At 55.8% G+C, this 43729-nt stretch carries 44 protein-coding genes; 22 read left to right on the top strand and 22 right to left on the bottom strand.

The window, feature by feature from the left end:
- Positions 1 to 439, top strand: a 439-nt coding sequence (locus FHW66_RS17340; protein ID WP_183381081.1) for a hypothetical protein, incomplete at its 5' end; no start/stop codon positions are given.
- Positions 440 to 512: 73 nt separating this feature from the next.
- On the opposite strand, the gene FHW66_RS17335 is transcribed toward FHW66_RS17340, so the two are convergent.
- The 3 genes from FHW66_RS17335 to FHW66_RS17325 form a co-directional block, all read right to left on the bottom strand.
- Complete coding sequence (locus FHW66_RS17335) at positions 513 to 1082, bottom strand: hypothetical protein (protein ID WP_255459043.1); 570 nt, start codon at positions 1080 to 1082, stop codon at positions 513 to 515.
- 168 nt (positions 1083 to 1250) lie between these two features.
- The gene (locus tag FHW66_RS17330; protein WP_183381080.1) at positions 1251 to 1472 is read right to left on the bottom strand and encodes a hypothetical protein; all 222 of its coding nucleotides are present in this window, start codon (positions 1470 to 1472) and stop codon (positions 1251 to 1253) included.
- A gap of 94 nt (positions 1473 to 1566) precedes the next feature.
- Positions 1567 to 2451: a metal-dependent hydrolase gene (locus FHW66_RS17325; RefSeq protein ID WP_183381079.1), complete on the bottom strand. Its 885-nt coding sequence runs from the start codon at positions 2449 to 2451 to the stop codon at positions 1567 to 1569.
- Between FHW66_RS17325 and FHW66_RS17320 the strand changes: the two genes are divergently transcribed.
- From FHW66_RS17320 to FHW66_RS17305, 4 genes are all read left to right on the top strand, one after another.
- A complete protein-coding gene (locus FHW66_RS17320) occupies positions 2444 to 3166 on the top strand; it encodes a TetR/AcrR family transcriptional regulator (RefSeq protein WP_255459042.1) in 723 nt (240 codons plus the stop codon). The genes FHW66_RS17325 and FHW66_RS17320 overlap by 8 nt on opposite strands.
- A gap of 122 nt (positions 3167 to 3288) precedes the next feature.
- On the top strand, positions 3289 to 4677 hold the full coding sequence (locus FHW66_RS17315; protein WP_255459041.1) for a YbgA family protein: 1389 nt from the start codon (positions 3289 to 3291) through the stop codon (positions 4675 to 4677).
- Positions 4670 to 5404 carry a hypothetical protein gene (locus FHW66_RS17310; protein ID WP_183381078.1) on the top strand — a complete coding sequence of 245 codons (735 nt, stop codon included), beginning with the start codon at positions 4670 to 4672 and terminating at the stop codon, positions 5402 to 5404. The genes FHW66_RS17315 and FHW66_RS17310 overlap by 8 nt, the downstream gene beginning before the upstream one ends.
- A gap of 19 nt (positions 5405 to 5423) precedes the next feature.
- Positions 5424 to 8282 carry an ATP-binding protein gene (locus FHW66_RS17305; RefSeq protein WP_183381077.1) on the top strand — a complete coding sequence of 953 codons (2859 nt, stop codon included), beginning with the start codon at positions 5424 to 5426 and terminating at the stop codon, positions 8280 to 8282.
- 12 nt (positions 8283 to 8294) lie between these two features.
- On the opposite strand, the gene FHW66_RS17300 is transcribed toward FHW66_RS17305, so the two are convergent.
- Positions 8295 to 8921 (bottom strand): ATP-binding cassette domain-containing protein, encoded by a 627-nt coding sequence (locus tag FHW66_RS17300; protein ID WP_183381076.1) that lies wholly within the window; start codon positions 8919 to 8921, stop codon positions 8295 to 8297.
- 366 nt (positions 8922 to 9287) lie between these two features.
- Between FHW66_RS17300 and FHW66_RS17295 the strand changes: the two genes are divergently transcribed.
- A complete protein-coding gene (locus FHW66_RS17295; protein ID WP_183381075.1) occupies positions 9288 to 10793 on the top strand; it encodes a hypothetical protein in 1506 nt (501 codons plus the stop codon).
- A gap of 87 nt (positions 10794 to 10880) precedes the next feature.
- Here the strand turns inward: FHW66_RS17295 and FHW66_RS17290 are convergent, their stop codons facing one another.
- The gene (locus FHW66_RS17290; protein WP_183381074.1) at positions 10881 to 11387 is read right to left on the bottom strand and encodes a DUF421 domain-containing protein; all 507 of its coding nucleotides are present in this window, start codon (positions 11385 to 11387) and stop codon (positions 10881 to 10883) included.
- 240 nt (positions 11388 to 11627) lie between these two features.
- On the opposite strand from FHW66_RS17290, the gene FHW66_RS17285 reads away from it, so the two are divergent.
- Together FHW66_RS17285 and FHW66_RS17280 are read left to right on the top strand one after the other, a co-directional pair.
- Complete coding sequence (locus tag FHW66_RS17285; protein ID WP_183381073.1) at positions 11628 to 12566, top strand: LysR family transcriptional regulator; 939 nt, start codon at positions 11628 to 11630, stop codon at positions 12564 to 12566.
- A gap of 96 nt (positions 12567 to 12662) precedes the next feature.
- Positions 12663 to 13583: an ornithine cyclodeaminase family protein gene (locus FHW66_RS17280; RefSeq protein ID WP_183381072.1), complete on the top strand. Its 921-nt coding sequence runs from the start codon at positions 12663 to 12665 to the stop codon at positions 13581 to 13583.
- Between the two features lie 58 nt (positions 13584 to 13641).
- Here the strand turns inward: FHW66_RS17280 and FHW66_RS17275 are convergent, their stop codons facing one another.
- The 5 genes from FHW66_RS17275 to FHW66_RS21145 all read right to left on the bottom strand — a co-directional run bounded on the left by FHW66_RS17275 (position 13642) and on the right by FHW66_RS21145 (position 17907).
- Entirely contained in the window at positions 13642 to 13950 is a 309-nt protein-coding gene (locus FHW66_RS17275; RefSeq protein ID WP_183381071.1) for an ATP-binding protein, read from the bottom strand.
- A gap of 1 nt (position 13951) precedes the next feature.
- On the bottom strand, positions 13952 to 14299 hold the full coding sequence (locus FHW66_RS17270) for a hypothetical protein (RefSeq protein ID WP_183381070.1): 348 nt from the start codon (positions 14297 to 14299) through the stop codon (positions 13952 to 13954).
- Between the two features lie 20 nt (positions 14300 to 14319).
- Positions 14320 to 14895 carry an RNA polymerase sigma factor gene (locus FHW66_RS17265; protein ID WP_183381125.1) on the bottom strand — a complete coding sequence of 192 codons (576 nt, stop codon included), beginning with the start codon at positions 14893 to 14895 and terminating at the stop codon, positions 14320 to 14322.
- Between the two features lie 143 nt (positions 14896 to 15038).
- Positions 15039 to 16241 carry a threonine ammonia-lyase gene (locus FHW66_RS17260; protein WP_183381069.1) on the bottom strand — a complete coding sequence of 401 codons (1203 nt, stop codon included), beginning with the start codon at positions 16239 to 16241 and terminating at the stop codon, positions 15039 to 15041.
- A gap of 124 nt (positions 16242 to 16365) precedes the next feature.
- Positions 16366 to 17907 carry a methyl-accepting chemotaxis protein gene (locus FHW66_RS21145; protein WP_183381068.1) on the bottom strand — a complete coding sequence of 514 codons (1542 nt, stop codon included), beginning with the start codon at positions 17905 to 17907 and terminating at the stop codon, positions 16366 to 16368.
- A gap of 73 nt (positions 17908 to 17980) precedes the next feature.
- On the opposite strand from FHW66_RS21145, the gene FHW66_RS17250 reads away from it, so the two are divergent.
- Genes FHW66_RS17250 through FHW66_RS17220 form a run of 7 tightly spaced genes read left to right on the top strand, consistent with a single transcriptional unit; the run spans position 17981 to position 25302 of the window.
- Entirely contained in the window at positions 17981 to 18244 is a 264-nt protein-coding gene (locus tag FHW66_RS17250; protein WP_183381067.1) for a hypothetical protein, read from the top strand.
- Positions 18244 to 19767, top strand: a complete 1524-nt coding sequence (locus FHW66_RS17245; RefSeq protein WP_183381066.1) for an ABC transporter substrate-binding protein — start codon at positions 18244 to 18246, stop codon at positions 19765 to 19767. The genes FHW66_RS17250 and FHW66_RS17245 overlap by 1 nt, the downstream gene beginning before the upstream one ends.
- Before the next feature lie 20 nt (positions 19768 to 19787).
- The gene (locus tag FHW66_RS17240) at positions 19788 to 20747 is read left to right on the top strand and encodes an ABC transporter permease (protein ID WP_183381065.1); all 960 of its coding nucleotides are present in this window, start codon (positions 19788 to 19790) and stop codon (positions 20745 to 20747) included.
- A 9-nt stretch (positions 20748 to 20756) separates the two neighbouring features.
- Entirely contained in the window at positions 20757 to 21644 is an 888-nt protein-coding gene (locus FHW66_RS17235) for an ABC transporter permease (RefSeq protein ID WP_183381064.1), read from the top strand.
- 29 nt (positions 21645 to 21673) lie between these two features.
- A complete protein-coding gene (locus tag FHW66_RS17230) occupies positions 21674 to 22654 on the top strand; it encodes an ABC transporter ATP-binding protein (RefSeq protein WP_183381063.1) in 981 nt (326 codons plus the stop codon).
- Positions 22655 to 22668: 14 nt separating this feature from the next.
- Entirely contained in the window at positions 22669 to 23625 is a 957-nt protein-coding gene (locus FHW66_RS17225) for an ABC transporter ATP-binding protein (protein WP_183381062.1), read from the top strand.
- Positions 23626 to 23685: 60 nt separating this feature from the next.
- Complete coding sequence (locus tag FHW66_RS17220; protein WP_183381061.1) at positions 23686 to 25302, top strand: gamma-glutamyltransferase family protein; 1617 nt, start codon at positions 23686 to 23688, stop codon at positions 25300 to 25302.
- Between the two features lie 75 nt (positions 25303 to 25377).
- Here FHW66_RS17220 and FHW66_RS17215 read toward each other — a convergent pair whose 3' ends face one another.
- Together FHW66_RS17215 and FHW66_RS17210 are read right to left on the bottom strand one after the other, a co-directional pair.
- Positions 25378 to 26736, bottom strand: a complete 1359-nt coding sequence (locus FHW66_RS17215) for a carbohydrate porin (protein ID WP_183381060.1) — start codon at positions 26734 to 26736, stop codon at positions 25378 to 25380.
- Between the two features lie 3 nt (positions 26737 to 26739).
- Positions 26740 to 28389 carry a CoA transferase gene (locus FHW66_RS17210; protein WP_183381059.1) on the bottom strand — a complete coding sequence of 550 codons (1650 nt, stop codon included), beginning with the start codon at positions 28387 to 28389 and terminating at the stop codon, positions 26740 to 26742.
- 568 nt (positions 28390 to 28957) lie between these two features.
- On the opposite strand from FHW66_RS17210, the gene FHW66_RS17205 reads away from it, so the two are divergent.
- Together FHW66_RS17205 and FHW66_RS17200 are read left to right on the top strand one after the other, a co-directional pair.
- On the top strand, positions 28958 to 29344 hold the full coding sequence (locus FHW66_RS17205; protein ID WP_255459040.1) for a hypothetical protein: 387 nt from the start codon (positions 28958 to 28960) through the stop codon (positions 29342 to 29344).
- A 195-nt stretch (positions 29345 to 29539) separates the two neighbouring features.
- Positions 29540 to 30754 (top strand): DUF2863 family protein, encoded by a 1215-nt coding sequence (locus FHW66_RS17200; RefSeq protein WP_183381057.1) that lies wholly within the window; start codon positions 29540 to 29542, stop codon positions 30752 to 30754.
- Between the two features lie 18 nt (positions 30755 to 30772).
- Here the strand turns inward: FHW66_RS17200 and FHW66_RS17195 are convergent, their stop codons facing one another.
- From FHW66_RS17195 to FHW66_RS17185, 3 genes are all read right to left on the bottom strand, one after another.
- Positions 30773 to 31342, bottom strand: a complete 570-nt coding sequence (locus FHW66_RS17195; protein WP_183381056.1) for an ankyrin repeat domain-containing protein — start codon at positions 31340 to 31342, stop codon at positions 30773 to 30775.
- Between the two features lie 136 nt (positions 31343 to 31478).
- The gene (locus FHW66_RS17190; protein WP_183381055.1) at positions 31479 to 31793 is read right to left on the bottom strand and encodes a hypothetical protein; all 315 of its coding nucleotides are present in this window, start codon (positions 31791 to 31793) and stop codon (positions 31479 to 31481) included.
- A 178-nt stretch (positions 31794 to 31971) separates the two neighbouring features.
- Positions 31972 to 33072 (bottom strand): saccharopine dehydrogenase family protein, encoded by a 1101-nt coding sequence (locus FHW66_RS17185; protein ID WP_183381054.1) that lies wholly within the window; start codon positions 33070 to 33072, stop codon positions 31972 to 31974.
- 306 nt (positions 33073 to 33378) lie between these two features.
- Here FHW66_RS17185 and FHW66_RS17180 point away from each other — a divergent pair, with 306 nt between their 5' ends.
- Positions 33379 to 34218 (top strand): transporter substrate-binding domain-containing protein, encoded by an 840-nt coding sequence (locus FHW66_RS17180; protein WP_183381053.1) that lies wholly within the window; start codon positions 33379 to 33381, stop codon positions 34216 to 34218.
- Between the two features lie 47 nt (positions 34219 to 34265).
- Here the strand turns inward: FHW66_RS17180 and FHW66_RS17175 are convergent, their stop codons facing one another.
- Genes FHW66_RS17175 through FHW66_RS17165 form a run of 3 tightly spaced genes read right to left on the bottom strand, consistent with a single transcriptional unit; the run spans position 34266 to position 36173 of the window.
- Positions 34266 to 34712 carry an Lrp/AsnC family transcriptional regulator gene (locus tag FHW66_RS17175; protein WP_183381052.1) on the bottom strand — a complete coding sequence of 149 codons (447 nt, stop codon included), beginning with the start codon at positions 34710 to 34712 and terminating at the stop codon, positions 34266 to 34268.
- 8 nt (positions 34713 to 34720) lie between these two features.
- Complete coding sequence (locus tag FHW66_RS17170; RefSeq protein ID WP_183381124.1) at positions 34721 to 35476, bottom strand: amino acid ABC transporter ATP-binding protein; 756 nt, start codon at positions 35474 to 35476, stop codon at positions 34721 to 34723.
- A gap of 28 nt (positions 35477 to 35504) precedes the next feature.
- Positions 35505 to 36173, bottom strand: coding sequence for an amino acid ABC transporter permease (locus FHW66_RS17165; protein WP_183381051.1), 669 nt, complete (start codon positions 36171 to 36173; stop codon positions 35505 to 35507).
- A gap of 239 nt (positions 36174 to 36412) precedes the next feature.
- Between FHW66_RS17165 and FHW66_RS17160 the strand changes: the two genes are divergently transcribed.
- Together FHW66_RS17160 and FHW66_RS17155 are read left to right on the top strand one after the other, a co-directional pair.
- Entirely contained in the window at positions 36413 to 37693 is a 1281-nt protein-coding gene (locus tag FHW66_RS17160) for a D-amino acid dehydrogenase (protein WP_183381050.1), read from the top strand.
- A gap of 149 nt (positions 37694 to 37842) precedes the next feature.
- Positions 37843 to 38394, top strand: a complete 552-nt coding sequence (locus FHW66_RS17155; RefSeq protein ID WP_183381049.1) for a cell division protein FtsI — start codon at positions 37843 to 37845, stop codon at positions 38392 to 38394.
- 33 nt (positions 38395 to 38427) lie between these two features.
- Here the strand turns inward: FHW66_RS17155 and FHW66_RS17150 are convergent, their stop codons facing one another.
- Positions 38428 to 39123, bottom strand: coding sequence for a flagellar basal body L-ring protein FlgH (locus FHW66_RS17150; RefSeq protein WP_183381048.1), 696 nt, complete (start codon positions 39121 to 39123; stop codon positions 38428 to 38430).
- A gap of 269 nt (positions 39124 to 39392) precedes the next feature.
- Here FHW66_RS17150 and folE point away from each other — a divergent pair, with 269 nt between their 5' ends.
- Together folE and FHW66_RS17140 are read left to right on the top strand one after the other, a co-directional pair.
- Positions 39393 to 40100: a GTP cyclohydrolase I gene (folE, locus tag FHW66_RS17145; RefSeq protein ID WP_183381047.1), complete on the top strand. Its 708-nt coding sequence runs from the start codon at positions 39393 to 39395 to the stop codon at positions 40098 to 40100.
- A gap of 2 nt (positions 40101 to 40102) precedes the next feature.
- Complete coding sequence (locus FHW66_RS17140; RefSeq protein ID WP_183381046.1) at positions 40103 to 40528, top strand: BLUF domain-containing protein; 426 nt, start codon at positions 40103 to 40105, stop codon at positions 40526 to 40528.
- A gap of 32 nt (positions 40529 to 40560) precedes the next feature.
- On the opposite strand, the gene FHW66_RS17135 is transcribed toward FHW66_RS17140, so the two are convergent.
- The 3 genes from FHW66_RS17135 to FHW66_RS20750 all read right to left on the bottom strand — a co-directional run.
- Positions 40561 to 41820 (bottom strand): HD-GYP domain-containing protein, encoded by a 1260-nt coding sequence (locus FHW66_RS17135; RefSeq protein WP_183381045.1) that lies wholly within the window; start codon positions 41818 to 41820, stop codon positions 40561 to 40563.
- Positions 41821 to 42066: 246 nt separating this feature from the next.
- Complete coding sequence (locus FHW66_RS17130; RefSeq protein ID WP_183381044.1) at positions 42067 to 43488, bottom strand: MFS transporter; 1422 nt, start codon at positions 43486 to 43488, stop codon at positions 42067 to 42069.
- Positions 43489 to 43490: 2 nt separating this feature from the next.
- A partial coding sequence (locus tag FHW66_RS20750) for a hypothetical protein (RefSeq protein WP_221197052.1) occupies positions 43491 to 43729 on the bottom strand: 239 nt, incomplete at its 5' end.

The following is a 43729-nucleotide window of genomic DNA, read 5'->3' as shown; positions in this document are numbered from 1 at the left end:
CCCACTTCACCATCATGAAGCAGATGCCGGGAATGCGAAACCTGTAATGACCTTGCCTGTTTCGATGCCGTCTCTAGAACCGCAGACAGAGGAGCTATCGCAGTCCCCACTTCACCATCTTGAAGCAGATGTCGGGAATGCGGCCCCGGTAATGACCTTACCTGCTTCGATGCCGTCCGCAGAGCCGCAGACAGAGGTGTTATCACAGACACCACCAAAGGCCATATTTAAATGGGTGGCGACTTCTACAAAGGCAACTGAAGAATTAAACAAATATATTGACCAATTCAAAACGGGCGCTAGCAAGTTATCCAATAAAGTACATGAAGGACTACAATCATTTAATCAGCTCACGACCACTCTGCAAGAAAATAAAAACTCGAACGAGCTTCTAGAGAAAATCAAAGGAGGTCTTAGACGCTTCTTCAATAGGTTATAACAAGCAAAACAGGTCAACGACAGAACACAGAAGCTGTCCTGTCGTTGATGTTGTCACTGATATTTACGCTGCCTCAGTAATCTGATTTCCCGGCTTCTTTCACCGACCTAAATCCACTCTCTACCCACGTTGTCGCGCTAGCCATGGTCAGTTTGTAGCTCGGCAGCACCCTCACCTGCGCCATCTGCTCTCCATCACTATCGATGGCGGTCAGCATGGCATAGGGATCGTCTTCGTCAGGCACGATGTCGAGCGTGACGTTGATGGTGGCGGTGCGGGTGTTGACGATCATGCTCTTGTGCAGCATGGCATGGAGTTGCTGTTCGTGGCGGCGCAGTACTTCCGAGGCGGTTTTGACGAGTGTGCCGAAGGCGTTGGCGTCGAGCGGTTTGGGGTTCTTTTTGTCACGCCCCATGGTCCAGGGGCCGACCAGTGCCGGTTCGGATTCACCATCCTGAAACATGGCGACGGCCCAGCCTTCATCATCTTCGTTCTTGATCACGCGGGCGGTCCAGCCGTCGTCCTGCCAGAGGCGGTCTTCGTGGATGACCGGCGTGTCCTCGATGACGGCGGCTGTGTCCGCCGTTTCAGTGTCGTCCAGCTCGCTGGCCAGGTCTTGGGTGAGTGTCATTGTTTCAGTCATGTTGATCAGGTCCGGGACCGGTGGATAGTCGAAGTGGGTCGCGCTGGCCCGACGTGGTTTGCGTCGGGCGGGTGGGGCTTCCTGTTCTGCAACGAGGCTGTTGATGGCCTCGACTGCAAAATCCTGAAACGGGAGCGCGAACTGTGAAGTGCTGTCCGACATAACGCGTTACCGTGCCTTGGAAAAAACCACCAGCCATTTGCGCAGCAACAGCATTTCCAGATAGCCGGGCTCCATGCCGGTGCGGCATTGCAGCAGCGATGGCGTCGGGCCATAGCGGCGACGGGTATCGCGGGTCAGATAGAGTTCACGTTTGCCGAGCCGCATGCTGATCGCGGACGGCAGATAAGCTATGCCAAAGCGGCTGTCGTTCGGGTTGCAGGTTGCCATTAGAAGCTCCTTGTTGAAAGAGGCGACGATGGACGAAAATGTATCACAAATACTGTATAAATAAACAGTATTATTTTGAGAGAGAGCAGAAAATTTATTTGCTTGGCCCGATCGCCCGCCAATGCTTGCTGTTGTTCTCCAGCCAGCGTTGTGCAAGGTAGTGGTTGTCGTGATCGTTGGGATGAAAGCCGGGCCGATAGTAGCCTAACAGTGGCAAGACACTGCGCCAGACATGTCCGTTTCTGCCAAACAGAAATTTCAGGGCAGACCATCCTGTGCGCGCCCGGAACAGGCTTTTGTCGCGGTGCAGATTGAGGATCGTCTGGCGGGTTGATTCCAGTGTGAACAGCAACAGCACGTGGGTGAACCATGCCACCCGACGCAGATAGCCTCCTCCCAGCGTTTGATACAGATCGAAAGCGACCGCCTTGTGTTCGGTCTCTTCGGCTGCGTGCCAGCGCCACAGGGTTTGCATCGCCGGCTCGGCACCGGCCAGCCAGTTGTCGTAACGCAGGGTGCCGTCGGCAAAGACGGCGGTGATGTGCTCGTAAGCAGCAGTCAGTGCCAGCAGATTACGTGGATGCAGTTTGAGCTTCTGGGTGATGGCGACGCGGCGGCTGGCCCAGTGTTGCCAGCGGTTGACCAGCCCTTGCTGCTCCAGTTGCAGGTTGTAGAGATGGTGCAGGTGGCGATGGGTGGCTTCTTGCCCGGCGAAGTCTTTGACGGTCTGGCGCACCGCAGCATGCTCGGGCGTGTCGGGCAGTAAGGCAACGCCGGCACGGACGGCATCGATAAAAAACTGTTCGCCGACCGGGAAGCTCATCGAGAGCGCATTGAAGTACATGCTGAGGAAGGCATCACCGCCATGCCAATGGCGGGGGAAACCGCCCGCGAGGTCAACGTCAAGTTTGCGGATCAACAAGGATTCGGTGCTGCGGTTCATAGTGGCGAGCTTGCGGTGAAGGAGGAATATGCGCATTATTCACCTCTGGATTTATCCCCTCAACTCGCTTAGTGCTCAGGTTTTATCCATGTCGCGTACACCATCGCCCACCACCCGGACAGGCCCGGAAACCATGCGTAAGCTGCCCACGCAGGAGCGCGCACAGCGGACCATTGAGACCATTTTTGAGGCAACTGCTCAGATTGTGGATGAACAGGGCGAAACCAGCCTGACGACCAACAAGATTGCGCAAAAGGCGGGTTTCTCGATTGGTACGCTGTATCAATACTTTCCCACCAAGGAGGCAATTTTGCTGGCGTTGATCCAGCGTGGCCGGCGGCAGGTGATGGATCAGATGCAGGCGGCGCTGATGCAGGCGGTGCAGCAGCGCGATGATCCGGAGCAGATTATCCGGGCTCGGGTGAGGATGCTCATTGAGGCTTTCGCTGCCGGTGGTGTCTTCAAGCGTTCCATGATCCGGCTGGCCTGGCGCATGGACCATGATGACAACATCCTGCAAGCTCTGCGCGAAGGGGCCGAGCATATCGCGGTGGCGCTGGGGCAGTTGCAGTCGCTGGCACCGGAGGTCGCCGCCGGGATCCGTGTACCCAGCGCGGCAAGCATCTTTGTCTTGACCCGGGCGGTGATGGGTACGCTGCGCAGCGCATCGCTGGAGCAGTCACCGCTGCTGGGAACGCAGGAGTTTGAGGATGAGCTGGTACGGCTGGTATGGGGAATTTTGCGGGCCTGAACTAATAAAAGTAGCTATTTTGACAAGTGATCAGGTATCCACGGCCATCCTGAGCTGCGTTTAGGCATGCAAATCCTTGCTACCCGGGCGTTTTCACGTGGTTTATCTTTTAAAATGGCGGCATGCAAAATATCTCTAGCGACAAACCGGATGACATCCCGGGCGACAACACCGCATTACCGGACGAGGAAGCGTCCACGGCCTTGCAAAGTTTCTTTCATGACAAGGTTTCTCCGGACGATATCGAACAGGTCTTCCTGCTCAAAAAAGCCCAGCCTTTGCTGCAGGCCTTCACGGCAGTGTTCCATGGCGGTTTCAATGGTGTGCTGGTGCGCCTGTTGGTACTGCGCGAGCTGGTGGCCGATACCTCGTCATCGACGATTACCCGCGCTGACATCAATCTGAAGCTGTCTTACCTCGATAGCGATAGCCTGGAAACCGTGCTCCTGCGTTTGCGCAGCAATGGCTTGCTGGCCTGGGATACGGTGCAGAGTGTTTATCGTGTGACGCCGATGGCGCGCAATATTCTGGCAGCAGTCGATAGCTTACTGGTCGCCGCCAATACCCCGGACGATGATGCCGACATGGGCTTCCTGCTGTCACAGGTGGCCGGTGCACAGGCGGTTGGTGGCGTCTCGGTGGAGCAGTTGCATCACTTGCTGGGGCGCTTGATTGAGCTCACCGATGAGTTCCGCGATGCGATTGCGTCGGGCTCGGAGTTCCGCCTGCGCACCGCGCAGGAAAAGTGGCACAGCGCTTGCGACTGGGTCGAGAAGGGGTCGGCCATCATCCACGCGATCACGACTGATAGTCAGGCCGATGCCATGACGCATAAGGCGGCGCAGGCCATTGGCCGGGCCCAGAGTGCGTTGCTGAACATGCAGGGCATGTTCTCCCGGGCCTTGAACCAGATCGAGCGCCAGCGCGTGCATCTGGGGCAGTCGGGTTTGTCGACGACCGATATCAAGTCCTGGTTGCTGAAGCATCCTGATCTGTCTTCGCTGGCCGAAGGGGCGATTGATGAGCCGCTCTCACTGCTGTTTGTCACCCCGGCTGAAATGGTGGACGTGGCCGAGTCCGAGCTGCTGGCCGACCGCGTAGTGGAAGTGGACCATGGTTTGCCGCAGGGCGAGGATGCACCGATCACGATCGATGAAGCCAAGGTCAATGCACCGCAGCTCGAGGACTGGATTGCTCGCCTGGATGCCATCGTCAATGGTATTACTGGCGCTGCCAACGATGTTGGCATGCCGATTGCGAACGCCCTGTTGCCCGCCAACTTTGCGATTGCCTCTTACCGTGCCTCGCTGTTGCCCTTGCTGGGTGACGAGAGCGAGGCTGTATTGCAGGGCGGCACCGCCACCATGGCGCGCTTGCCGCTGGACTTTACGCCCGAAGATGTGCTGCTGAAGGTCGATGATCCGCATGTTGCGGCGATCTCTGCCGGCACGCTGGCGCATAAGCCAAACTCAACTAATCAAGTAGCAAACACCGCTCCACGCCATGAATGACGACGCACAAATCCTGATTGCCAGACTGCTGGCTCAACAAACCCTGCTACGCAAGGACAAGCTGGTGACCCGCGCCTTGTCGGACGAGCACTTCCGTACCGAGATTGATAGCCGGCTGGCCGCCTGCGGCATGAAGCTGGTGGATAACGTGTATGCCGATCACGTGACGCTGGCGCTGGTGCGCGAGGTGGAGCCGAAGGTCTTTGGTGCCCGTGAAACCTGGCAAAACAATAACTTTGGCCTGGCCCGTGACGGCGTGGCGATGCTGGTGGTGTTGTGGGCGCTGATCATTTTGCCCAAGCGCGAGCGACAAGCCGCGCACCAAAGCGCCAAGGATGATCAGAACGATATGTTCGGCACCGAGAAACCTTTACCGAGCGCGGAAGATACCTCCATCGGTGTGTCTTATCGTGCGCTGCTGGCCGACTTTGGCGACAAGCTCGGCAAGAAGACCCGGATGGACATGAACCTCGGCCAGCTGGCGCGCTTTGGCTTTATCGAGCGGCGCGGTGATGTGATTGCCGAAGGTCCGCTGCTGGACCTGTTGATGGATACCGACGTCTTGAAGGAGCGCATCGTCAATGGCGCGCTGCATGACATCCTGCGTGAGGAACGCGCACAGGCGGTGCTGCTGGAGCTCAAGCCGAATACGGTGCCAACGCCGCTGCGCCCTGCACCGCCGGCTGCCGTGATCACACCGGTGGCAACTTCCTCCGATACCGAATAAGAACGTAAAGAAAGTCACCATGTTTCATATCAAATCCCTGGAATTAGTGCACTGGGACTATTGGCAACGGGTCAAGAATATTCCGCTCGATGCCAAGATCATCACCATCGCCGGGCAGAACGGCTCTGGCAAGACCACCCTGCTGGATGCCTTGCGCACGCTGTTTGGTCTGGATTGCTCGATGAAGCGTTCCTACAAGGATTACGCGCGCCACTCCGGTCAGCAAACCGTGTGGCTGCGTGCGGTGGTGGATAACAAGACCAGTGGCAAGCAATTGTCGAACCGCCCGTTCCGAAGCTCCGGATTTTTCAGTGAAGATGAAGTCACGCTGTTTTGCCAGATCCAGAAAAACGGTGGCGACTGGAAGCGCCAATATCTGATCCTCGGTGGTGCGGTACAGATTGAAGAAGTCGGTGACAACCCGGAATGGCTGGGGCTGGACAATTACCGCAAGCGTCTGGCCAATGCTGGTCTGTCGCAGGCGATGTCGAAGGTGCTGGCGCTGGAACAGGGCGAGACCGACAAACTCTGTGAATACTCGCCGCGGCAATTGCTGGATCTGGTGTTTCAGGTCTTTGGCGACAAGGAAGTGCTGGACGCCTATGACGAAGCCAAGCGTCATCAGCGCGATACCGAGCAGGAACTGCAGCGTTTCGAAACCGAGCTGCAAGCCTCAGAGACACATCTGGCCGGGCTCAAGCTGCGGGTTGCCAATTATCACCAATGGCAACATCTGAACCAGCAACGGCGTGACTTGCAGGAAGAAGTGCTGCCGAGCCTGCAATTTCATGAAGCGCGACAAAAGGCGCAGGTCATCAGCGAACGGTTGCGTGATGAACGCCTGCGCGTGACCAGTAACGACGGTCAGATTTCCACCAGGCGGCGTGAATTATCGACACTGAGCGAGCAGCTGACGGCTGCGCGTCAACGCGAGCAGGCGCTGGAAGTCGAGCAAGGCACGCTCGGTACGCAGCTCAATGGCGTCAACGCCCTGCTCAAGCCGCTGGAGTCGCTGCTGTCGCAAAAGACCCGGCTGCAGGATCTGGCAGGCAAGGCTGGTGCGGATATCAGCAGCGTCACCACCGAGCTGGAGCAAAAGGAACAGGCGCTGGCCCGCGAGCGCAGCGCACGTGAAGCGATCAAGACGCGACTCGCCGAAGAGCGTGCCACCATTACCGCGCTGGAAAGCAAGAAGGGTTTGCCCGAGCCGGCTGATGTGACCGCCATGCGCCGGGCCTTGCTGGAAGCCGGTATTGGTCACGCCATGCTGACCGATGTGGTCGAGGTCAAGGATGCGCAGTGGCAGGCCGCGGTCGAAGGTGTTTTGCGCGGCTACACGGCGCTGGTGTTGCTGGAAGATCCGTCACAGGCCAAGGCCGCCTTCCGTCTGGCAGAAAAGCTGCGTTACCCGCACTTCATCGTGCCCGATCTGGTCAAGGCGCCCAAGGTCAAGGATCAAAGCCTGTTGTCGGTACTCGACTTCAGCGGCGCGGTTCCGGTCTGGCTGATTGACCAGCTCAAGCGGATCAATCGGGTCGATTCGATTGAAGACGGCATGGCGCAGTCGGCGCATGACGAATGGATTACGCCTGAGGCGTATCACCGTGAACGTCGTGGTGGCCGCTCGCTGCAGATTGATATTTCACGCTATCGCTTCGGTCAGGCTGGTCGTGCGCAACGTCTGGCGGCACTGCAACGCAACCTGCCGGCACTGGAAGCACAGGAAGACCAGCTGACCCTGAAGATCAACACGCTGGCCAAGGAAATCGGCCAGCTCAAGTCCCTGATTGCCGGTGTTGATGCCGCCAAGGAACTGGTGGCGCGTCAGGCCGAGTTTGATGAGGCCGAACAAGAAGCCGCACCGTTGCTGGCTTCGCGTCAGCAGGTCGGTGCGCGTCTGGGTGATGTGATGGCGCAGATCAAACCGGCAATTGAAGAACGTACGTTGGCCGAAACCCGCTGGACCAATGCCAAGCATGGTCTGGCCAATGCCGAATCCGAATTGCGCGGTTCACGCAGCAAGCTGTTTGAAGAGCGCGCTGCGCACATGACCACCTTGCTCAGCTTGCGCAAGCAATGGCGCCATCTGCCGTTTGCGTGGCGTCGTGCCGAGCGTCAGCAGGCGCTGGCGGAGCAATATCAGAATGCCTATCAGGTCAATCTGCGTATCGATAGCCTGAATGGCGATCTGGCGCGTGAAGACTGGGAAACCGACGATACCGTCGTTGAACAGCATTTGCGCCTCGGTGCGCAACTGGCTGGTCGTCAGGCCGAGACTGCCGAGCGGCGCTATCAAAACAACCGCGCCATCGAGGCGACGACCAATGCCCGTGCGGCCTACATGGAGCGCCTGCGCTTTACGATCAAGACTTACTCACGCAACATCAAGGAGCTGGGTGAACTGGCCGGGATTGAGGTGCATACCGATCCGGTGCGGCTGGAGAACGACGATCTGCAATTGGCACAGGCGGGTTTGCATGTGCGCTTCAAGTTTGACGGCAAGATCGCCATCGGCATGAACGACGGTGAAGCTTCCGGCGGTCAGCAGGTCATGAAGTCGCTGATTTTGCTGATTGGCCTGTTGAAGTCGGATGATGGCGCTGGTGGTTTCGTGTTCATCGACGAACCGTTTGCCCACCTGGATATTCGCAATATCCAGCTGGTCGGTGAATTCCTCAAGAACACCGATGCGCAGTATCTGATGACGACGCCGCTAACCCACAATACCGATGTCTATGATCCGTCAGAGTTGACCCTGATCACCAGCAAGAAGAAGCGCGATACGCCGTGGGCACCACCGATTTTTGTCTTGCAGCGTCAGCAGCAGCAAGCCGAAGAAGAGAGCGGCAAGCGCACCCGGCAAAGCAAGCGCGCTTAAGGGCTTACATGCCTAGTCACCCAGATCGATCGTCGCCAGGGCAGTGATCTGCTCTGGCACTTCGTAGAAACTGGCAATCCAGGCTTGTGTACTTTGTCCTGCGAAGGCATTGAGGGTGTCGCAGACAAAATGGATGGCGCTGCGGTCGAGACCGGCAAACGGATCATCGAGCAGATTCACCGCGGCACCTGCGGCAAAGGCACCGGCCAGATAGACCTTGCGTTTGCTACCGGTGGAGAGCATGAACAATTTCTTTTCGACATGCGGCAATAGCGACAGGCCTTCCAGCAAGGCTGGTACACGTGCTGCATCAAACCCGGCAAACTTCGCCTGTACCGTTGCCAGATATTCCGGCACGCTCAATTGATCAAACTCTTCAGTACGCGGATCGACGTAATACACCTGCTGCCGGTATAAGGTCGGCTGCTGGTCGAGCCGAATCCCGTTGATCGCCAGTTGCCCGCTCCGGGCCTGCAGTTCCCCTGCCAACAATTTCAGCAAGCTGGTCTTGCCACGCCCGTCGCCACCGCGAACGAAGGTAACGCCTGCCGGGATGGACAGGTTCAGGTCGTCGAACAAGGGATGGTCGGGGTACTGAAAGTGCAGCTGGCTGGCTTGCACAATGCTGGGTGCGCTCATGGGATGCCGATACGGTAGTGATGGATCATGTCAGCGGGTGTACCCGCAAAGCGCTTATTTTATCCTCCCGCATCCACATGCTCCACATGCGAGTGGATCGGGAAATAGCATCAGCGACGCTACGTAGGTGTATGCGCTTTTTGCAATTGATAAATATTCTTTTACGTATGATGTTGATAAGAAAAAATTTCTTGCCGTGCACCTCAGTGCATATCCCCTTCCGTACTAGCTTACGGTCTCTTACTTCTGTGATGTCAACGGTAGTTCACTGGTGTATCTCCATGCGACGCGATTTGCTGCAAGAGCTTGAATGGGGGTTGCTTACCTTGGCTTCCTGTGTCGTCGCGCCTTTTTTCATTATGGAACATGCATTCGAACCTTTTACCGACTTTTAATTTACAGACATTGCAATATCGACGGGCCGTTGGAAATCAAACCAAATATTCAAAATCACAAAATTCACAACTTAGCAGGTCATCCTGCAAGGTCAACCCCCAAACAGGAAGATGCATTGGAAGGGGAATTACCCCCCTGAAACTTCTTTGTATTTCGGCAGCGCTTTCTTTGGTTACATCATCGTCCGTTGCAGCCCGCCCCGGCGTAATCGGGAGCAGGCCGGTAGGTAGCGAGTTAGACCGAGCGATTGGAAACAGCACTGCGGGCATGAAGGATCAAGTAAATGCTGTGCTTACTTACCAAAGACGATCAGCGCAACGCGCAACGCTTCCGGTCAATGACACATTTGCATATAGAGATTCCGATTTCAAAAGAATCGCTCAATCACCGTCCAGGTTGCCAGGCAATGAGATTCTCGATAACAGACAGGGAAAGGAATCCACCGCGCTTTCCTCGGCTGATAATCGTGATTCCCTCCCTCACGTTAGGCACCAAAAGAGTCGGAAAGAGGTGAAGTACCAAAGAGGCCAGAAAAAGGTGAAGTACCAAAGAGGCCAGAAAAAAAAGATGCCGCCGAAATTGCCGTCACAACCTGTGCCGCAGGCGAATGAATCTAACAAAAATAGTCGAGCGGGAAATTCTGTTTCGTATCCTGGCGAGCCTCAGTCGAGACCGATGCTTGTATCAAGGGGATGTCGTAATGAACTGGCACCGTCAACTACTTATATCGACGGGAAAGAAGTCAAAATCACCACCTATAAAGAACTGTCGACAATTAGTCCAATCAAAATGTCATTATTCAATGACGATCTACTTAATCTTGAATTGGTCGATACTAGTGCAATGAACGAAATCAAAAAGATGTCGGACGACGCAATTGTCGAATTTTTATTTCAGCAGACCGGAGGACACATCACAATCAATGAGGCAAAGAAAATTCGTTCGAGTATCAAAGAATTGTCCGTTGAAATAAATTATTTTTTACAAAATCGTGAATGTTTCATGTTTTTTTCGGCTCACGATAATCCTGGCATTCTTGGCATGTATAGGGATAAAAAAATATATCTAAGTGATACTGTTTTTTTAAAGCCTTCGATAATACAGTTGTTTATCATGGAGCATGAGGGTACGCATGGTGTAGGAGCCAAAGATTATCTATACTATAATATAGACGCTTACGATAAAAATGGTAGCCGTGTAATCGAGCTCATTGATATGTCGGCAACTAAAGCGACTCGTATCTTTTTGATGCATTTGAGTAGGCAAATATACGCTCATCTCAGTGCGCCGAATTATAACCATGACTTTCCTTTGAATGCGGACTCGATCGCATTCTTTGCGCTTTCTCTTTATTATAAAAATCGTAGTAATCCTTATCAAAAGGCACTTATCAATTCGGCTACCGACATTAAGTCGCCGGAAAATAACGAGGCTTTACCCAGTCTTGCCTATCGAGAGTATCCACCGAGATACTGAGCAGAAAGACTAAAAATTAAGTTTGTAAGGGGTACTTGCCGCTCAACTCGTATCATCCCCTCCGCTATAGACCTCTGATCGCTCCCCTTACTGTTGCTTGTTCCGCGTGCTGCGCAGATTGATGGTGATTTCACCATTTTTTTCCAGCACCGCACGCGAGACATCGGCCAGTGTTGCGTCGTCATCCCTCTTGCGCAAGGCAACGTCGATGTCGCGGTCGGTAATCAGACCTGCCTGCATCTGGCGCAGGTCTTTGATGCCATCCTTGACCAGCAGTCTTTGCGGGCCGCTGATGAGATCGTCGAACCAGACCCAGCGTGATACCAGTATCCCAATCAAGCGATGTAGCAAGACCAGTGTGGCGCCGGCTGCCAGCGTCGGCAGCAAGGGCGAGGCGCCGACGATGGCACGACTCAGAATCGCGCCCAGCAACACCGTGATGCACAGATCAAAGGCGCTGCGCTGACCGAAGGAGCGGCGTCCTGCAATGCGCAGGAAAATCAGCGTGCAGAAAAACACAATCAATGCGCGCAAGGCCATGGTCAGTGGATCAAGATGGTCAGTGGCGATGATGAGCTGGCTCAGGTCGGGCATGAAGGCCTTTGGTCTGGTGGGGGAAGGTTGCTGCCGTCAAAGCGATGACATGGACTGCATCCACGATGATAGCAATCTGCCTGCAGGTGACGCAAAAAATTGCTCTGCCGACAATATAGGTTGCTACTCGTCCATGCTGAATCGGCATGGGACAGCGCTTTGCTGAATTTGTATAGTGACGTCTTGCTGTTCCCTATTTCCGTTCTGTCTCTCAGCTACCTTCAGCGTCAAACCAATCATATGGAAATCAAGTGGGTCGAAGACTTTCTGTCGGTAGTTGAAACACTCAACTTCAGCCGTTCTGCCAAGTTGCGCCACGTCACGCAACCGGCCTTTGGCCGCCGCATCCGCGCGCTTGAAACCTGGCTTGGGGCCGATCTGTTCGATCGCTCCAGCTATCCCTGCAGCCTGACGCCGGCGGGTGAGTCGTTTGTGCCGATTGCGCGTGAGATGTTGAGTCAGTCGACCCAGGCGCGGCTGATTTTGCGCGGGCAGCTCGCAGGCAAGCAAAGCCTGATCAAGCTGGCCATGCCACATACCTTGTTGCTGACCCTGTATCCGCGCCTGTTGCTGCAGATCGAGCAAAGTACCGGTCTGTTGTGTTCCAGTGTGCAGGCTACCAATGTGCATGATGCCGTGATGGCGCTGGTAGAGCGTCATTGTGATTTGCTGATCTGCTATCACCATCCGCAGCAGGGCATTGATCTGGACGTCGAACGTTATGCCATGTTGTCATTAGGCAAGGAACCTTTGCGTCCGTATTCGCAGGCGCTGCAGCGTGGGGTGCCCAAATATGCGTTGCCGGGTACGTCGGCCGATCCGGTACCGTTCCTGAGTTATGCCTCGTATTCGTCACTGAGTCGGATTGTGGAAAAACAGCTCAGCGATAGTGTACGACCGGTACATTTGTTACGTCGGTTTGAATCCGATCTGGCCGAGGGTTTGAAAAGTATGGCGCTTGAGGGGCACGGCGTAGCGTGGTTGCCTGCCAGCGCGATTACGCGTGAGCTGGCCGAGGGCAAACTGGCACTGGCAGTTGCTCCCAACGACCAGGAGGCGTTGCGCCAGGGTTGGTGGTGCGATGAAATGGATATTCGTGTCTACCGGCGTAAGGATGATAACCGGCCTGATCTGGACCGGATCTGGGCCAGCCTTGCCAAGAGCCGTAGTGCACGTTGATGGCTTCTTGTGCTGCAATTTTCACCGCTTGTTTTAGCGTTCATTTAAGCGCTCAACCAGGCGTTCACTCAGAAATTCATTCAAAAGGAAATCATCATGAAGCTCATCACCAATGAACAGGTCAACGAACTTGTGACCACTGCCGAAGCGGTCCAGGCCATGCGTGCCGCTTTTGCAGGTGCTGGCAGCGGCGCGCAGCAGGCAAGGGTGCGTACGAGCGCTGCCAATGGCGTGATGCTGTCGATGATGGGGGCAGTTTTGCCTGACGCCGGTATCGCTGGCGCCAAGGTCTACACCACGATCAAAGGTGCCTTCAAGTTTGTGATTACCCTGTTTTCGAGCGAAACCGGCGCGCCACTGGCGACCATTGAAGGTGACACCATGACCGGTCTGCGCACCGCAGCGGCGACCGCAGTGGCCTGTGATGCACTGGCGCGCAAGGAAGTTGGTGTGCTTGCCGTGATTGGCACCGGCGTGCAGGCACGCTCCCATATTCCGGCACTGTTGCAGGTGCGCAGTTTCAAGGAAATTCTGATCGCGGGTTTGTCCGGTCAACAGGAGTTGGCCGATGAAGTGACGGCAGCGTATGGCATACCGGCCCGCGTGGTCAGTATTGATGATGCCGCCCGTCAGGCCGATGTGTTGGTGACGGTGACGCGTGCGGCGACACCGTTGTTTGATGGAGCGTTGCTCAAACCCGGGACGTTTGTGGCCGCCGTCGGCGCCAGCAAGGCAACGGTACGTGAGCTGGACGATACCGCCATCAGTCGGGCCGCGGCGCTGGTAGTGGAGTGGAAGCCACAGGCGCAGATTGAGGCTGGGGATCTGGTGCAATGTGCACCTGGTACCTTCGACTGGGACGATGTGTGGGAATTGAGTCAGGCTTTCGATGGCAGCATGTCGTATCAACGTCAGCCCGAGGACATCGTGATCTATAAGGCCATCGGGATCGGCCTCGAAGATATCGCGCTGGCCGGACTGGCTTATCGTAAAGCGGCGCAATGGCATGGCTGGTGACAGAAATGCGACCGGGGCGCAACGCCCCGGTGAAAGTCTGGCGCAGTGCAGGTGCTGACTATGGCGCGTCAGCGCTGCGGCGGGCCAGCTTGATTGCGTCTTCCGGGCAGGCTGTAACACACAGACCGCAGGCCCGGCAGGCATCGGCATTGACACTGTAGGCCACTTGCATGCCGTGTACTCGTAGTTTGAGCTTGTTGAGCAAGCCGAGTGCGGCATAGTCCTGGTCGTCAATGCGACGTACTTCAAACACGTTTTCGGGACAGACCGCCAGGCAATCTCCGCGTCCTTCGCAGCGTTTCAGGCTGATGACGGGCGTAAATTTTCCTGCTGGCTGCTTGCAGTGGCTCGCTGTTGTCACGGGCATGTCAGACTCCACTTTCGGTGCCAGGCTGGTTGGTATTGCCGCAGCCTCGGCCACGACGTCCACCACCATGAAACGCCCGCATACCATCCTTGAATTTGCGGCGCTCTTCATCACTCATTTGCTCCCAGCGACCGCGCATGCGCCATCCACGGCCACCGCCTCGCAATCCACCAAACAGAATGCGGCACAGTACGAACAGGCCCAGTGCCTGCAAATAGTTGATTTGATGAATCCCAGGAATTAATTGCGGCAATAACCAGTTCCAGAGGGACATCACAATGGCACTCAGGGCGATGCCGCCGACGATCACGATGATCAGGATTTTAAGAATACGGGCGCTACGGTTCATGTTGTTTCTCCTACGTAAAGTCAAAGATTGAATTCGTCATACAGGTCTTGCAGGCGCTCGCGCAGTGCCAGTACGGCATAGCGTTTGCGTGCCAGCAGCGTATTCACGCTGAGACCGGCTTCCTGCGCCAGCTCCTTGAAGCTGCGCCGTTCCAGCTCATGCGCAATGAACACCTCACGCTGCGCAGCGGGCAGCTCTTCCAGCGCATCCTGCAGTTCGGCAATCAGCAGGGAGCGTGCATAGGCAGCCTCGGGTCCGGCATCTTCTGTCGCTGGTAGCATCTGCTCCAGCCAGCTATCGTCCTCGTCGTCAGCGGCGAGATCGAACAGCGGCACTTCCTTCTTCTTGCGGAAGCGGTCGATGATGCGATTGCGCGCTACCCGGAACAGCCAGGCACCGACCTGTTCGATCTGCTCCGGCAAGCGGCAGGCTTCGACCAGCTCATAAAACACATCCTGCAGAATGTCCTCGGCCTCACCCTGATCGGTGACGCGGCTACGGATGAAATTGCGCAGCCGTGCCGTCTCACGGACGACGGTGTCGGTGATGTGTTGATCAGAGTCAGCCATTGAAGGCAGTGGCAGCGTTGGGTCCATGCGCTGTAGACGCTCCAGAACCTGCCATATTGTGTGACGGATGAAAAATTGCATGAACGGCGCTGCAGGTAAGTGCTGCAGGCCGGTTGGTGTTCATGCGGGAAGGGTGGTGGAGGATGGCAGGAGAGAAACTTGCCAGAAAATCAATGCTGCTCTTCGGCGACAAATCCAGCTTCGTGCAGGGCATCGAGTACTTGTGCCAGATGCGGTCTGCCACGGGTTTGCAGGACCAGCTCGATATCCACATTCTGGGCGGCCAGCATGGTGAAGGCGCGTTGATGATGCACTTCGTCAACATTGGCACCGGCGGCGGCCACGGTGGTGGTGATTTTTGCCAGAATACCGGGAACATCACGGGCCGAGACGCGCACCCGTGCCAGTCGGCCGGCACGTACCATGCCGCGCTGGATGATGGCGGCCAGCAGCAGCGGATCGATGTTGCCGCCCGACAAGACCATGCCGACGCGCTTGCCACGGAATCTTTCAGGATGGCGCACCATCGCTGCCAGTCCGGCGGCACCGGCACCTTCAACCAAGGTTTTTTCAATTTCCAGCAGCATCAGCACGGCATGTTCGATATCGCCTTCATCGACCAGCAGCAGGTCATCGACATGGGTGCCGATGATGGCCTGCGTCAGTTTGCCGGCCGTGCCAACGGCAATGCCTTCGGCAATGGTGCTGCTGCCCATCGGCATATCTTTACCCTGTACCGCATTGATCATTGAGGGGAAGCGCTGTGCCTGGACACCAACGATATCGATAGTGGGTTTGCGTGCGCGGGCGGCAACTGCCATGCCTGCCAGCAAGCCGCCACCGCCGATAGAGACCACTATTGTGTCCAGATCGGGCACGGTGTCGAGCATTTCCAGGGCAACGGTACCCTGTCCGGCGATGATGGCGTCGTCGTCGAAGGGATGGACGAAGGTCAACCCGCGTTCGTCGGCCAGCGCATAGGCATGGGCACGGGCTTCTTCCAATGAATCGCCGTGCAGTACGACCTCGGCACCGAAACCGCGGGTACGTTCGATCTTCACCCCGGGGGTATAGCGCGGCATCACGATGAGCGCATGCATGCCCAAGCGTTGGGCATGGTAGGCCACACCCTGAGCGTGGTTGCCGGCGGACATGGCGATCACGCCCTTGACGCCGTTGGCATTGAGCTCAGTAAGCTTGTTACAGGCGCCGCGCTCCTTAAAGGAGGAGGTGAATTGCAGATTCTCGAATTTGAGAAAGACCTGTGCGCCAACGATGTCAGAGAGCGTGCGCGACTCGACAAAGGGGGTATTGAGGATATGGCCTTGCAGCCGTTGTGCGGCCAGTTCGATATCGGCGATGGTGGTAGGCATACGGTGGGCTGATAGCTGAGGTAAACAACGATCAGCCATTGTATCCACAGTCATCGTGGCTGCGGCAATCTTTGCAAAGATTGCCGCCCCGGAAAGATGAGTTAAGTTCAGCCTGACTTTTAGCTTAGCTATTGAGTTTGAAAATTCCTACGATTCTGGCCAGCCCCTCTGACTGATCCTGAAGCGAGCGCGCCGCTGCCGCTGCTTCTTCGACCAGTGCGGCGTTTTGCTGGGTATTTTCGTCGATCAGTGCAATCGAACGATTGACCTCCTCAATGCCAGAGCTTTGCTCATGGCTGGCGGCGCTGATTTCACCCACGATGTGGGTGACCCGTTTGACGCTGGCAACCACTTCAGACATGGTGGTACCGGCATCCTGTACCAGCTTGCTGCCACTGTCGACTTTATCGACCGAGTCGGTGATCAGTTCCTTGATTTCCTTGGCGGCAGCGGCAGAGCGCTGTGCCAGTCCGCGCACCTCCGAGGCCACGACTGCAAAGCCGCGGCCCTGTTCGCCAGCACGCGCCGCTTCGACGGCGGCGTTGAGTGCAAGGATGTTGGTCTGAAAGGCAATGCCATCAATCACGCTGATGATGTCGACAATCTTTCTGGAGGATTCGTTGATGTGGCCCATGGTGTCGATCACCTGATTGACCACTGTTCCACCTTGAATTGCGACTTCCGAAGCCGACTGCGCCAGCTGGTTGGCCTCACGCGCACTCTCGGCATTGCGTTTGACGGTGGAAGTCAGCTCTTCCACGGCGGCCGCTGTTTCTTCCAGCGTCCCGGCCTGTTGTTCGGTGCGGCTGGAGAGATCCAGATTGCCGGTGGCGATTTCGGCACTGGCCGTGGCGATGGTCTCGGTTCCGGAGCGGACCTGACTGACGATGTCGATCAAATGGTCGTTCATGTCCTTGAGCGCGGCCATCAACTGGCCGGTTTCGTCACCTGAGTTGACTTTGATATCAGCACGCAGATCGCCTTGTGCTACCCGGCTGGCGACTTCGACTGCCCGTGACAGGGGTTGCGTGATGGAACGGGTGATGATGTAGGCAAGCACGACGCCGCCAATGACGGCAATCACGCCAAACGCGATCATCAGCAAGCGCGCGCTGCGGAATTGCTGATCCACCTGTTGCGCAAGCTGGTTGATGCTGTCGCTTTGGCGGGTCGACAGCTTTTCGATCGCGGCCAGATAGACCTTGCTATCGGGGATCAGCCGTTCATCCACGACTTTTTTGGCGGCATCGGCATTACCGGCGTCTTTTTCCTTGAAGACGGCGCCATTGTCGGCGATCACCACTTTGCGCAGTTCATTGATCTCGTTGAGCAGCGCCTTGCCTTCATCGTCGGTGATCTTTTCTTCCATCTGCTTGACCAGGCCGTTGTTGCTGGCAATGGTGGCGACGATCTGATCCTTGTAAAACTTCTGCTCGACCGGGTCTGGATTCTTGGCGGCAGCGATGATGCGCCCGACGTTAAGCTCAATCGATTTATAAAAAGAATTGACCAGTCTTTCCTTGGCCAGTGCATCGTTGACCATGACATCGGTCAGTTGCCCCACGGATTGCAAGCGCCAGACACCGATGCTGGTGATGATCCCCACGATGACCAGCAATGCTGCGAAAGCGATGCCAAGCCGTGTCCCAATATGCAAGTTTTTCATGCAGTGTCCTATTTGTCTCTATGTATTCGGCAACCAATCTCCGGCGTTCTCAAGGGCACGGAGTATGTCGTTTATGTCCAACTATAACGCTATGGAACAAGATTTTTGGCAGTTTTTGCTGGTAATTTCACCATCTGGTCTGTCCGGATTGATTTTCTTTGACGCTTGTCAGCGGTGCACCACGATGGCACCCAAAGCCGACCATTTCGGCGCAGGAGGAATGGGAATTCCGGTGCAGTATTGGCAAAATCGTTTCGGATGTGGGCGATTGAATGTGGCACAATTGTTGCAGCAGCTGTTTATGTATACATTGATTTGTTTTCGAAATGGATCCTGATGAACAAGCACTTGCCCTTCTCACAGCGCCACTTCCGCCCGTTTAACTGCGCGTTCGCGCTCTCTCTCGTTGCGCTTGGCTTTGCCAGTCAGCATGCCGCTGCGACCACCATTAACATTTCGCTTGATGATGATCCGGGCAAGCTTGATCCGACCCAGTCATCCATGATTGTTGAACGCATCGTGTACCAGAGCATTTTCGACAAGCTGGTGGATCTGGACGAGAACGGCAAAATCGTTCCCATGCTGGTCCAGCGCTGGAGCGTATCTCCCGACCAGAAAACCTATACGCTGACACTGCAGAAAGGTGTGCAGTTTCAGGATGGCACGCCCTTCAATGCCAAGGCGGTTGAATTCAATCTCTTGCGGGGGCAGGGTAAAACCTCGTTGCGCCGTAACGAGCTCAAATACATCAAACAGATCACGGTGATCGATGACACTACGCTCAAGATCGAGCTCAGCGAACCGTTTGCACCGTTCATGTCGGTGCTGACCGACCGGGCTGGCATGATGTCGTCGCCGGCGGCGGTACAAAAATATGGCGACGATTACGTCAATCATCCGGTCGGAACAGGGCCTTTTGTCTACAAGGGCCGTCTCAAGGGGGCCACCATCACGCTGGAAAAGAACCCGCATTACTGGCAGGCCGGTTTGCCCAAGGTTGATGGCGTCACTTATAAGATCATGAGTGACGTTAATGTCGCCTTCAATAATCTGCGCAGTGGTCAGGTCGATATCACCAACCGTTTCCCCTACAAGGAAATCAGCAACATCAGCTCCGGTGCCAATTACACGGTCATCAATCAGCCGTCGCTGGGCTTTCGGGGCTTCTATCTGAACACCGGCAAGCCGCCTTTCGACAAGCCAGAAGTACGACAGGCAATTGACTTGCTGATTGATCGCAATGCCATTGCCAAGGTGGTCTACAACGGCGCAGTGGCCGCCAGCCATTCACCGTTCAGCAAGGCGCAGTTTGCCCATGGCGATACGGATGCGCCGCCCAAGGTTGATCTGGCGCGTGCCAAGGCATTGTTACAGGCGGCGGGCAAGCAGGATGGCTTCAGTTTCCGTCTGACCTTGCCAACCACGCCTTACGAGACACAGGTGGGGCAGATGATTCAGGGCATGCTGCGTCCAGCCGGGATCAGCGTCACGCTGGAAAAAGCCGAACTGGCGACGCAGATCGAGTCAGGCAAAGCCGGCACCTACGAAGCCTTGTTCGTCGGCTGGAGCGGTCGTCCGGACCCGGATCAGAATATCTATGACTTTGCGGTGACCAATGGTTCGCTCAACTATTCCAAGTTCGGTAACAAGGAACTGGACGATGTGCTGCAGCAGGCGCGCCTCAGTGGCGATGAGAGCAAACGCAAGGCTTTGTATGATCAGGCCATGCAGATCCTGGACAAACAGATACCCTACATTTATCTGAACCATGACAACGTGCTGTTCGGCATAGCGAGGTCCGTCAAGGGCTTTCATTACGTCCCTGATGGTGTGATCCGTACTGCCACGCTGAGCAAGTAGGATCCTGAATGAAGCTGGCCATGGCAATTCTTTCCCCGCTATTCAAACGTGTGCTGCTGGTCATTCCGACGCTGTTGCTGGTGAGCGTGATGATCTTTTCGCTACTGGCGATGTTGCCGGGTGACCCGGTGACTGCCATTCTGGGCCAGGAAGCAACGCCGGAGGCAGCCCAAGCGCTGCGTGCCCAACTCGGTCTGGATGATCCTTTGTATCTGCAATACGCGCATTGGCTGGGCGGCGTACTGCATGGTGATCTGGGGCGCTCCTTCATTGACCACACACCGGTGATGGAGGTGTTGCTGCAGCGTTTGCCAGTCACGCTGGAACTGGCGTTGGGCAGTTTTGTGGTGGCTATCCTGATTGCGGTGCCGGCCGGGATTGTGGCCGCAGCCCGGCCACGCAGTGTTGCTAATTTCTTCAGTACCGTCGTGGCCTTGTTTGGGATGTCGGTACCGCACTTCTGGCTGGGCATGATGTTTATCGTGCTGTTTGCGGTCAAGCTCGGCTGGCTGCCTGCCTCCGGCTACGTACCGTTGTGGCAGGACTGGCGCGGTAATCTGGCTGCGATGTGCATGCCGATACTGGCGACTGGTCTGCGCGAATCGGCGATTCTGATGCGCATGGTGCGCAGCAGTCTGCTGGAGGTACTCAATGAAGACTTTATCCGTACCGCCTTCTCTAAAGGGCTGACGGACTGGCAAGTGGTGTTGGGACACGCCTTGCGCAATGCCTTGATCCCGGTGCTGACTGCCAGTGGTCTGATGGTGTCCGGCCTGCTGGGTGGGCTGGTGATTACAGAGAGCATTTTTGGCTTGCCGGGGATGGGCAAGATGATCGTCGATGCCATCTTTCAGCGTGACTACATCATGGTGCAAGGTGGCGTGCTGGCTGCTGCGTTGATGGTGGTGCTGGTCAATTTGCTGGTCGATGTCCTGTATGCGCTGGTCGACCCACGTATCAGCCAGACTGTTTCGGAATAGGGCGTGGCGATGGATCACACTACACCGGCTGTTGCCACTCCGACCCTGCCTCAACGCGCGCGATTTACTGGCTTGCGGCGTTTCGCAGGCAATCATCTGGCCTTGCTGGGGGCAGCCATCATCGTGTTGCTGATATTGCTGGCGTTACTTGCACCGTGGCTGGCGACCCACGATCCCATCTTCGATCAGGATTACAGCAATCTGCTGGCGACCCCTTCAGCACAGCACTGGCTGGGTACCGATGATCTGGGGCGAGATATTTATTCGCGCATGCTGTTCGGTGCGCGCATTTCACTGGAGGCGGCATTGATTGCGGTTGGTCTGGCCTTCTGTCTGGGTGTGCCAATTGGTATTGCCAGTGGTTACTTCGGTGGCCTTTGGGATGAATGGGTGGTCATGCGCGTGGTCGATGCGTTGCAGGCGTTTCCATCGCTGATTCTGGCCCTGGCGCTGGCGGCAGCGCTGGGAGGCGGGTTCATCAATGCGATGGTGGCGGTCGGGATTGGCTTTACACCTGCCTTTATCCGTCTGGCGCGTGGTCAGGCAATGAGCATTCGCAATCTGGAATACGTGATGGCGGCGCGGGCAGTAGGGGCTGGACCGATCCGCATCATGTGGCGCTATATCCTGCCCAACGCGATGGCACCACTCGTGATTCAGGCGACCTTTGCCATGGGTTCGGCCATCATTGCAGAGGCTGGTTTGTCTTATCTCGGGCTGGGAGCGCGGGCCGAGGATCCGAGTTGGGGTTCCATGCTGCATATTGCGCAAGCCTATCTCAATACCAATCCGACGCTGGCATTGTGGCCCGGCGTGGCGATCTTTCTGGTGGTGCTGGGCTTCAACCTGCTCGGTGATGGGGTACGGGAAGTGTTCGATCCGAAGTTACATCGTTGAGTCAATGTTGCGTTGAGGATGAAATAGCCATGTTGGAAGTCAGCAATCTGCGTGTCGAGTTTGTCAGCAATGGCAAGTCAGTGGTACCCGTCGATGATGTGTCCTTGCGTGTGGGGGCGAATGAAATTGTTGGCCTGCTGGGAGAGTCCGGCTGCGGCAAAAGCGTGACTGCCTTATCGATCTTGCGTTTGTTCCCCAAGACCAGCCAGGTGCGCCTCGGTGGCAGGATTCGCTGGAACGGCAATGGCTCGGCGTGCGACTTGCTGCAGGTGGATGAGGCCAGCTTGCGCGGCATGCGTGGTAACGATATCGCGATGATCTTTCAGGAACCGATGACCTCGCTCAATCCTTTGCACCGGATTGGCAAGCAGTGCCGGGAGATGCTGGAAATTCACACCGATCTGACACCTCAGGAGATCAATGAGCAAGTCCTTGTCATGCTGCAGCAGGTCGGGTTGTCCCGGCCAGAACAATTGCTGGAGGCGTATCCGCACCAATTATCGGGCGGCATGCGACAACGCGTGATGATTGCCATGGCCTTGCTCTGTCGTCCGGCGCTATTGATCTGTGATGAGCCGACGACGGCGCTGGATGTGACGATTCAGGCGCAGATTCTGGCGTTGATGCGCAAGCTCGGAGAAGAACGTGGCACGGCCATCCTGCTCATTACCCATGACCTCGGCGTGGTCGCGGAAATGTGCGAACGCGTGGTGGTGATGTATGCCGGGCAGGTCGTCGAGCAAAGTACCGTACGTGCACTGTTTGATGCGCCTGCGCATCCCTACACGCGCGCATTGATGCTGGCGCGGCCGGCACTGGATGCTGAGCCGGGGATGCCACTGACGGCGATTCCAGGTGCTGTCCCTCTGCCAGGATCGGTGACTTCAGGTTGTCGCTTCGCGGCGCGCTGTGCGCAGGTGCAGGAGCGTTGCCGGACTGATGCCCCAGAACTGAAACCGGTTGATCTTCCCGTGTCGGAACATCTTGTACGTTGCTGGTACCCCTGTTAAGGATCGAGACAAGCATGGCGAATTCAAACTTATTGCAGGTGAGCGGACTGCGGAAATATTTCACCGGCAAGCGCGGTGCGGCACCGGTCAAGGCGGTTGATGATGTGTCCTTTACGCTCGACGAGGGCAAGACACTCGGTCTGGTCGGCGAATCCGGGTGCGGCAAGTCGACGACCGGACGCAGTGTGTTGCGACTGATAGAGCCAACCGCTGGAAGCGTGCGCTTCATGGGTGAAGAATTGTGCGGCTTGTCGGCTGGTGCTTTACGCCGTACACGACGGCATATGCAGATGATTTTTCAGGACCCATTCGCCTCGCTTAACCCGCGTATGACGATAGGCGAGCTACTGGAAGAGCCGTTGATCGTGCATGACCTGTTTGATCGCGCCGCGCGCCGGCGCAAGGTAGCCGAGATGCTGGATGTGGTTGGCTTGAGCCAGACCTATGCAAGCCGCCATCCGCACGAGTTCTCAGGAGGCCAGCGACAGCGTGTCGGCATTGCCCGTGCGGTCATTACGCGCCCTAAGCTGGTGGTGGCCGATGAAGCAGTATCAGCGCTGGATATATCGATTCAGGCGCAGATTCTGAATCTGTTGCAGGATTTGCAGCGTGAATTTGCACTGACCTATCTGTTTATCTCGCATGATCTGGCGGTGATCCGCCACATGAGTGACAGCATCGGTGTGATGTATTTAGGGCGCATGGTGGAGTATGGCAGTCGCGAACATATTTACCGCACACCCAAACATCCGTATGCGCGGGCATTATTGTCGGCGATACCGCGTGAGCATCCCGATGAGGTGCGGGAACGTATCATCCTCAGTGGAGCTGCGCCCAATCCGGCGGCGCCGCCGGCTGGTTGCCATTTTCATCCGCGTTGCGTGGCCTGCATGAAAATCTGTGAGACCGAGGCGCCACCGCAGATCGAAACGGCACCAGGGGAGTTCGTGGCCTGCCATTTATACCGCTGAGGTGATTGTCCCTTTCACTCGTTACTTATTTTTTCAGGTTCGCTTTACAGAAAGCTGCTCATGCCCAACTTCAATTCCAATCACTATCCTTATGCCTCACGTCGTAGTGCGGTCTTTGCCCGGCGTGGTATGGTGGCAACTTCCCAGCCGCTGGCTGCACAGGCCGGGCTGCAGGTATTGCAGGCCGGTGGTAACGCCATTGATGCTGCCATTGCCGCAGCTGCCGCATTGACGGTCGTGGAGCCGACCGCTAACGGCATTGGCGGCGATGCCTTTGCGCTGATCTGGCATCAAGGAAAACTGCACGGCCTCAATGCCAGTGGTCCTGCACCGATGTCGATCTCGCAACAGGCGCTCAGCGCTGCCGGCCACAAGAGCGTGCCGAAATATGGTGCTTTGCCGGTGACTGTACCGGGTACGCCATCGGCCTGGGCGGCGATGGCGGAGCGTTTTGGGCGCTTGCCGTTGCCGCGCTCGATGGCGGGCGCAATCGCATTGGCCGAGCAGGGCTTTCCGGTCTCGCCGATGGTCGCGGTGGCCTGGGAGCAGGCCTACAAAAATTTCACGCGGGAGTTCAAGGAAAGCTACTTCGCCTCCTGGTTCGATACCTTTGGCATTGATGGTCGTGCACCACGGGCGGGTGAAATCTGGAAGGCACCGGGCCATGCTGCGACCTTAAGCAGCATTGCTGCAGACAATGCCCACAGTTTTTACCGAGGAGCACTGGCCGAGAAGACTGCGGCCTTCATCCGTGCGGCGGGGGGCTATATGGAGCAGAGCGATCTGGCCAATTTCCGCCCGCAATGGGTGGAGCCGATCCGTGCCAATTATCGTGGCTATGACGTCTGGGAAATTCCGCCTAATGGTCATGGTCTGGTGGCATTGCTGGCATTGAATCTGTTGAAGGGCTTTGATTTCAGTGAGCGCGATACGGTGCTGACCTATCATCGTCAGATCGAGGCCATCAAGCTGGCCTATGCCGATGGTCTCGCGCATATTGCTGATCAAGGACACATGCGGGTATCGGTGGAGGATATGTTGTCAGAGGCGTATGCCGATGAGCGTCGCAAGTTGATCGGCAGCCACGCCAGACTGCCTTCGGCCGGTGAGCCGTCGCGTGGTGGTACGGTTTATCTGTGTACCGCCGATGAAGACGGCAATATGGTGTCCTTCATCCAGAGCAATTACATGGGCTTTGGCTCGGGTCTGGTGGTACCGGGAACCGGTATCGCCTTGCATAACCGGGGTAACAATTTCACGCTCGATGCAGATCATCCGAACTGTCTGGCACCGGGTAAACGTCCTTATCACACCATCATTCCGGGCTTCCTGACCAGGGACGGTCAGGCCGTGGGACCTTTCGGCGTAATGGGTGGCTTCATGCAGCCGCAAGGCCATGTGCAGATGGTGATGAACACGGTCGATTTTGGCCTCAATCCGCAAGCCTCACTGGATGCGCCGCGTTGGGAATGGGAGAGTGGCAACAAGGTCAGCATTGAACACGCGACGGCTGAGCATCTGTTTCGCGCATTGGGGCCGGCGGGTCTGGGACATGCGCTCAGTTGGTCAGGCAACCAGCTTGGCTTCGGGCGTGGTCAGATTATCTGGCGAGATCAGCATGGCGTGCTGTGCGGTGGTACCGAGCCACGTACCGATGGCTGTGTGGCAGCATGGTGAGGCACATCTGATCCTGCTACCGACCAGACTGATGTTGTGTCTGGTCGATAGTACCGCGCACTCAGATTCAGAAAATCAGAAAGTGATCCGTGCTCTCAGGCTCAACACCCATAATTCACTTCTGCCAGGTGCCAGTGGTGGTCGTTGAATATATTGAAGGTCGGGCGTGATGGCGAGGTTGGGCGTGACCATGTAGCGATAGAAAAGTTCTGTCACCGTCTGCGTACGCAATGCCTCGTTGGTCGGCCTTATCCAGCCAGTGGCGAGGCCAAACAGATCCGAATAATGCTCGGTTGGACGCCAGCCGATGCCAACCGATACCGCACGATCAATGGCCCATCCGGTGGACCAGCCGGCACGGGTAAACCACATCAGGTTATCTCCTGCCATGAAGTTGGCATTGAATGCCGCACCGTAGGAGCGTGCTGTTCCATCCTCCTGTGGATCGCGATACCAGCCGGTCAGATGGATATTGTCGCTATCCATGGGACCACGCGCCTGAATCGGTACTCCGGATTTGGCCTGTCCGCTCCAGCCGGCTTCGAGCATGTAGAAATGCTCGTTCTTGTTGAAGAAATCGCCAACTGTACTACCCGTGTCGTCACTGTGCGTGGTGAAGATACCGGGCTTGATATACACACCCTGCTCGGTTGGATACCAGGCGGCGACTGCACCAAAGCCACGTAACGGAGAGGCAATCGTGGGGCTGGTCGAAAATGCCTGACTTAGGAATTGCCGGTTATCGTCAAAGAACGGATAAGCATCGATGAAGTTGGGCGCAAAGATTTTGCCGACTGTATATTGAAATTGGTTATCGAACAGGTTTTGACGGATATAGGCCTGTGAGATACCAAGATCGAATTGCCCATAGGTGGCGGCGGTTGGCACCATCGACCCCGTTGATAGCCCGGCATGCAGTGGTGCCAGATCGTTACCGAAGGGACGACGATCTTCTACCGCCATGTCGAATGCCAGCGCATCGGGCCTGCCCGCATTAAGCAGCGCGTAAGAAAAATTGATCGTCAGCTTGCTCCCGACTGCCTTGTTCTGGTTAATCAGGCTGCTGGAGTAGCTTTGCCCCAGCAGTTGATAGGAACCACCGATCGACAAGCCGGTATCCTGCTGAAACGCACGTTTCCAGGCAAACCAGGGATCCATCATTGTGGGCAGCCGTAAATGACCGGAGTGTGGCAAAGCGTCTTCTAGTAAATCTCCATTGGCCGACATCGTGTTATCTAGCAGTGATGGATGGGCTGATTCTGCATCATTTGTCGGGGCAGCCAATGGTGCCGTAGTAGCGGCCACATTGACTGCATCGTTTGCATTCGGTACCGCTGTCGTGGATTGGGCAAAAGCACCGAAGCAAACTGGCGCGATAATGGTGGTCAATGCAAGCAGACGAACCGGGTGATGGGGCAGGTGAGTGCGGGTCATGGTTCAGGACTCCCATTCTGGCTTGTCGCCGCCGCGTACTGCCACCAGAGGATCTCTCCAGCGCCCTGGGGTGGCTGATAATTTCGCTAGTGGCGCAAGACGGTGGATTTCACCATAGGGGGTGTGGCGTGTGATGGTCTCCGGTGGCACCATCATCTGTGCTGGTGTGGGTGCAAAATCAGTATTGGCGAAAATCCCCAGACTCTGGTACCACATAGCCGCACGCGTCAAACTGATGCGCACATGATAGCTGCCCCCCTCGGTTGCGCGGCGTCGCAAGGCGGCGATCACACCAGCTGCGCCCAGATAACCTGCGATGTAATCGTTGATGACCAGCGTCGGAGGAAATGCGGGCGTGACTGTGCTTTCGCTCTGAGCATCGCCGTAGTTCGCGGAAAACTGCGCGCCACGATGACCACCTTCGGCCATCGTATAGCCTGACACTGTCACGCCTTCCATATCAAAGCCGGCGCGTTCGCGCCAAGGGCCGTCCCAGCCATAGCAACGCAACGACAGATAGATGATGCCGGGACGTTGCTTGGCGACTTCTTCGACCCCAAATCCAAGTCGTTCAATACTGCGACCGCTGAAGCTTTCAATGAAGACATCTGCTTTTGGCAGGAGTGCAACCAGTGCCTGACTATCGGCTGCCCGCCGCAGATCCATGTAGGTCGAACGCATGCCGACGTTGACATCGGTCACCAGGCCCTCGTGCTCGAAGGCTTGATCGCGGGCCACATGGAGGACTTCAGAGCCATATTCGGCTAAGGTGCGTGCAGCGCATGAGCCGGCAATCACATGGGTGAGAGCCAGTGTGCGAACTCCAGAGAGCGGCTGGGTCGGATTTTGGGTGTAAGGGACCGGATCGGATTCGCCAACTTTCACGATTTCGATCAGCGGGACTGTCGACAGATATTGTCCTTGTGGATGGCGTAGCCATTCGTCCGAGGTACGGTGAATGGCACCGATGACCCGATGTTGCTCCATGGCCGCATCCAGATCATCCGCCTTCCATTGGCGGATAGCACTGGCGACCGCCTTACGGTTGGGCGCTGCATTGAGTAGATTCAGGGCCCGCTCCAACAGGTGCGGATACACGCCAGTGATGGTGACCTGGCGATCATCCTTGGTTGGAAATATACCAAATGACACCGGATTTCCCAGCGCCAATGGTGCCTGATACCAGTGTCCATTGACCGTCGGTATAAATGAGAACCGACTGGCGATGGGATCATCTGCTGGCACGACACCCAAGGCCATGCGCTTTCTCATGATGATGGTCATCAATGGGTTGACGTTGTACATTGCCTCGCGCAAATCAACCTTGATATCTTGTCCCTGGCCGGTCCGTTCCTTCCAGATGGCAGCCGCACCGACTGCTGCGCCCATGGCTGGAATCGCCATGCAGGAGGCGATACGAAAATGACTGCGCACGATAGGATCTTGTCCGGAAAACTCGATGGTGCCGCCGCCATCGCTGGCACTGCCGCCGATGCCCTTCATAAAATCGGTGAAGGCGGTGTTGATGTCAAAATTCACAGAGGACGGCGTTACTGCAGCAGCGTTGGAAAATGTGCCTGCCATGGCAACACCCAATACGGCAGTCCCAGAAAGTTTAATGAAGTCGCGGCGGTCCATAGGGGTATCGGCCATGTTTTCTCTCCAATGTGAGTGGGGAAGGGTCTCGGATAACGTCCGAAGTGATGTCAATCTATCGGCAGCAGAGAAGTTCATTACACGAGAGAACGAAACCAGACCTATTGGAGGTGGCAAAGTCTTTTAACCTATCCGTCACCGTACACCTGGCGCTACGGTGATGCCTTAGGGCATCTCTTTTACGAAATGATTGTGGTTGGCGTTGGTGTTGTTGCGAGGCCTTGGTGCTGTACGCAAGATCGCCCCTCAACTCGGCAATCGACAAATATTGGCAGGCTGCCATCGATACTTCATGGCAGGTTGTATGACTGCTTTGGATGTTACAAAACTCTTCTCTGCTCTGCCTTGAAAGTCGTCCGTAACTTGCCTAGATTGAGAGCTCGGCTTGATCGATTTGACTGAAAAACCGCAATCACTAGTTGCATACGTGCAGCTTGTCTGACTTGCGGTTTGTATGCGTTTTGCGGTTGCGGATGGCCCGACTGTGGCCAGTTCATCAATGCTCGTCAATGAGGAGTACCGAATGCGTCCTGCGACATCGTCTGTTATGGAAGAACACCTTTCCATGCTTGTGACTCATCCTTTGGTTGAACGTCTTGCCATGACCTCCATCACGCCCCAGGCAGCCGGCATTTTTGCGGGTGCGCTGCCATTGGATCTGCCTCCGCTGGGGCAATACCCGCATCCACGCGACATGGTTAATATGAGCCTGTTCGAGATGGATCCGCGCGAAGTGATTGATGGCGTGGTGTTGGACAATGGGGCGTTTCTGGCGCCGGATCCGATTTCTGTGGGTAACATGCGTGAATCTTGCCCGCATTGCAGCGGCGAGCCGCTGCAACTGGTACTGCGGCGTCACCATGTGAAGCGCGCCCATCTGTTCTGCCCGCATTGCACGCGCTGCTACGACGTCCTGGGTGCTGAGGGCTATTCGATGCTCGACATTGTCTGAATACCAATCTGACTCAACACAATAGCGGCCTGCGGGCCGCTTTTTTCTGCCATGTCGCCGCCGTTACCCGTGACGATTTGTTGCAGATCTGTCGGTAACCCAGTGATATCGGCGGTTAAGTCGATCCCTGTGAGGTTTAGTTCTGTTGGCGACTTGATACAATGGCGGCCTGATTTTCTTACCGGTTTCTCTCCCATGTCTAAAAGCAAGCGTCCGGCACCTTCCAAGGCAGCCAAAGTCCATCAAGCAGCGCTCAATGATGATGAAGTCGAAGAAGCATTGATTCAGCAGCTTGCCGATCTGGCAGTGGAACTGGCAACCGAGGATGAACATTCGCCGGAGTTGCCTGTCAAGCAACGCGACTTGCGGCGTCTGATTACAAAGAATCTGCGTGATCAGCAGGATGATGTCCTGTACGAGGCGCTGGAACGTGCCCGTGATCTGGAGGCGGAGGCCTTCCCCTATCTGCGCGAAGCCATCGAAGAAGCGGCGGAGACCGTGATCTTCGTGCGCAATGAGCAACGTATCGAGGTCAATGCATTCGTGATTCCGATGTTTGTGCGGACCGCCGGTGGTTTGCATCCGGATCACAATTTCCGTGATGCTGAGGCGTTTGAGGCATTGACTGCAAGCATCCAGCAAGCCCAGCTCGAGAGTGCGGATGCCAAGGTTGTGCTGGTCAGCTATGCCTACCATCTGGATGAAATCGATGCGATCACCTACAGCCATCTGGAAGCCATGGTGCGTGATGCCTACAGTGCAATGACCGACAAGAAGATCAAGGCAACACCGGCCATTGAGCGCAGCTTCGGTAGCTGGCCGCCGAATCGTTTTGGTGCTGATGATACGGCCGTGGAGTTGCGCTTCTTGCTCGGGTTTGCACTCAAAAATGTGAACGATCCGTTCTATCAGGTGCCAACTGACGAGGTTGCCATGGATGCCTACTTTGCGCAGCGGGCTGAACGCTTTCAGGCCTGGAGCGAGACGGTCGTGCCGGTGGTGCAGCGTTGTCTGGTGGCCGATGCGCGTGGGTTCGAGGTGCACTTCCTGTATCAGGATCTGTTCCATGGCGGCAAGCAGCGCGGTGTGTCGGAATACTTCATGTTGCAGATGATGTCGGAGCTGGATCATGGCCTGCAGCAAAGCGGTATCGCAGGTACGGATACTCACGCAGTGATGGGGCCGGTCGACAATGATGGCGATTTGTTATTGCGGGTCAATCTGTACAGTGATGCCGGGCAAATCGTGGCGACGGTGGATAAGGCGATTGATGCCGCGCGCGCGCTGGAAGAGGAACTCGCCGATACCTGTGACGCCGTGCTGACACTAGGCGTGAAGGGGGTTGGTCTGGCTGAAGGTTTTGATGCTGCCGGCAACGCCGTGGGGGTTTCGCCCTTCGCGGATGCATAAGGCGCGCTGCGCTTGATCTCAGGGCGGAGTTTTGGCTAGGTGTTCGGCCAGAATCGCAACCGTATCGGGGGCGTTGAGCGCGGTTGCAGCCTCGATAGCGGTACTGCCATTATTGCTGCGCGCCCGGATATTGGCACCATGGGCCAGCAGCAGTGAGACGATCTCGGTGCGATTGAACATGGCGGCAATCATCAATGCGGTCTGCCCTTCGGGGGAACTTCCTTCGACATTTGCACCATGCCTGAGCAGGCTTTCGACGACCTCGACATGTCCTTTGAAGGCGGCGCCGGCAATGGCAGTCTGGCCATGATGATTGCGGATATCGGGATCGGCGCCGTGGGTTAGCAGTATGTCGACGGCGGTGGTATGACCATGGTAAGCCGCGACCATCAGCAAACTATCGCCTTTGTGGTCCCGCAGATTGACCGGGCTGGTGGTTGACGGACTTGCGCTTGAAGGACTTGTACCGGACAGGCTTGCACGCAATCCAGCAGCGTCACCGTGCCGCGCCATGACAAACATTCTGGCGGCAATATCCAGCGTTGCATCGTCAATTGTTCCGGACGAATTCGATGGTCTCGGCTGCATGGGTGGCTCCTGGGGCACCTGAACATGCCGCAATGACAAGAGTGAACTACCCGCGGCACCGTATGCATGATAGCAAATGCCCTGACAAATCGGGCCAGGAGAACACAAAATCCTCAAGCCTGGCCGATAGGAAATCTTACTTGAAAGTCGTCAATGACTTCCCTTGTTCCTGAGACGCTGGGTCCCCCTTGCCTTGTCGGGGTACGCAGCGGAAGCTGAGTTCTACCTGCATCGGCTGCCAGCTGCGTGCCTGTTGTCGCAACTGCATGTCCTTACCCTGAGCGTCGCACCAGCTGGTTGCTTTCTCACGGCTGGTGGCGGTCAACGCATTCATGGACATGGTGTAGCTCATGCCGTTGGCGGTCAGTCGATAGTTGCCATCGCCGTCTTCAGCGGTAACTGCACTGTAGCTGGCGCAGCCACTGATGGCCGTGCTTGCGAGGAGAGCCATGACGGTCAGAACTTTCCCTTTGCCAAAGCCAGTTTGGCGGGCAGATGCGGTGGAAAGGGAGATCGGATGCGTGTTTGGAAGATTGGTGTTGCGCACGAGACAGAGAACTCCGAATGAAGGGTCGCACAATGAACCGAAGATGTTGCTACGCACTGCTATTTTACGCGCAGCAAAGTCATCATACACCACGTACCTGACTATAGACGCTGCCAAAACGATTGGCGAGAAAGTCGTCGAGCTGTACCTGCTCCTGGGCGACGAAGCCTGATTGTGGTAAGCGTCCTGCAACGAACAGGTCAACCGCGGCACAGACACCGGCCGCTGTGGTGCGCTGGATCGCACTTTCGTGGCACCCATTGGCATGGGTTGAAAAGATCTTGCGACTGAATACCTCCTGCATCAATTGTCCTTCGCGCAGACCGCTTACCGTAATGAATACCAGCACCACATCCTGCATCGTGCCGGGAATGCTTTTACGCAGGATACTCTTGAGCAGTTCTGGCTCACGTTTAAGCCCGAGATCGTCGAGCAGGAATTTCATTTTTTCCTGATGCCCTGGATAACGAACCGATTTGTAATCCAGATTCCGGATGCGCCCAGCCAGCGTATCGCACAGGGTGCCGAGTCCGCCAGAGGTATTGAAAGCTTCATATTCAACGCCATCGAGTGAAAAGTGCTCCAGCCCTTCCAGTGGATCGACGGCGACTGGATGACCATCATGCAGCGCTTCGCAGGGATGGCAGTACTCGTTGATCAGGCCATCAATACTCCAGGTGAGATTGTATTTGAGCTCGTTATTGGGGAACTCGGGTAGTGCGCCGACCCGCATCTTGACGTCAAGCACTTGATCGAACGAGGCCGTCAGTGCATGGGCGGCGATGCCGATGAATCCTGGTGCGAGACCGCATTGGGGCATAAACAGCGTATCGGCATCACGCGCGATGGCCTTGATTTGTCTGGTCGCGCTGACATCCTCGGTCAGGTCAAAGTAGTGGGTGTGGGTATCTCTGGCCACCGCAGCGACAGTGCTTGCCAGATGGTAGGGCAGTGCATTGATGACGATATCGGCTTCGCGCAGCAGCGGCGCCAGTACCGCCGGATCGGCTGAGTTGGCGACCCGGGTGCTGACGTTTGCGCTGTCGATGTGCTGCAGCGCACTGTCTTCACGATCGATGACGGTGACCCGGTAGTCGCCGCTACCGGCAAGGCGTTGTGCAATGGCGCTACCGATATGACCGGCGCCGAGCAGTGCAATATTTTTTTGATCCTTGGTAGTCATGACAGATTCCCCTGCGGTGTTGATGAATGACTTCATCTTAGACGGGGTTCGATACGATAAAAAGACCAATGTTGTAGTGATTATTGTGTGTTTCTAGTCAAAATGATGTGCATAAACTTACATCATGTAGTGTTTGCGATGGTGGCATTTTGAATCGCGACTCATGGATGTCTTGATGCATGGCTCTGCCAGCAGTGGCGGCTTAGGATTAGAATTGATAACCGGCGCCAACGACGCGTTGCCGTCAGAGCAGGTACTAGGGTCGTAGAGCCCTTTGCCTATTGATTTCTATCAGGGAGAAAAGTAATGCCAAACCGCCGTCGCTTTATCACTAATCTCGCAGGACTCGCCGCTGCCGGTTCTTTACCCGCAGCGTTCGCGCAAAGCGTCGCGGGGGAAAACACCCTGGCGCGTATCAAGCGCACCAAAGTCTTGCGTATCGGCGGTGTACGCGGACAGGCGCCTTACTACAACAAGGATCTGGTCAGCGGTGAATGGGGTGGCTTTATGGTGGATTTCGCCCGCAGTCTGGCGGCCAGCCTGAACGTCAAGCTGGAAGTGCAGGAAACTACCTGGGGCAATTCGGTACTGGACCTGCAGACGCGCAAGATTGATGTGTTCTTTGGCATGAATCCGACACCGGTACGCCGTGAAGCGGTCGGGTTCTCCGAGCCCCTGTTCAATAATGCCTTCACGATTGTCGCCAAGAAGGGCTTTGCACCCAAGACCTGGGCTGAGCTGAATAATCCCGGCGTGAAGATTGGCGTGGATATCGGTTCATCCCACGATCAGATGATTTCTCGCGTCTGTCCGAACGCCACCATCGTGCGCCTGGAAAAGGCAGACGATGCGACGCTTGCGCTGCAAACCGGCCGGGTCGATGTGCAGGTACTGGTCTGGCTGCTGGCATTGAATGTGTTGAAAAAGAACCCCAGCCTGGGCACCATGATTGTGCCGATGCCACTGGAGGCAACCTCGACCAATATCGCGGTGCCCAAGGAAGACGACAAGGCCTGGCTGGAGACCGTCAACAAGTGGATCGAGCAGGAGCGTGCCGCTGGCAAGATCAAGACGACAGTCTTGCAGAATTTGCAGAAGCTCTCCGGCGTGCGCCCAGAAGATGTGCCGCCACAAATCCCTCTGTAATCAACGCTCAGTATGGAGGCTGGTTCGGCAGATGGTGTGTCTGCCGGTCAGCGATCAATCTTGCGTGACAGGACAATCGAGGTCGTGGTCTTGATGACGCCTTCGATCTCGCCGATTTCATCGAGCAGTTTGTCTAGTTGCTCGGCGGAGTCGGCGCGTAGCCAGGCGACGTAATCAAACTCGCCGCTGACTGAGCAGAGTTGTTCAACTTCCGGAATGCGCTTGAAACGTTTGAGTACTTCGCGTGCCGTTTTTGGTTCGACCGTGATGCCGACATAGGCACGCAGGCCGCTATCGCTGATGTCTTGCCCAAGTCTGACGGTATAACCCGCGATGACATTGTTCTTTTCCAGCCGCGCCAGACGAGCAACGACGGTGGTGCGCGCCACGCCAAGCTTGCGCGCCAGGTTGGCAACGCTCTCGCGCGCCGAGGCCTGCAACAGCGCAATGAGCTTGCGATCCGTATCGTCGAGCAGGTCGAGGCGGGCGCTCATGGTAGTCCTTAACCGTTGAAGCGTGACAGAAAGGCTTGCGTGGCCGCTTGCCGTGGCTGATCGATGACTTGCTCAGGTGGGCCAGCTTCGACCACTACGCCATCACGCATAAAGACCACCTGATCGGCCACTTCACGGGCAAAGGCGATCTCATGCGTGACCAGAATCATGGTCATGCCATCTGCTGCTAGCGAGCGAATCACGTTCAGTACTTCGCCGACCAATTCCGGATCTAGCGCCGAGGTGGCTTCGTCAAACAGCATCACGCCGGGCTGCATGGCCAGTGCACGGGCAATTGCCACCCGTTGCTTTTGTCCGCCGGAGAGGCGTTGTGGGTAGATGTCAGCGCGATCGGCTAAACCGACTTTCTGCAACAGCGCTTGTGCTTGCGCACGGGCTTCGACTTTGGGTTTGCGCAGTACGGTGAGCATCCCTTCCATGACGTTTTCCAGAGCGGTCATGTGTGGGAACAGGTTGAAGTGCTGAAATACCATCCCTGTATTGGTACGAAACTTTGCAAGCTCGCGGTCTTTCAACGGTGTCGAGCCCTTTTTTCCAGCGCCGAAACTGAACTGCTGCTCACCAACCCGAATGCTGCCATGCTCCGGCACGGTCAGCAGGTTGATGCAACGTAGCAGAGTCGATTTGCCGGAGCCGGAGGGGCCAATCATGGCGACCACGCTCCCTTTGGTGACTTGCATCGAAATGTCCTTGAGCACGACATGGTCGCCGAAGGACTTTTTCAGATTCTGGATGTCGATCATGACTTGAAGGTTAACGTCGCGCATGGACTCAGGCCCCTTGTTGTTGGTTCAGGCGCGTTTCCAGGCGTTTGGCCCAGATGGTCGCTGGTAGCAAGATCAGGAAATACATGACTGCTACCAGTGTGTAGATTTCCAGTGGACGGTAGGTTTCGTGGGCAATGATCTGACCTTGGTAGAGCAGGTCGGGAACGGCCAGTACCGACAGCAGTGAAGTATTCTTGAGCTGCATGATGGATTGACTGACCAGTGGTGGTGTCATGCGCTTGAATGCCTGCGGCAAAATCACCCGGCGCATCAATTGCAGACGGGTCATGCCCAGTGCGCTGCCGGCTTCGGTCTGGCCGACATCGATGGAGATGATGCCGCCACGGATGATTTCCGAGTAGAAGGCACCGCCATAGAGAGTCAGCGAGACCAAGGCGGCAGTACCGGCTGACATTTCGATCCCTGCTAGTACCGGCAAGGCATAGTAGAACCACACCAGCTGCACCAATACCGGGGTGCAGCGAAACAGCTCGACATAGGCGCGCAATGGGCCGGATATCAGCGGATTGCTTGACAGCCGACCGAGCCCGACCAGCAGTCCCAGCAATAAACCCAGCGCGACGCACGCCACGGTATAGGCCAGCGTATAGCCGAAACCCACCGCGATGATGTTACGGAATTGCCAGAGCGAGGCAAAGTCCCATTGATACATTGTGATTCCCTTTTGATTTTTGCCTGAACGCGTTCACCATTGCAGGAAGCGTACCAGCGGCCTTCAATCACTAACAACTGTCGGTCTTCTCCTGAAGGCTTCGCAATTGTAAAGGAGAACATGCGCATGCAGATAGCGCTGCTTGCCGTGCTTATCGGGTCTACTTATTGGTTAGAATAGTCACCTTATTCTGCGATCGTTGCCATGCTTTCTCTGCGCTGGCAAAACCTATTCTCATCATGCATATCATCGTTCTCGGCGCTGGGATTGTCGGCGTGACCACCGCTTACTTCCTGCACGAAAAGGGTTACACCGTGACCGTAGTCGATCGTCAGCGCGAGGTCGCCGTAGAAACCAGTTTCGGTAATGCCGGTCATGTCTGCCCCTCCTATGCGACGCCATGGGCGGCACCGGGTATGCCGGCCAAGGCGCTCAAGTGGACGGTGCAGAGCTGGCTTGGCATGGAGACCGCACTGCGCTGGAGTCCGCGTCTGGATCGTCATCAGTGGCGGTGGTTGCGGCAGTTCCTGTCGCAATGCAATGCCGAGCGCTATGCCATCAATAAGGCGCGCATGGGGCGTCTGGCGCGGTATAGCCATAGTCAGCTCAAGGCGATACGCGAGCGACTGGATATCCAGTATGAACAGACTACGGGCGGGAATCTCCAAGTATTCCGGACCCAGGAAGGACTGGACAACGCTGGGCTGGCAGCCGGGGTACTGGCCGAGGCTGGTGTTCCTTTTCAGTTGCTGGATGTGGCTGGATGCATGGCGTTTGATCCTGCCTTGGAGGCGGCCAGAGGGCAACTTGTCGGTGGCATGCTATTGCCCCAGGACGAGACCGGCAATTGTCCCTTGTTTGCGCGCGCGCTGGCGGAGTGGCTCAAGACGCAGGGTGTGGTTTTTCGACTCGGTACCGCGGTGCGTGCACTCGCACATGCTGGCGGGGAATTGACCGGGTTACATGTCGATGACGAGCATGGTCAGTCAGCTCTGCTGCAAGCCGATGCCTATGTCGTGGCCTGTGCCAGCGCGTCGGTATCCTTGCTGGCCCCGCTGGGTTTGTCCTTGCCGGTCTATCCGGTCAAAGGGTATGCGATTACTGCACCCGTCACGGATGCTGCGGCTGCGCCGCGTAGTGGCGTCATGGACGAATATTACAAGGTCGCCATTACGCGAATGGGCAACCATATCCGCGCTGCGGGCACGGCAGAGATTGGTAATTGGGATACGCGGGTGTCACCAAGGGATTGCGCGACGGCAATCAAGTCACTCAAATCACTATATCCTAATGGTGCCGACATGAGTCGCTTGCAGTATTGGGCGGGCCTGCGTCCGATGACACCGGATGGCGCTCCACTCATTGGTGCAACTTCGTATGCCAGGCTATACCTGAACGCTGGACATGGCTCCAATGGCTGGACAACGGCTTGCGGAAGCAGTCGCCTGATTGCCGACAGAATTGCTGGTGTGACCAGTGAAATCGTTAGTGACGATCTTGGCCCGCTGCGCGTCATATAATAGGTGTTGCTGCAAATACATCGACAATGGCATATTAGTGTGTATTCTTGCGCTAATTGGTGCAAAAATAGTTGGTATGCCGGCAGATGTTATCAATTTGCTTTTGAGTCTGTTTTTCAGTCTGCTTTTCAGTCCAATCGGTCGTCAGCATGGTCAAACTTATTTTCGTCTTTTTGTCTGCCGCCTCCTTGTCGGGCTGTTTCAGCACGGTGCTGGATGCTGCCAGTCTGGTCGGTACCGGTGTCAATGCCGCGGGCTCACTACTGCCGCATAAGGCAGACAGTTCGAATGTATTTGATCACGATGAGATCAAGGAAGTCTGTATTGAATGGAATGGCTCCGTGGCGTTGAGCGACTTTGTGCCCAGCCTGCAATCCGAGCTGCAAAAGCATGGTGTGCTCAGCCGTGTCTACAATGCAGGAACCCAGCCTACCAATTGCCCGCTGACCATGGCCTACAACGCGTTCATCAAATGGGACGTCAAGGCATTCAGCAGCAGTTATTCCCCTTATCTTGCCTACGCTTCACTTACCTTGCGCCGAGAAGGCCGGGTCGTTGGTACAGCGCAATACCAGATTGGCTCATTTGGACAGGATAAGTGGGGATCGACGACGAGCAAGCTGGGACCATTGGTTGATGTCTTGGTGGTTGTCCCGGACAAAAAGGCAAAGAAAGACACTTCGACTTTCAGCGGGTCTTGAGATCGCTGTGAGTAACTCAGGATGATGCCTGAATCACCAGAAAGTCAGGATATCCCGGAAGAATTTCTGCAAGGCATTTTGTTGATTAGCGTCAGCAACTCCACCGCCACCGATCTGCTCGAGTCTGGCATCGGCTACATCGCTCGATGACACGACATTACCCCCATGAATATCACGGGTACGGACTACGCCAGAGAAGCGCAGCGTATTGATCGATCCATTCATACTGATGCGTTTCTCACCAGCAACGACGAGATTGTTATTAGGCAGCACTTCAGTCACGGTGACCATGAGTACACCGGTCATCGTATTGGAATTATCAGTCTGACCAGATCCCTTGAACGAGTCTGCGCCAGTGGCGGTGTCATTGATATTGAAAATCGATGCCAGCAATCCGCTCATGGACTTGCCCGCACCAGGACCAACCTGTTTGAGAGAGGTCGCACGGCTGTTGTTGGTTGTGGACTTGGTGCTGCCGGACAGCGACTCTGAGATATTGATTTTCAGAATGTCGCCGATATTGTGGGCATTCGGTTCTTCAAACAACTGCGCACTGTTGACACGAAAGATCGCGCCATTGCTCTCAATATTAGCGACTGGGTAGGGTGGGCGAACACTAGTCGGACCAGGCACGACTGGCGGCGGCGGGGTGCCGCAGGCACTTAGTAAGCACAGACCTAACCCTAAGCCCGTCAGTCCTGCGCGATGAGCGATGCGCCGCTGATTCATGATTTCCCCACACCTAAACAAATCGAAAGCCGATCAAGGAGCCAGTTGCCGAAGCTTGCCGACACAAATAGACACCTACTCAATTCTAGCAAATAAAGCTTAATATTCCAGAGGATACATCAAGAATGTCACTACAGGCGCTATTTTGCGCGGAGTTGCTACCGTCTGGACATAGGTTTTCCTGACCGGGCACGATCCAAACCGATTTGGCGTTTCAAGGCATAATGTGGCTACTTTCAATTGCAAGTGCGATCGCACCCCAGTTCATAATGGCCACAGAGCAACCACAACAAAGCGTGCATGACGCACTGGTGTCAGCGCGGATTCGCGCCCGCATCAAAGCCGCAGGCGTTCGCTTTCACGCCAACGACAATATTGCCGCCTTTATCCGTGAAGGTGAACTCGAGGCGCTGCAAGCCGAGGTGCAATCCAAGCTGGTTGGTGTGTTGGAAAGCCTGGTGATTGATATTGAGAGCGATCACAACACCCAGGATACCGCCAAGCGAGTTGCTAAAATGTATCTGCAGGAAGTTTTTCGTGGTCGTTACCAGCCTGCGCCACCGGTCACCGAATTTCCCAATATTGAGCGCCTCAATGAGCTCATGATTGTTGGACCGATTACAGTACGTAGTGCCTGTTCCCACCACCTGTGCCCGATCATGGGCAAGGTCTGGGTCGGCGTGATGCCCAATGAGCACTCGAATCTGATCGGGCTGTCCAAGTATGCACGTCTGGTCGAATGGATCATGAGTCGGCCGCAAATTCAGGAAGAAGCTGTATCGCAAGTGGTTGATTTGCTGATGCAAAAGCTGCAACCGGATGGCCTGGCACTGGTGATGGAAGCCGATCACTTCTGCATGCACTGGCGTGGTGTCAAGGATACGGAGTCCAAGATGATCAACAGTGTCATGCGTGGTTCATTCCTGCGCGACGCTGATTTGCGCCGCGAGTTTCTTTCTCTCATCCGCAAGGGGTAAGCATGTTAGTAAGACTGATTTACGCAAGCCGCGCCTCGACAGCGATCAGCCATGAGTCAATGGAAGGTATCTTGTCGGCCTCGCGTCGACATAACCCCAGTAATGGGATCACGGGTGTGCTCTGTCATAGCGATGAAATCTTTGTCCAGGCACTCGAAGGGGGCCGCGATCAGGTCAATCAATTGTATGTGCGTCTGCTGCAGGATCCCCGCCACCGCGATGTGGTACTGCTTTGCTACGAGGAAGTTGCCGTACGTCGATATTCGTCCTGGACGATGGGCAAAGTGAGCTTGGACAAGATCAATCGTTCGTTATTGTTGAAGTATTCCAGCAACGGCACCCTCAATCCTTATGATGTCCCTGCCTGTGCTACCGTCGCCTTACTTGACGAGCTGGCGGCAACCGCGGCTTTTGCGGTGCGTGACTAGCAGGCAATAGCGCCGGGCAGGCTTCGTCAGTTTCAGAATGCTACGCGAGGTCCCCAGACGGCATCCAGATTGGGCAGCTTGTATTTGCTCGGATCAGCGTGCGACACAATTTTGTCGCTAGTCCTGCTAGCGGCGAGGTCGATGATTTCAATTGGAATCGGTGCCATGGTGCGGGTAGAGAAAAACGTCTTCACTTTTGGTGTGAGTAACGATCCCGGATGTTGATCCAGCACAATCCCAATTTTTCCCGACATCATTAATACGCAAGATCCGGTCGGGAAGATTCCGACGCTCTTGATGAACGCTTCTAGAATGATTTCGTCAAAATGCCCCTCGTTGGAGGCCATGCGTTTGATTGAATGACCTGGTTCCCAACCCGGCTTGTAGGGACGGTCGGAGGTAATTGCATCATAGACATCACACACCGCGCCCATTTTGGCGAAGAGGGAAATCTGGCCACCACGCAGATTAAACGGATACCCGCTGCCGTCAATTTTTTCGTGATGATGCAGGGAAACATCGAGAGCCGCTTCACTGATGCCGTTGACGTTGCGCAGAATTTCATGGCCTGCCACGGTATGCTTCTTGATCGAGGTGAACTCGTCATCCGTGAGTTTGCCAGGCTTGTTCAGAATATCCGACGGCACTGCCATCTTGCCGATGTCATGTAATAGTCCCGCCACACCTGCTTGTCTGGTGTGTTCAGGGGATAGTCCCAGCTTGTGCGCCAGCGCAATCATCAAAGCACAAACTGCCACCGAATGCATATAAGTGTAGTCGTCAGTATTCTTGAGTCGTGCCAGGCTGATGAGCGCGCCTGAATTGCGCGATACCGACGCGGTAATTTCCTGCACAATTGGTAAGGCTTGCTTGACATCAACGGCTTTACCCATGCGTGACTCATTGAACATGGTCATGATGGCTTGCTTGGATGAAGTCAGAATACGGCTTGCCGTGACCCGCTCCTGTTCGACGCTGACCTTGATGTTCAGCTTCGCAGGTACCGGTTTGGTTTCCGCTGCCGTTTCGGCTTCTTTCTCTTGCTTACTGTCTGATGTAGCAGCTACCGTTGTCGTGGTGGCGACTTCTTTCTCTTCTTCCGGCAGGACATCCACGCCCTTGGTAGTGCAGATGACGATCTTCTCGATATTGCCGTGTCGCAATATTTCAAGATCTTCGCGTTTTTCCAGTTTGAAAGAACCCCTCCAGAATGGATGATTCATCCATGGTCCCGGAATTTCCTGGATATACATTCCAAGACGTAACTGGTCAGGGGCAATCCGTTTGAACACGCTGAAATCTCGCTTTGAAACAAATAGTGAAGTAGTGGTCGTTCGGGGGCCGAAGGCTTCACCCGATCATCATATCGACCGAGACAGATGCAGCTGACGCGATAATGTATCTATCGTAGCAGAACATCCATTCCATTTAGCAATAGCGATGCATAGATACTCCTGGATTCCCTTGCTCTTTGTATATACCGTTGTGATCAGTTCCTTATTGTTGCTGCTGAGAAAAATTTGAGTAAGCCGATTGCTTCACCTGGGTGTCCGTGGCGCAGCAGGATTGTTTGTCAGCAGTCGGAGAAAGCTTGCCAGACAAGCCGCTCCCGCGAAGCCAGCGCCGAGCCCTAGCGCCAGCCGTGATCCATGCGACATCGAGACGCTGAAACACAAGGCGACCAATGCCGCACCAATACTTTGTCCAAACAATCGTGCAGTGGCCACGATGCCGCTTGCGCCGCCACTGCGCTCAGCGGGTGCGCTCGTCATCAGGGCCTTCAAGTTAGGTGATTGAAAGAAACCGAAACCCATTCCACACAACAGCATGCGCCAGGAGATATCAAATACGCTGGGTTGTCCCGGCATGAACGCCATCAGTAGCATGCCGATACTCAGCAACGCCAGCCCGACACCACCAAGGATGCCGGCAGGATAGCGATCAGAAAGACGTCCTGCGATGGGTGCCATGATGGCGACTGCAACCGGCCAGGGCGTCATTAGCAAACCGATTTCCACCTGAGTCCGTCCGAGGTCGTGATGAAAGAAAAAAGGCAGTGAGACGAAGGCCAGCCCTTGTGCCGCAAACGAACACACAGCAGTCACTGCAGAGAGCGCAAACATCGGACGCCGGAACAAGTCGACCGGCAGCATCGGTGCGGGATGCGATGCCTGTCTGCGTAGAAGGAAGACGCCACAAATAAGTGCAGCCGCAAATTCAAGTCCGACGACGTTGGCAGATGCCTGGTGCGCACCTTCGCCGATAGCTAAAATCAGCAAGCCAAACGCCGCAGCATTCAGCAATGCCGTCTTCATATCAAAATGATGCGTAGAGTTAGGCGTGAACGGAAGCGACGGGATGGCCAGAGCCAAGCCAATCAGGCCGAGTGGAACGTTGACCGCAAACAACCACGGCCAGGGAGCGATCGCCAGAATCGCTGAAGCCACGCTGGGACCAACGGTAAAGGCAATAGCGACAATCAGTGTATTGAGCCCCACGCCGCGCCCAAGACCCTTGGACGGATAAATGAAACGTATCAGCGCCGAATTGACACTCATGATGCCGGCGCCACCCAGTCCCTGCAGAAAGCGTGCTACCACTAGCGTTGGCAGTGACCAAGAGACTGCACACAGCAATGATGCTGCGGTGAACAGCGCAAGGCCGCCTATATATATACGCCGGTAACCAACGATTTCTCCCAGCGCAGCCAACGGCAGCAGGGACACCATCATTGCCAGCTGATAAGCGGTCACGATCCAAACAGAGGCTGCCGGTGTCGTGTGCAGATCTATTGCCATCACGGGTAAGGCGGTGTTGGCAATGGCGGTATCCAGTGTGGCTAATCCCACTGCGATAGAGAGAGTGACAACGGCTAATGTGCGTTTGTCAGCTGGTAAGCCTTCTCCGGCGGTGACAATATGATGCGCTTTTGCATTGTGCGAGGGTGTTGTGGGATCCATCTTTAATAGGCATTGGTAGGTGTCACCTTCAATGATATCGGGTAACTGCCGACGTCGCTGGCTGCACCTTTTTCGGTAAAGCCTATCGCCTGCTGGATAGTAAGCATGTACGCGGATAATGAAGCAAACAACAAGGCCATCCCTGCGGGATGGCCTTGTTGTTTATGGTGTTGGTTTTTTTTGTTTGTTCGAAGAGAGTGAGTGTGGGCGTGGGTTTGCGAGGGGTTTGGTAAAAAGTTTA

The organism is Herbaspirillum sp. Sphag64 (assembly GCF_014192645.1).
Taxonomy (GTDB): domain Bacteria; phylum Pseudomonadota; class Gammaproteobacteria; order Burkholderiales; family Burkholderiaceae_D; genus Herbaspirillum.
Note: the sequence above shows the minus strand (reverse complement) of the source record. Positions and strands in the feature narration are given on the sequence as shown.

Coding starts and splice junctions, on each gene's coding strand:
- FHW66_RS17335 (WP_255459043.1), bottom strand. CDS start 1,082: ATGACTGAAACAATGACACTCACCCAAGACCTGGCCAGCGAGCTGGAC.
- FHW66_RS17330 (WP_183381080.1), bottom strand. CDS start 1,472: ATGGCAACCTGCAACCCGAACGACAGCCGCTTTGGCATAGCTTATCTG.
- FHW66_RS17320 (WP_255459042.1), top strand. CDS start 2,444: ATGCGCATTATTCACCTCTGGATTTATCCCCTCAACTCGCTTAGTGCT.
- FHW66_RS17325 (WP_183381079.1), bottom strand. CDS start 2,451: ATGCGCATATTCCTCCTTCACCGCAAGCTCGCCACTATGAACCGCAGC.
- FHW66_RS17315 (WP_255459041.1), top strand. CDS start 3,289: ATGCAAAATATCTCTAGCGACAAACCGGATGACATCCCGGGCGACAAC.
- FHW66_RS17310 (WP_183381078.1), top strand. CDS start 4,670: ATGAATGACGACGCACAAATCCTGATTGCCAGACTGCTGGCTCAACAA.
- FHW66_RS17305 (WP_183381077.1), top strand. CDS start 5,424: ATGTTTCATATCAAATCCCTGGAATTAGTGCACTGGGACTATTGGCAA.
- FHW66_RS17300 (WP_183381076.1), bottom strand. CDS start 8,921: ATGAGCGCACCCAGCATTGTGCAAGCCAGCCAGCTGCACTTTCAGTAC.
- FHW66_RS17295 (WP_183381075.1), top strand. CDS start 9,288: ATGCATTCGAACCTTTTACCGACTTTTAATTTACAGACATTGCAATAT.
- FHW66_RS17290 (WP_183381074.1), bottom strand. CDS start 11,387: ATGCCCGACCTGAGCCAGCTCATCATCGCCACTGACCATCTTGATCCA.
- FHW66_RS17285 (WP_183381073.1), top strand. CDS start 11,628: ATGGAAATCAAGTGGGTCGAAGACTTTCTGTCGGTAGTTGAAACACTC.
- FHW66_RS17280 (WP_183381072.1), top strand. CDS start 12,663: ATGAAGCTCATCACCAATGAACAGGTCAACGAACTTGTGACCACTGCC.
- FHW66_RS17275 (WP_183381071.1), bottom strand. CDS start 13,950: ATGCCCGTGACAACAGCGAGCCACTGCAAGCAGCCAGCAGGAAAATTT.
- FHW66_RS17270 (WP_183381070.1), bottom strand. CDS start 14,299: ATGAACCGTAGCGCCCGTATTCTTAAAATCCTGATCATCGTGATCGTC.
- FHW66_RS17265 (WP_183381125.1), bottom strand. CDS start 14,895: ATGGACCCAACGCTGCCACTGCCTTCAATGGCTGACTCTGATCAACAC.
- FHW66_RS17260 (WP_183381069.1), bottom strand. CDS start 16,241: ATGCCTACCACCATCGCCGATATCGAACTGGCCGCACAACGGCTGCAA.
- FHW66_RS21145 (WP_183381068.1), bottom strand. CDS start 17,907: ATGAAAAACTTGCATATTGGGACACGGCTTGGCATCGCTTTCGCAGCA.
- FHW66_RS17250 (WP_183381067.1), top strand. CDS start 17,981: ATGTCCAACTATAACGCTATGGAACAAGATTTTTGGCAGTTTTTGCTG.
- FHW66_RS17245 (WP_183381066.1), top strand. CDS start 18,244: ATGAACAAGCACTTGCCCTTCTCACAGCGCCACTTCCGCCCGTTTAAC.
- FHW66_RS17240 (WP_183381065.1), top strand. CDS start 19,788: ATGGCAATTCTTTCCCCGCTATTCAAACGTGTGCTGCTGGTCATTCCG.
- FHW66_RS17235 (WP_183381064.1), top strand. CDS start 20,757: ATGGATCACACTACACCGGCTGTTGCCACTCCGACCCTGCCTCAACGC.
- FHW66_RS17230 (WP_183381063.1), top strand. CDS start 21,674: ATGTTGGAAGTCAGCAATCTGCGTGTCGAGTTTGTCAGCAATGGCAAG.
- FHW66_RS17225 (WP_183381062.1), top strand. CDS start 22,669: ATGGCGAATTCAAACTTATTGCAGGTGAGCGGACTGCGGAAATATTTC.
- FHW66_RS17220 (WP_183381061.1), top strand. CDS start 23,686: ATGCCCAACTTCAATTCCAATCACTATCCTTATGCCTCACGTCGTAGT.
- FHW66_RS17215 (WP_183381060.1), bottom strand. CDS start 26,736: ATGACCCGCACTCACCTGCCCCATCACCCGGTTCGTCTGCTTGCATTG.
- FHW66_RS17210 (WP_183381059.1), bottom strand. CDS start 28,389: ATGGCCGATACCCCTATGGACCGCCGCGACTTCATTAAACTTTCTGGG.
- FHW66_RS17205 (WP_255459040.1), top strand. CDS start 28,958: ATGCTTGTGACTCATCCTTTGGTTGAACGTCTTGCCATGACCTCCATC.
- FHW66_RS17200 (WP_183381057.1), top strand. CDS start 29,540: ATGTCTAAAAGCAAGCGTCCGGCACCTTCCAAGGCAGCCAAAGTCCAT.
- FHW66_RS17195 (WP_183381056.1), bottom strand. CDS start 31,342: ATGCAGCCGAGACCATCGAATTCGTCCGGAACAATTGACGATGCAACG.
- FHW66_RS17190 (WP_183381055.1), bottom strand. CDS start 31,793: ATGGCTCTCCTCGCAAGCACGGCCATCAGTGGCTGCGCCAGCTACAGT.
- FHW66_RS17185 (WP_183381054.1), bottom strand. CDS start 33,072: ATGACTACCAAGGATCAAAAAAATATTGCACTGCTCGGCGCCGGTCAT.
- FHW66_RS17180 (WP_183381053.1), top strand. CDS start 33,379: ATGCCAAACCGCCGTCGCTTTATCACTAATCTCGCAGGACTCGCCGCT.
- FHW66_RS17175 (WP_183381052.1), bottom strand. CDS start 34,712: ATGAGCGCCCGCCTCGACCTGCTCGACGATACGGATCGCAAGCTCATT.
- FHW66_RS17170 (WP_183381124.1), bottom strand. CDS start 35,476: ATGATCGACATCCAGAATCTGAAAAAGTCCTTCGGCGACCATGTCGTG.
- FHW66_RS17165 (WP_183381051.1), bottom strand. CDS start 36,173: ATGTATCAATGGGACTTTGCCTCGCTCTGGCAATTCCGTAACATCATC.
- FHW66_RS17160 (WP_183381050.1), top strand. CDS start 36,413: ATGCATATCATCGTTCTCGGCGCTGGGATTGTCGGCGTGACCACCGCT.
- FHW66_RS17155 (WP_183381049.1), top strand. CDS start 37,843: ATGGTCAAACTTATTTTCGTCTTTTTGTCTGCCGCCTCCTTGTCGGGC.
- FHW66_RS17150 (WP_183381048.1), bottom strand. CDS start 39,123: ATGAATCAGCGGCGCATCGCTCATCGCGCAGGACTGACGGGCTTAGGG.
- folE (WP_183381047.1), top strand. CDS start 39,393: ATGGCCACAGAGCAACCACAACAAAGCGTGCATGACGCACTGGTGTCA.
- FHW66_RS17140 (WP_183381046.1), top strand. CDS start 40,103: ATGTTAGTAAGACTGATTTACGCAAGCCGCGCCTCGACAGCGATCAGC.
- FHW66_RS17130 (WP_183381044.1), bottom strand. CDS start 43,488: ATGGATCCCACAACACCCTCGCACAATGCAAAAGCGCATCATATTGTC.